Below are 41,412 nucleotides of genomic sequence, written 5' to 3'. Positions count from 1 at the left end.
GCTTGCTCATCAGACACCTCTTTCACGGCGAGGATTTTCGCCTAAATCGGTGTCCGGAATCAGTAGACCACTACAAACTCCACCTCAGTGGGTTGAGATGCCCTAGTCCAGCGTTCAGCCTAGGAACTGACAAGAAGGTCATGAGCTGTGTCAGGAACCGCACCGTCACTGCGTAACGGAACTTGATTCCCGTCAAGGGGCCATCCGCCGTATGCACTAGGGTAGGACCGTCACAACCTATAGAGACAACTCATGACCCACACAATCAGGCTCGTCCGAACGGTCACCCCGCACCCACTCCGGAGAAAGCCTTGAGATCCCTACTGCGCACCCTACTACTGCCCGGGCTGCCCACTTTCGAGGCACCGCTGAACGCCAATCAGCGCCGTTTTAAGGCCCTGCATCTCGCCAATCGGCAGGCCTTCCTAGGCCAGCAGGCCCTGCTCTACTGTCTGCTCGACGATCACGACATGGCCCGGCGTCATTGCCAGGCTTGCCTGGACGAGCTCAACAAGTGTTGCAGCCGCCTGCAAGCGCTCATGGAAGGGAGCGCCGAACAGCAACGCGTCGACACCCTGGCCCGGCTCTCGCAGGGCTACGCCCTGATGCTCGGCGCCAGCGAGGATGATGAATTGCGGCATGCGACACTCGCCGTCGGCGAGCTACTAATGCTGCGTTCTCTAGAAGTGGCCAAGCGACTCGCCGCCGGCTGTGACTCGCCCACTGCAAAGTGGTTGACGCAGTGCGGCCGGATCTATGCCTACAGTCAACGTACCCTGTGCGTACTGGCACTGAGCGAGTCGCTGTCCTTGCGCCTAGATCGAGCATCGCTACTGCTAACCTGCCACGAACACTGTCATCAGGCACTGGTCGAACTCGACCGGCTGGCCGCCTGCCACACCGAGGCAAACCAGTTGCTGCGCGAACTCGAGCAGTTGCATCAATGCTCATCCCGAGAGCCTGACGCCCCCTGGCTGCATCAGATCAGCACCAGCCTGCTGTTCAGCTTAAAGCGTCTGGAAGACTTCCACGCCTGAGTCTGCCTCTTTGGAGGTAACGCCTCGGAGGAATGGGCCACGCATGCGCGACCACCTAACATGCAGGACATGGAGGTGGACCATGCTTACCGATTCCACGACCCAATCTGCACTACGCAAGCATCACCTGTTCGACCGCCTGCCGCAGCCTCTCTTTCAGGAGATCTGTTGCCTGGCCATCCGAAGACGCTTGGAGGTCGGTGGCGTACTTTTCCACCAAGGCGATGCGGCAGACCGTTTCTACCTACTGCTCGATGGACGTATTACCCTGACCCGTGTGCTGCCAGAAGGCCAAGAAAAGCTAGTGGAGGTGATCTCGTCAGGGCAGAGCTTCGCTGAGGCGTTGATGTTCAGCGGCACCCGTTACTATCCTGTGACAGCCAGCGCGCTCAAGCCGAGCAGCCTGATTAGCATTGACGCAGGGCACTACCGGCACCTTCTTGAGGAGCAGCCCAAGACCTGTCTAGAGCTGCTCGGCCACCTGAGCGCACGCCTGCACCAGCGCCTCAACGAGATCGACACCCTGGCCCTGGGCAACGCCAGTCGGCGCGTGGCGCGCTACCTGTGCCAGGAACAGGAGGCTCGCAATGGCATCATCCAGCTCAGCGCACCCAAACGCCTGATCGCCACTCAGTTGGGCATCCAACCGGAAACATTCTCGCGCATCCTGCACCGCCTGATCGACGACGGCCTTATCGCCATGGAACGGCGAGTTATTCGTGTACTCGACCAGCCGCGATTGGCCAACTACCACGACTGAATGCAGCCCGCGAGGAGGTCAAATGCGCGATCCCAAGCTACCCCTGGTCTACTCCTGCTCCGGCTGCTCCAATGTCGCGCAGTTGGCCAACACTCTGGCGGTGCGCCTTGATCGCGCTGGTCTGGCGGAAATGTCCTGCATTGCCGGAGTCGGCGGACGAGTTGCCTCGCTAGTCAGCAAGGCAAATAGCGGTCGGCCGATCCTTGCCATCGACGGTTGCCGCCTGCAATGCGTACGCGGCTGCCTCGACCAGCATGGCGTACGCGCCAGCGAACACTTGGTGCTCAGCGAACAGGGCCTGAAGAAACGCTACGGTGAGGATTTCAGCGGCGAGACGGTCGAACAGATCTACCTCGAAGTGGTCGACCTACTGGCCGGCGAACGTATGCAGAAGCGTTTCCGGAGGCCGCAGTTGGTTGAGTGAGTCTCCGAGCCCCCAGCAATACTGCGCTGGAAGGAAGCTTAGCGGCGCCAAAATCTAAACGATAGATGCTGGCAGCACCTGAGGTAAAACTTTCCTTGCTTCTTCCAAAGCAGGGGCTCTTGCCCCCTCAAAATCAAGAAAAATAGACGGTTTCCACCCGGCCGCTGCGCTGGGTGGAGCCTCCGCGATTTTTCCTGATTTTTTCACGACCGCCTTAGTCGCCCTAGTCGGCAGGGGTTCATGCGCAGCGCAAGCGCAGAACCCTGAAGACGAAGGAGCGAAAGCCATGAGCGAAGAAATCAGGATCTACGTTGCCGACCTGGCCGCCTACAGCGCCGGTCATCTGCATGGCGTCTGGATCGATGCCACCCTGACGCTGGATGACATCCAGGCGCAAGTCGATGCCATGCTGGCGGCCTCGCCGGTCGAGGGGGCGGAGGAATACGCCATTCACGACTTTGAGGGCTTCGACGGCTACCGCCTCGGCGAGTACGAGGGACTCGAGAACGCCCATGAGATTGCGTGTTTCATTGAGGAGTACCCAGAGTTCGGCGGCGCTCTACTCGCTCACTTCAACGACCTGGAGCAGGCGCGCAAGGCGGCCGAGGAAGACTATTGCGGCTGCTACAGCTCGCTGGCCGACTACGCCCTGGAGCTGACCGAGGAAACCAGCAGCATTCCGACCCACCTGGCGATGTATATCGATTACCGCGCCATGGCCCGCGATATGGAATACAGCGGCGACGTGTTCACTCTGGAGACCGGCTTCGAGCAGGTGCACGTGTTCTGGAATCGCTAGACCAGCGGAAGGCACCGAGGCGACCCGGTGCCTTGTTTTTTGCGCCCCTGCCCTGCCGGCTACCCGCGCGCCCCACCCGCGAGGTTGATGCACGGGCGCACGCCCCCGGCAATCAGCCTGGAATAACCACGTTGTGCCTCCAGTTGATTGAGACCGTTACGGTCTTACGATTTTGCCCAAATCCGTCGATCCGTATCCACGGATTTACGGATCTGTGGGAAAGCGGATCTGCACTTTTACGGATTTACGGAAATCTGCCGATGCGGTTTTCCGGTTTTGTGGAAAGTCGTAGGCACGTAAATCCGTAGGCTGCGCGCGCGGAGCTTGGCGTGCTTGAGCACCGTGGCCGGTGATGCGCGTAAATGAGCGTACACGGTCAGCGTCCAGACCTTCCCGGTATCAATCCTCCTCCCTCCTGCCTGCGCATTCGCCCAGACCCAACCCGACATGATCGAGCGCGACGGCTGCCGCACGGTGCACCTCCCACGTCAACGGAGGACACACCATGTCGCACTCAACCAATCTTTCACGTCAGCTGCGTCGCATCGATCTCGATGCCCCGCTGCACCGCAAGGCTGGGCCAACAGCACATGCCATGCGGCCCGTTGAGGGCGCTGGCGAGGCCCAAGCACCACAGACCTGCCCTGCCCCTCGCTACCTCACCAACAACGAAGCCGCGGCCTTCCTGCGGCTGTCGCCGCGCACGCTGGAAAAGCAGCGGGTGATCGGCGGCGGGCCGCGCTTTCACAAGTTTGGCCGGCGGGTGATGTACGCGCTCGCCGATCTCGAATCCTGGGCCGGTGAGCGCAGCTTCGAGACCACCTTCGATCCCGAGTACATCGACCGCCACCCGGGAGCACAGCGTGATGATCAGTGAAGCCTTCGTCTATGAATTGTCGGCATCTCGATTCGCCTCCGCAGAGCGAGCAACTGGATCTGTTCCGCGCCCTGCCGGGGGATATGGCGCCACGCGACGCCCAAGATCTGATGGCGCATCCGTTCTTCTCGCTGGCCAAGTCGCGGCGCACCGTGCCGATCGACTTTCGCTCGGGCGAGGTGACGGTGCGTGTGGAAGGCACGTTGGAGCATGGCATCGCCACGATCTGGGATGCCGACATCCTGATCTGGGCGGCCAGCCAGCTGGTCGAGGCGCGCGATGCGGGCATCCCCACTTCGCGACTGATGCGTGCGACGCCCTACCAGATCCTGCGTTTCATCGGCCGCGGCACCTCGCTGCGCGACTACCAGCGCCTGAAAGCGGCGCTGGATCGGCTGCAGTCGACCAGCGTGGCCACCTCGATTCGCGAGACCACCGGCCGACGCCTACACCGTTTCTCCTGGATCAACGAGTGGAAGGAACTGGCCGCGGCGGATGGCCGGCCACTGGGTATCGAGCTGATCCTGCCGGACTGGTTCTACAGCGGGGTGCTGGATCAGGCCCTGGTGCTGACCATCGACCCGGCCTATTTCCGCCTCACCGGCGGTATCGAGCGCTGGCTGTACCGCCTGGTGCGCAAGCACGGTGGCAGGCAGAAGGACGGCTGGCAGTTCGACTTTCGCCACCTGTACCGCAAGTCGGGCAGCTCGGCGCGCTACTCGGACTTCGCCCTCGACCTGCGTGCGCTGGTGGCTCGCCAGTCGCTGCCCGGGTATCGCCTGGAAGTGGTGCGTCTGTCCCGTTCGACCGAGCTGCTGGCCTTCCGGCGCGTGCCGTAGACGGCACGGGGATATCTTCTGGAAAAGCTGTGAATCCCGACGTGCTTTCAGGCGCACGCCGGCCCGTGCTATCAGGAGCGCGGTGCACGTGCCTTCAGGCGCACGAACGCCTCTGCAGGCCACGGCTGGTGGGGCTTTCAGCTTCCCTTAACTTAACTAACTTAAAAGCTCTAACTTGTTATTGGGGCAGCGCCTGTGTGTGGACAGGTGCTGATCGGGGCAGTCTGACCGGGGGGAGCCGGCCATGATCGTCGCCCTGCTCAACCAGAAAGGCGGGGTGGGCAAGACCACCCTCGCCACCCATATCGCCGGTGAACTGGCCCTGCGTGGGAAGAGCGTCATCCTGCTCGATGCAGACCCGCAGGGCTCGGCGCTGGACTGGACGCAACGGCGCAGCCAGCAAGGTTTGCCGAGATTGTTCAGTGCTGTCGGCCTGGCGCGCGAGACGCTGCACCAGGAAGCCCCAGAGCTTGCCCGTCGTGCCGATCACGTGATCATCGACGGGCCACCGCGCATCGCAGCCCTCGCCCGCTCGGCGTTGCTGGCGGCAGATCGCGTGTTGATCCCGGTGCAGCCCAGCCCCTACGACCTGTGGGCCAGTGCGGAGATGGTCAACCTGATCCGCGAGGCGCAGGTGTTCAGGCCGACACTGCGCGCGGCATTTGCCATCAACCGCCGCGTCAGCACCACGGTGATCGGCCGCGAAGCGCGCGGCGCCTTGGCCGACCAACCGCTACCAGCACTGCAAGCAGAAGTACGCCAGCGCATCGTCTTCGCCGAGAGCGTGGCAGCAGGTCGCCTGGCGCGTGAACTGGCGCCGGACAGCGCCGCCGCGCGCGAGGTCAGCAGCCTGGTCGACGAGCTGCTGGGGTGGTCGCCATGAGCGGCAAGCGCATCGATATCGGTGCACGCCCGCTGGCCGATCCGCAAGCCGAAACCTGGATACGCAAAGGCGCTGGAATCGACAACGGCAAGGTCGAGCGCTATAGCGCCCGCCTGACATTGGATGTCACGCCAGCACTGCGTACGCGCATCAAGCTGGCGGCCTTCGACCGCGGCGTGACGATGGCGGAGATGCTGCGCGAAGTGCTGGAGCGGCAGTTCCCGGAGGCCACGTCATGACCTTGGGTGCTTGCGGCGTGCGGTGGCCACTGGCGCTGCTCGCTGGCAGCTTGTTTGTCCTGGGTTGGGCGGTGCTCACAACGTCGCCACCACGGCTGGTCTACAACGCGTCCGACAGCGTGCCCGTCGGCTGGTACCGCATCTCGCCGGCCAACTCGTTGGCGCCGGGCGATCTGGTGCTGGTTCATCTGCCTACGGAGGTGAGGTCGCTGGCGGCGCAGCGTGGCTACCTACCGGCGAACGTGCCGTTGCTGAAGACCGTGGCGGCGATGGGGCCGCAGCGGGTGTGCACGCGGGGCAATCAGGTGCGCATCGATGGTGAACTTGTTGCCTGGCGCCTGAGGTGGGATCGACAGGGGCGCGCGCTGCCAACCCGGCAGGCCTGCCGGCGCCTGGTTGGCGACGAGCTGTTTCTGCTCAGCAGCAGCAACCCGGCGTCGTTCGACAGCCGCTACTTCGGCCCGGTGTCTGCCAACGCGGTGATCGGTCGGGCGCAGCCCTTGTGGCTGGAGGCGCGTCAATGAACAGACCTTCTTCGTGTCGATCCGCATGCCGAATGTATGCGCTCGGTGTGCGCACTCGCGCGCCGCCAGGCTGCAGATACCTCTGCCCTCGCCTGCCGGCCAGAAGCGTTGGAAGTCGTCGTCCCGCCTCTCCTGATTACCCAGCTCAGCAGCGCAAAGGCACGGAAAAAGCGGAGGGCAAGATAAAAGGGGGCGGCACTTCGTTGGCCCGAAAATCAGTCTGCACGGGGGTTGGCGGCGACACAGCGCCGGTGTCGCCAGGTGCCGAAATTGTGTTCGCCCCACAGCAACACTGGCTTAAAAGCGTGCCTGACACGCCGTACTGCGATCAACTTGGAGGAGTCCAAACATGAGCAAGGGAAGCCGTCCGGATGACGAATTGCTCTTTCGCCCGCAGCCGGGCAAGCCGCAGCAACGCGGCCAACCCTTCGTCAACCAGGTGCTGCGCCAGGCCAACAAGGCCGGCACCGGAAAGACGCGCAAGGCGAGCCACCAGCCCGGCGCCCGCCTCGGCCGCGGGCATGTCGCCGCGCGTTTCAGCGGGCAGCAACTGCCGTCCAACGCCCGTCGCGTCACCATCAAGACGCGCCTGGTGAACCTGCGCCAGGCTGGCAAGCGCTCGACGCTCAGCCACCTGCGCTACATCGAGCGCGACGGCGTCAGTCGTGAGGGCGATCCAGGCCAGGCCTATGGGCTACTGACCGACCAGGCCGACCTCAATGCATTCGAGGAGCGCGGTCGGGACGACCGCCACCAGTTTCGCTTTATCGTCTCGCCCGAGGATGCCGAGCAACTCGACGACCTGCGCACCTACACCCGCCACCTGATGAGCCAGATGGAAGCCGACCTCGGCACCCGCCTCGACTGGGTGGCGGTCGACCACTGGAACACCGACAACCCGCACACCCATATCGTCCTGCGCGGCAAGGACAACACCGGCAAGGACCTGGTGATCGCCCGCGACTACATCGCCGAGGGCATGCGCAACCGAGCCTCGGAGCTGGCCACCGAATGGCTGGGACCGCGCACCGAACTGGAGATCCAGCAGAGCCTGCAGCGCGAGGTGCAGCAGGAGCGTTACACCAGCCTGGATCGCACCCTATTGCGCGAACGCCAGGCCGGCGTGCTCAACCTGAAATCGCTCGCCAACCATCCGCGCCGACAGTTGCTAATCGGTCGTCTGCAGCAGTTGCAGAAGCTTGAACTGGCCCATGAAGTTCGACCTGGGCATTGGCTCCTGCATGACGACGCCGAGGCCACTCTGCGCGCCATGGGTGAGCGTCGCGATATCGTGCGCACGATGCAGCGGGCCATGGGAGGCCTGCAGCGAGAGCTGGCGGTCTTCGAGCCGGACAAGAATGGTTCTGTTGTGGTTGGTAGGATCGTGGCCAAGGGGCTGGCCGACGAGCTACACGACCGCGGCTACCTGGTGGTCGACGGTCTCGACGGCAAGGCTCACTACCTGGCCTTGCCTGCCCACGCGGAACTGGCCGACTACCCCATCGGCGGCCTGGTGGAAACACGTAGTCTGAACGAGCCGCGCGTGGTAGATCGCTCGATTGCGGCGCTGGCTGCGGACGGCCTCTATCGCACCGATCACCACCTGGCCCTGGCACGCTGGCAGTCGAGCGGCGGGCATGATCCCGATGCATTGGTCGAGCGCCATGTACGGCGTCTGGAAGCCCTGCGCCGGGCCGGTATCGTCGAGCGGTTGGCCGAGGGTGACTGGCGGGTGCCGGCCGACCTGCCCGAGCAAGGCCGGCAGCATGATGCTCGCCGCCTGGGCGATGTCGCCGTCGAGCTGCGCACACCGCTGCCCCTCGAGCAGCAGGTACGCGCCGTCGGCGCGACCTGGCTGGACCAACAGCTGATCGGCGGCAACCGCGAGCTGGTCGACAAGGGCTTCGGCAAGGAGGTGCGTGAAGCGTTGCGACAGCGTGCCGACTTCCTGGTGGAACTGGGGCTGGCCGAACGCCAAGGCCAACGCGTGGCGCTCTCACGCAACCTGCTGGCCACCCTGCGAGGACGGGAGCTGGCCGCAACGGCGCGCGAGATCTCGGCGCAGACGGGCCTGCAATATCGCCCGGCGGTCGAGGGCCAGCGCGTCAGCGGGATCTACCGGCGCAGCGTGCAGTTGGCCAGCGGCCGTTATGCCCTGCTCGACGATGGCATCGGCTTCAGCCTGGTGCCGTGGAAGCCGGTGATCGAGCAGAGGCTCGGGCAGAGCGTGTCGGCGGTGATTCAGGGCAACAGCGTGTCCTGGCAACTGGGTCGCCAGCGCGGGCCGTCGATTGGTTGAGCAACAGGCGCCGGGGCTTATACCAGCGCCGGCTCCTGTTGCAGCCACTGCTCGAAGGATTGGCTGTGCGGCTTACCCTCCTTGGCAGCGTAGTAGACCAGGCGCAGGTGGCGGTCCTCGTCGATGGTCAGCGTGGTGTGTTCGAACACCACCTGGCCAACTGCTTCGATGTACAGGTGGCGTATCCCCTGGCACGGGCCGTGGATGTCCTGCTGTCGCCACCATTCCCTGAAGTCCGGCGAGGCCTTCTCCAGATCCTTCACCAGCGCGGCGATATCCGGATCCTGGGTCGCCCGCACGAAGTCACGGCGGAAACTGGAGAGGATCTGCAGCGCCTGCTCATCCCAAGGGTTGAACAACTCGCGCATGGCCGGGCTAGTGAACAGCATCCACAACAGGTTGCGGCGGTCAGCCGGCAGCGCGGAGAAACCGAACACCCGATCCGCCGCGGCATTCCAGGCCAATACGTCCCAGCGCAGGTTGAGCACGTAGGCCGGGCGCGAGGGGATGTCGCCCATCAGTCGGTGAATCAGCGCAGGCACCGTGCACCAGGTCTTGCCCGGCTCGGGCGGCAGGCGCTGGTGAGCGAGCAGGAACAGGTGACGACGCTCGGTAGCATCCAGTTTGAGCGTACGCGAGAGGTTGTCGAGAAAGGTCGCGGACACGCTGATGTCCCGTCCTTGTTCCAGCCAGGTGTACCAGGACAAACCCACCCCGGCCAGGGCCGCGACCTCCTCGCGACGCAGCCCCGGCGTGCGCCGTCGACTACCGGCGGGCAGGCCCACCTCCTCCGGCGAAATTCGTTCGCGGCGACTACGCAGGAATTCGGCCAGCTCTACCCGAGTGCGTTCAGTTGTGCGAGGTGCGCTCATCCGGTTACCTCCGGTACTAGGATAAACAGTCAAATTGTAACCCCTATAAATCCCGAGAAGAATAGCCCGACCTGGCCGCAATTACCCGAGCCAGGGCTCTCGCTTGATGAGGAACCACACAGAGACGTGTCATCAACTCGCTAAGGATATAAACGGATGTACCAAGCACTTCTTCGGGAACAACTGGAGACATTGAAGTCCTCCAACCAGTACCGCACCTTCACCACCCTCAGTCGTATCTGCGGCCAGTACCCGCTGGCCAAGCTGGATGGCCGCGAGCAAGAACCGGTGGTGGTCTGGTGCAGCAACGACTACCTCGGCATGTCGCAACACCCCGCCGTGCGCGAACAGATGCACGATGCGTTGGAGACCTACGGAGCGGGCTCCGGCGGATCGCGTAATATCGGCGGTTCGCACGAGGTGTATTCCAGTCTGGAAGCTAGCCTGGCCGACTGGCACGACAAGGAAGCGGCGTTGGTCTTCCCCACCGGCTTCGGCTCTAATGATGCCACCCTCCAGTGCCTGCTGCGGCGCATCCCCGACTGCGTGGTGATCAGCGATGAGCTGAACCACGCCTCCATCGTCAACGGCATTCGCTCCACGCCCAACGAGCGCAAGATCTTCCGCCATAACGACGTCGAGCATCTGGAGCAGATTCTCGCCAGCTACCCGCTGGGTCAGCCGAAGATTGTGGTGTTCGAGTCGATCTACTCGATGGATGGGGACATTGCCCCAATCGCCGAAATCGTTGCGATCGCCAAGCGCTACAACGCCCTCACCTACCTCGACGAGGTGCATGCAGTGGGCATGTACGGCCCGCGCGGCGCCGGTATTACCGCCGAGTTGGGCGTAGCCAATCAGGTGGACATCATCCAAGGCACCATGGCCAAGGCTATCGGTGTAATCGGCGGCTACATCGCCTCGACCCAGGTGATCGTCGATGCGGTGCGCTCCTTCGCCACCGGTTTCATCTTCACCACCTCGCTGCCACCGGCGATCACCGCCGGCTGCCTCGCCAGCGTCGAGCACCTCAAGGCCAGCAGTATCGAGCGCGATCGCCTGCATGCCCAGACCGCCAAGCTGCGCGAGCGGCTCAAGCACTATGACGTGCCGGTGATGCCCTGCTCGCAGACCCACGTGCTGCCGGTGCGGGTAGGTGAAGTCAAGCGCTGCAAGGCAGCGGCCGAACGCTTGCTGCATAACCATGGCGTGTATCTGCAGCCAATCGACTATCCATCCGTGCCGGTAGGGACCGAGCGCTTCCGCGTCAACGCCACGCCGAACCACAGCGATGCGCAGATCGAACATCTGGCGGTGTCGCTGCGCGAGACCTTCGATCACTTCAGCATTCCGCTTGCGTCCGAGGTGTTTGCTGCGGAGGTGGCCTGAGATGGAACAGTCCTTCTTCACCGTGCGCCCAGCGAACCAGGCCGACCTGGCCAGTTTGGTTGAACTGCGCGCGTATCTGCTGGACGGCACCAACGCCAGCTATTCGAGCAAGACGCCGGAAGAAGCGGCGCGCTGGCGGGTGGCCTACCGCACCTGGCTGAGTAGCCGCCTGAACGACAGCGACTGCGTGCAGATCCTCACCGCCGAGCACAAGGAGTCCGGTCAGGTGCTGGGTTGCGCGACGGCCATCATCGACCAGCGCGCGCCGGCGCCGGGCTGCCTAAACGGCCTGTCCGGCTGGGTGCAGTCGGTGGTGGTGGAGCCGCAGTGGCGGGGCCGCGGCATCGCCCGGCAGCTGATGCAGCACCTGCTGCGCTGGTTCGCCAACCGCGGCGTCGTCTGCGTAGTGCTGCAGAGCACTGCGGCTGCCGGCACGCTGTACCAGACCTTGGGCTTCGCCGTCAGCGACGAGCGTCTGCTGATCCGTCAGGAGGCCTCGGCATGAAGATCTTGATCATCGGCCTGGGCTACGCCGGCAACCGCTACCGCCGCGCCTTCGAGCATATCGCCACGAGCACTGGCCTGCCGCTGTCACTGGCCTATGTCGGGCGCCGGCAGAAGGCGACCGAACTGCCCTACTTCGACACTATCGAGCGGGCGCTGCAGGTGTTCGAGCCGGACGTCGTGGTGGTCAGCGTCAACGATCACAGCCATGCGCCCGTGCTCAAGCAACTGGCCGGCTACCAGGGCTTCGTGCTCTGCGAGAAGCCGCTGGTCACGCCCGGTGACGACCTGGATGAGCTGCTCGGTGCACTGGATCAGGTCGGCGGCTTTGCCCTGGATCTGGTGGAGCGCTACTCGGACGCGACCCGGCAGTTGCGCGACTGGGTAGAGCGTCACGACTGGCAACTGGTACGCGCCAGCTTCCACTGGGGCAAGGACCGCATCAACGACTATCGCCCTACCTGTGGAGTGACCAGCGAGGTGATTCATGCCCTGGATCTGGTCGGCTGGATCTGCCCACGTGCCGGCCAGCTCCGGCTCGATGGCGTGCTCGGTGTGCGCTCGGACTTTTCGATCTCGGGCGCAGAGGTGCTCGACAGCGTGCAGCTCACCGCCAGCCTGGGCGAGGCGCCGGTCACCGGCTACGCCAGCTTCGTCAACATCGTGCGCCAACGCACCGTGGATTTCAGCTTCGTCGATCGCGATGCCCGGCTGATCCATGCGCGTCTGGTGTTCGATACGCCCCGCTGGGATCACGACCAGCTGCGCATCTGGACACGCAACGCCAGTGGCGCCGAGGAGCTGTTGCACGCGTTCGCCACAGCTCCCGACGAGCCAGGGCTGGACACCCTGCACAAGCTTTCGCGGCTGTGCCGGCAGGTGGTGCGCGCCGTGGCACTCAAGGAACCGCCCCGCCAGCCCTTCGCCGGCCTCGACACCGCCGTGGAGTTGCAGCGCCTGCTCAACGACCTCGACAGCCATGCCCAAACCCCAGCACCGGCGCGCTACGTCCATGGCGAGACGCGCGTGCTGCTGGCCGAGGACAGCGACCTGGAAAGCCTCGGGTAACTCAATCACAAGGAGAACGACTATGTGTGGAATCGCTGGATGGCTGTCCTACAGCCAGAACCTGGAAACGCAACGCGACACCCTGCAGCGCATGACCGACACCATGGCCCTGCGCGGGCCGGATGCCGGCGGACTGTGGATCGACGGGCCGGTAGGCCTGGGTCATCGGCGCCTGTCGATCATTGATCTGGAAGGTGGTCGCCAACCGATGACCTCCATGCACGGTGGCCCGCACGAGATAGCCGCGATCACTTACAGCGGCGAGGTCTACAACTTCCGCGAGCTGCGCACCGAACTGCAACGACTTGGCCACCGTTTCGAGACCCGCAGCGACACCGAGGTGGTGCTGCGTGCCTATGTCGAATGGGGCGAGGCCTTCGTCGAGCGGCTCAACGGCATGTATGCCTTCGCCATCTGGGACCTGCGTTCGCAGGAGCTGCTGCTGATCCGTGACCGCATGGGCGTCAAGCCGCTGTACTACTTCCCCACCTCCGACGGCGTGGTGTTCGGCTCAGAGCCCAAGGCATTGCTGGCCAACCCGCTGGTGCCGCGCAAAGTGCGTGCAGACGGCCTGCGCGAAATCCTGGAGATGGTGAAGACGCCAGGCCATGCCGTGTTCGATGGCATGCGCGAGGTGATGCCGGGCGAGATCGTGCGCATCAACCGTCAGGGCCTGGGCCGCCGCCACTACTGGAAGCTGGAGGCGCGCGAGCACACCCACTCGCTGGACGAGACCATTCGCCATACCCGCGACCTGCTGGAGGACATCGTCGACCGCCAGATCGTCGCCGACGTGCCGCTGTGCAGCCTGCTCTCCGGCGGCCTGGACTCCTCGATCATTACCGCGCTGGCGTCGAAGAAGCTGCTGGCCGCCGGCAAGGAAAACATCCGCTCCTTCTCCGTCGACTTCGTCGACCACGGCAGCGGCTTCACCGGTGATGCCGTGCGCGGCACGCCGGATGCGCCCTTTGTGCGTGACCTGGTGGAGATGATTCGCTCCAGCCACCAGGAGATCGTCCTCGACAGCCGCGAGCTGGCCGATCCGGCGTTGCGTGCGCAGATCGTTCGCGCCCTTGACCTACCACCGGCCTTCTGGGGCGACATGTGGCCATCGCTCTACCGACTGTTCCAGGAAGTGCGCAAGCACTCGACCGTGGCGCTGTCCGGCGAGAGCGCGGACGAGGTGTTCGGTGGCTACCGCTGGTTCCACGATCCAGAGGCGATCCAGGCCGATACCTTCCCCTGGCTGACCTCGGTCACCGGCAAGTACTTCGACGGTAAGACCCTGTTCGATCCAGGACTGCTGGCCCAACTCGACATGCACAGCTTCCTGCGCGACAGCTACACCCAGGCCATTGCCGAGGCGCCGGTACTGCCGGGCGAAAGCGCGGTCGACCAGCGCATGCGGCAGATGAGCTACGTCAACCTGACCCGCTTCGTGCAGACCCTGCTCGACCGCAAGGATCGCATGAGCATGGCCGTCGGCCTCGAGGTGCGGGTGCCCTTCTGCGATCACCGCCTGGTCGAGTACGCCTTCAACATCCCCTGGGCGATGAAGGCCTTCGACGGGCGGGAAAAAAGCATCCTGCGCGCGGCGACCCGCGACCTGCTGCCGGAGTCGATCAGCGAACGGGTCAAGAGCCCCTACCCGTCGACCCAGGACCCGGCCTACGAGCAGGCGCTGCGTGATGCCCTGGCCGCCATCCAGGCGGATCGCAACGCGCCGGTGACGCCGCTGCTCGACAGCGGCCGTATCCAGCAGACCCTGGCCAAGCCGCTCGGCAGCGTCTCGCCCATGTATGAGCGCATGGGCATGGAGCTGGCGGTCGGCCTCAACACCTGGCTGAGCGAGTACGACGTCAGCCTCGAGCTCTAGTCCCCTAACCGGATGCGGCCCCGATGCGGGGCTGCATCCCTTCGCTGTACCACCCACGCGCTCCAATGGAGCACAAGCGAGTCCGAGCATGCACACACCCAACCAATCCCCCATCTATCTCATAGCGCTGGGGGCCTTCGCCCTCGGCATGGCCTCCTATGTCACCGCCGGGTTGATCCCGATGATCGAGGCCTCGTTCGCAGTCTCCGTCGCGGTGGCCGCACAACTGGTCACCGCGTTCACCCTGGCCTACGGCCTGGGTTCGCCGATCTTCGTCGCCCTGACCCCGGCACATCGTCAGCGTGCCGGCCTGTTGCTGGCCCTGGGCCTGTTCGTCATCGCCAACGCCGCCAGCGCGCTGGCCGAGAGCTTCACCGCACTGATGGTCTGGCGCGCCATCGCCGGTATAGGCGCTGGTGTCTATCTGGCCATGGGCATCGGCGCCTCGGCCGCGGTGTCCACGCCGGAACGCCGCGGCAAGGCCATCGCTATCATCATGGGAGGCATGGCCAGCGGTGTGGTGCTGGGCGTGCCGCTCAGCCTGCTGATCGCCGAACAGCTCGGCTGGCAGGCCGCCCTGTGGCTGGTGACCCTGCTCGGCCTGGTGGCCTTCTTCGGCCTGCTGCTGAAGCTCCCCTCCCTACCGGCAGCCACCGCCACCACGCTGGGCCAGAAGCTGGCGATTCTGGGCGACGGCCATGTGCTGGTCATCCTGCTGGTGTCACTGCTCGCTGCCATCGCCAGCCTGGGCATGTACACCTTCATTGCCCCGCTGCTGGCTGACCCGGCCTATGGCGCGGTGCGCTCGGTCACCCCCTACCTGTGGGTCTGGGGCATTGGCGGCGTGCTGGGCAGCTTCCTGATCGGCCCGCTGGTGGATCGCATCAAGGGACCGGTGCTGACCTTCGCCATCATGCTGACCCTCGCCGTATCGCTGTTCGTACTGCCACTGGCCGCTGCCCTCAGCACCTGGCTGGTGATGCTGCCCATCGCCCTGTGGGGCGCGGTCGGCTGGGCGCTGCAGGTGCCGCAGAACAACGAGCTGATCCTGGCCCGCCAGGCTCAAGGCGACGGCAACCTGGCCATCGCCCTGAACGAGTCGGCGCTCTACCTGGGCAGCGCCATCGGCGCCGCGGCCGGCGGCTTCGTGCTGCTGTTGCAGATGCCCACCTGGACCCTGGCCGCCAGCGCCGGTGGTGTCGCAGCCCTCGGTTCCCTGCTTCAGATCGTCAACCTGCGTCGCCAGCCAACCTGGAACGGCGACGTGCAAGCCGAACCCTACAACTGACGGAGGAAAGGCCGTGGAACTGCGCCACCTTCGCTGTTTCATCGCCGTCGCAGAAGAACTGCACTTCGCCCGCGCTGCCGCGCGCCTGCATATCGAGCAGTCTCCCCTGTCGCGGATCATCAAGGAACTGGAGTACCGCCTGGGCGTGCAACTGTTCGAGCGCACCACGCGGCGCACGCGCCTGACCTGGGCCGGCAAGGTATTGCTGGAGGAGGCACGCCGAGTGCTGGCCGTGGTCGATCAGGCCAAGGCCAGCGTCAAGAGCGCGGCGGCTGGCTATCGTGGGCGCATTCGCGTCGCGCTGTCCGACGGCATACCCCAAGCCCGCCTAGCCGCCCTGCTCGCCCAGTGCCGCGAGGAAGAACCGGAGGTCGAGATCTGCCTGTCAGAGGTCACCTTCAGCGAACAGGTCAGAGGCCTGAATGACGACCTGTTCGATATCGGGCTTGCACAGTCCGACGAGGTCGGCGATGGGCTTGTGGCCGAGCCGGTCTGGTTCGATCCGCTGGTGGTAGCGGTACCTGCCCGCCACCCACTGCTCAGCTACCGGCGCGTGCCGCTCGACGAGGTGGTGCGCTACCCGCTGGTACTCTGCGATCCGCAGGTCTGCGAAGGCTTCTGGCAACAGTTGCAGCGGGTGCTGGGCGCTGTGGATACGCGACTGATCATCGCCGACCGCGTACCAACACTGGATCTGATGATGGCGCTGGTCGCTGCGGGTTACGGGCTGGGTTTCTCCAGCCTGGCGCGCATCAACGAACTAAACAATCCGGACGTCGTGGCCAGGCCGCTAGGCGGCTGTGCATCGATGCTAACCACCTACTTGGTAAGGCGCGAAGGCGATCCGACCGAGCAACTGGCCCGGTTTATCGGGCGGGTGAGTCCGGAGGAAAGCCAAGCGTTGCTTCCTGATCACGCATCACACAAGGAGATCGCTTGATGAAAAAGATGTCATTACTACTGGCTGCCCTGCTGTTGAGCGCATGCGAAAAGCCGATGCCGTTTGAGTCGGCTGAAGCGCTTGCGGAGAATCCCGAGCGGCTCAAGGAACTGCGACTGCAGTGCCGGGACAATCGAGCAAAGCTGGGTGAAGCCCAATGCAACGCAGTTAGCGATGCCCAGCGCATACGCTTTATGGGCAAAGGCACACCCTACACTCCTCACACCGTCCAATTCTTCCACTCGGACACCGAAGATGGACGCTAGAGGGGACGCCAGCGAAATGGCCACTTTTAGTCTACAGATTCAAATATGCTATATTTTGATCTATAGATTAAATCGAGGGCTCTCCATGACAGCTGCCGCAATCCAAACTCAGGACTTCTCGAAAACCCAGTGCGCAGCCGGCCTGCGTGCCGCGCTGAACATTCTGGACAAGTGGAAGGCCACCTGCGAGCAGGCTTGCCGGGTGCTGCGGATTTCCCGCAGCACCTACACCCGCGCTAGTCAGAAGGATTCGGCATGGGCGGTAAGCCTGGACTCCGATCAGATGCAACGCATCAGTCTTGTGTTGAACATTCACGCAGCACTGCGCGTCGTGTTCGATAACCCCGAGAACGTCTATGGCTTCCCCACGATGGAGAATCACAATGAGTTCTTCAACGGCCGCAAGCCGCTCGACATCATGGCGCAGGGCGACATGATCTCGCTTTATGAGACATTCCGGCGGATCGACGCGCTACGAGGTGCACAGTGGTAATGCTCGGAGACCTTCCTGTGCTGGAAGGTGAAAGCCTGCAGGCCTATCGCCTGGTCAACTCCAAGTTTCCGCCCATTGCCCTGTTCGATGATGTCGCCGACGCAGAGGACTTCGAAGCTCTTTATCAGATCCAGGCGCTAACCAATCCACGGCTGCAGAACGAGATTGGTCGCCTGGAGCTGATTCCGCGTGACCAGATTCCGTTCGGCATCCCTGGCTGCTCGTATGCGACAGCACCCTTCACCCACGTCAATCCAGCCGGCTCGCGCTTCAGCAATGGCAACTTCGGCGTGCTCTACCTGGCCGACAGAATGGATACCGCGATTGCCGAAGTGCGTCATCACCAGGAGCGCTACTGGTCGAATGTGCCGGAGCTCAACTATGAGCGCTTCGTCTTCAGAGGGCTGACCGCCGGTTTCAGCGACAGCGGTATGAGAGACGCCACCGCACTGCCGCTTTCAGACCCCATCTATACGCCGGACGATTACGCACACTCGAATCGATTGGGAAGCGAAGTGAAACGAGCGGGATACCCAGGCCTGCGCTACCACTCGGTTCGATCTCCCGGCAACATCTGTTGGGCGCTGATGACCCCGCGACCTGTTACGTCGATCATCCAGAGCGCTCATTTTGAAATGATCTGGAGCGGGCAAGTTATCAGCGTCAATCAGATCACAACAGTTCTAGCCCCGTAGCTGAAAGCGGACTAAACAGTCCTAGCCCGCCTCTGTAAGCAATCATAATCCGCTGAAATCGGCTCATAGCAGCCAGTGAAAATAGGCAGAAACCGGCCAAGAGCAGTCATTGGATATCTACAACTTCAGAGGGCGCTCGACGTAAGCGTTTTTGTTCGTACGTCTGTAGATAACCGAAGCACCCTGCCTATATCGCGCGCTAAAGCCCGCAGAAGCTCAGGTGTCTGCTGGCAGGCATCAGTCAGGGTCATAGGACCAGAGACCAACGAAAAGGCGGCAGTGACCCCGTGTGAGTAGAGGTCGGCGTATCCCTCTCCCAACGTGCCCGCCAGCACGATCACCGGCACTTGATGCTGACGCGCCACGTGTGTCACGCCCAAGGTGGTTTTGCCTCGTAAGGTCTGAACGTCGCAACGCCCTTCCCCGGTAATCACCAAGTCCGCATCTTGTATACGCCGTGCGAGTTCAGCCAGCTCAGCGACGATTTCGATACCAGGGCGAAACTCTGCCTTGAGAAACGTACGGGTAGCGAACCCCATACCACCAGCTGCGCCACTGCCTGGGTAGTCACGATGATCGTTCTCGAACAAAGCCTGGCAACAGGCTGCAAAGTGACCCAGCGCGCGATCCAGCCTGGCGACCTCAGCACGAGTCGCCCCGTTTTGTTGGGCAAACGTGTACGACGCGCCATTGGGACCGCAGAGCGGGTTATCGACGTCGACCATCACCTCGAAACGCACTTCTGGAAGACGGGGGTCCAGACTACTCAGGTCGATTCGGTTCAATGCCGCCAAGACCTGCCCTCCCGGCGGTAGCGGCCACTGTTCTGAGTCCAGAAAGCGTGCGCCGAGCGCCTCCAACATGCCAGAGCCTGCATCATTGGTGGCGCTGCCACCTAAGGTGAGTACGATACGTCGGGCACCAATATCCAGGGCCTCAAGGATCAGCTCGCCAGTGCCGCGACTGGTACTCAGACAGGCATTGCGCTGTGCAACAGGTACCAATTGCAGACCACTGGCCTCGGCCATCTCAATGATGGCGGTGTGCGATCCTGGGAGCCAAGCCCAGCTTGCCTCGACGATGTCGCCAAGCGGGCCAGTCACCAGGCTGCTACACCGCTCGCCCTTCACCACGGCCAGAATGGTATCCAGCGTACCTTCGCCGCCATCGGCCATTGGGCACTTGATCAGTTCCGCTTCGGGGAAAACCTCCTGTAAGCCCGCCTCAATCACATCGGCAACCTCGGTTGCACTCAAGCTGTCTTTGAACGAGTCAGGTGCGATGACGATTTTCATGCGTTTCTCCAACATCAGCGAGCCTCCATGCTCGCCTGGGCCTCCTGGCATTGCTTGGCTAGTACGAGAGTTGCTGGTCGCCAATTACGACGGGAAGAACGGAAAGAACAGCAGTAACAGAGGAATCGCAATGGCACCTGCCACCAGAATCAACGGCAAGCCGCACTTCATGTAATCGGCAAACTTGTAACCTCCAGCCGACAGCACCATGAGGTTCGCTGGCATGCCGATCGGGGTGGCGTAGGCACAGGAACCGCCGATCACGATAGCCATCAGCACCGCGCGCGGATCGGCACCCAAATTGGCCGCGATCGACATGCCGATCGGCACCAGCAGCGCGGTTGTGGCGGTATTAGACATGAAGTTGGTGAGTGCGCAGGAGATAAAGAAGATCACCACCAGCAACAGTACCGGCGACGGCTCCGCGCCGAGCAGCGCCATGATTGCAGAGGCGACTGTCGCGCCGGCCCCGGTCTGTTCCAGAGCGCTGGCCAGAGCCAGGGTGCCGCCGAAGATGAAGATAGTTTGCGTGTCGATGGATTGGTAAGCCTGCTTCTCGGTCAGCACACCGACCAGTACCAAAAACGCTGCACCAACGCAGGCGGTGATATGCAGCGGTACACCTATCGCACTCTCAAATACCATGCCGAGGATGGTCGCGATCATTACCATCAACGACGTGATTTGCTTCCATTTCGGCACCGAGCTGAAATCATGAGTCGCCTCGGTTACACCGGTTACGGCTTTCGAGGAACCGGCCGGCAGCAGGCGATGGCCGAAGAAGGCGAAGTAGATAATGCCGCCTGCCAACAGTGGCAGGCCGACCTTGGCGTATTCGAAGAAACTGAATTCCAGGCCGACGTTCTGCAAGGCGCTCTGCGCGATCAGGTTTCCTGGTGCACCGATAAGGGAGAGATTGCCGCCCATCGCTGCTGCGAATACCAGGGGCATCAGCAACCGCGAGCGAGAGAACCCGGATTTCGCGGCAATGCCGATGACCACCGGAATCAGGATGGCCGCGGTGCCGGTATTGGAGAGCACGCCAGAGAGCAAGCCGACGATGACCATGATCGCTACGATCAGTTGCCGCTCGGTCTTGGCGAAACGTGTCACCAGGCCTCCAATGCGGTTCGCCATGCCCGTCTCGAACAAGGCGCCGCCGACGATGAACATGCCGACGAAAAGGATCACGTTGGTGTTGATGAAGCCGTTGAAAGCTGTCTTCGGATCGAGCACACCGGTCAATACCAGCGCGAGGCAGACGATGACGGCGGTCAACGCCAGGGGGATTCGCTCCCAGACGAACATGACGGTCGCGAACAGCAGCAGTAGCAGAGTTATCTCGATGGGGCTCATTCGGTTTCCCTCCTCTTAGAGGAGGCTCCATATGCTTATTTTTGTAATGGACGCCTGGAGCATCTGGGCTCCAGGCAAAGCGGTGAATCAGCAGTGACGCCTGCGGTGCAGGGCGTAGGTCGGCAGTCTGAATCCCACGCTCTAGCGCGAGATAACCTCAAGCACCGCGTCAGTAACCTGTCGAGTCGTGGCCGTGCCACCCAGATCGGGGGTATGCAGGCCGCTGGCAGTGACTTCCTCGATGGCGCGCATTAGATGCTCGCCGGCTTTTCTCTCGCCGAGATGCTCGAGCATCATCGCCGCGGTCCAGAAGGTCGCGATAGGGTTGGCGATGCCCTTGCCGGTGATATCGAAGGCTGAGCCGTGAATGGGCTCGAACATCGATGGGAAGCTGCGGTCGGGATTCAGGTTGGCCGTCGGTGCAATTCCCAGGCTGCCTGACAGGGCCGCAGCCAGGTCCGAAAGAATATCGGCATGCAGGTTGGTTGCGACGATGACATCGAGCTTTTCAGGTTTGAGCACCATGGTGGTGGTCACTGCGTCGACCAATTCGCGGTTGGTGCGTACATCCGGATAGTCCCTGGCCACTTCGGCGAACACTTCGTCCCATAGCACCATGCCATGGCGCTGGGCATTGGATTTGGTCACCAGGGTCAGGTGCTTAGCAGGCCGGCTGCGCGCCAGCTCGAAGGCGAAGCGGTGGATACGCTCCACACCTACGCGAGTGAAGGTGGACACCTCGGTGGCGACTTCGATGGGCAGTCCCTGGTGCACTCGGCCACCACTGCCCGAATACTCGCCCTCGGAATTTTCGCGCACGATCACCCAGTCAATGGCCTGGCCATTGCTCAGCGGGCTTTTCACACCCGGCAGCACACGGGCCGGGCGCACGTTGGCGTATTGATCAAAGCCTTGGCAGATTGGCAGGCGCAGGCCCCAGAGGGAAATATGGTCGGCGACCTTCAAACTACCGACGGCGCCGAAGAAAATTGCATCAGCCTTGCTGATCTCGGCCAGCCCGCCGTCCGGGATGTAATGGCCGTGCTTGAGGTAGTACTCCGAGTCCCAGGGGTAGTGGGTGACATCGAAATTGAAGCCACCCAAGCGTCTAGCCAGGCCCTCAAGAATCTCCAAGCCGGCGGCAATCACTTCGGTTCCGATGCCATCGCCGGGAATGGCCGCGATGTTGTAAGTCTTCATGCTGCGCTCCACTTATTGTTATTAACGAGGATGACCGCGATGCTGCGACAGGGCGAGTATAAGCAGTGAAATCAAACAGATTGATCGCTTAAAAATCACATCTTTATTGAGCTAAAGTTATCAATTAGAAAGCCAAGGCGAAGCACTACGACCGACGCAACCGACGGCCAGCACCGCCATGCCGGAGGGGAAATGCTCTTGCCAAAGGCAAGCCGACAGGACGCCCGCCGAAATCGGCGTCGATGATGCAACTAAACGGGAAGACGCTCGGGGCAGGCGGCAAGTCGGAGTTGCCGTGCGCTATCGAACAACGCCGGGCAAAAGAACGGATCCGCGCCACAAGAAAGGCGGCGCGGAGGGATGATCGGGCGCAACGAGCCTCTCGTGCGCGTGGCAGCGCAGGCTTATTCGCTGAGGTTCAGGTATTGCCGCGCCCAGGCGATGTAGTCATCGGGGTGGGTGTAGCGGGTCACCAGTTGCGACGCGGTGAGTCCATTGCCCACGGCGATGCCGCGCTGCTCGCGCAGGCTGTCGTAGGTCGCCTTGATCGCCGCGAAATAGGCGGCGTGGCCGTTGACCACGATGCGCACGCCCAGTTCGGCCAGGCGTCTGTCATCGCGCAGCTCCGGGTTACCGTAGGTGACCAGCATCAACGGCATCTGCAGACCCTCGGTGATCGCTTCGAGCTGATCGAAATTCTTCACCCCGACCAGGCAGATGGCGTCGGCCCCGGCGTCCCGGTAAGCGCGGGTGCGCTGGATGACCTCGGTCAGCGGCTGCACGCCGGCATGGGTACGAGCGATGATCGCCAGCGCATTGTCGTAGCGTGCTTCCTGAGCGGCGCGCAGCTTGCCGATACCCTCCTCGACGCTGATCAGATCGTACGATTTGCGGCCGAACTGTGCCGGCAGCAGGGTGTCCTCGAGCGTCAGCGCCGCTACGCCGGCGCGCTCCAGCTCGGCTACCGTGCGCATGGCATTGAGGGCATTGCCGTAACCATGATCGGCATCGGCGATCACCGGCAGGCGAGCTACTCGACCGATGCGCGTGGCCTGCTCGGCGAATTCGCTGAGCGTGATCAGGGCGATGTCGGGGGCACCGAGTACCTGCAGGGAGGCGATCGAGCCGCCAAGAATACCGACCTCGAAACCAAGATCGGCGGCAATGCGCGCCGATAGAGGGTCAAACACCGAAGCGGTGTGATGGCTGGCAGGTGAAGCAAGCAGCGCGCGGAATGCGTTGCGCAACTCGTGATGACAGGGTTTATCCATGGTCGTATGTCCCAGGTCTGGTGCTGGGCAACTGTCCCCAGGATCTGTGCCCAAGGTGGGGCAGCCGAAACGACTGGTCGCCGGCAATGCCGTGAAAGTAGTGGAGGATGGACGCCGCCGCTCCGACGTCCGGTGGCGCTCACGGCGTCCCTGCCGCGGCGCCTAGCCGGTTTATTTGATAAAGCGTACTTGGCTATTGATCTTCTCGACGATGGAGCTCTTACGCTCGTTGAAGCGCACCTTGTTCTGCTCGAACAGGTTGTTGCCCTTGGTATCAATGGAGATGATCAGCGGACCGAACTCGCGCACGCGGTTTACCCACAGAGTTTCTGGCATGCCCAAGTCCTGCCATTCGGCGCGCTCGATTTCCTCCACTTTGGTGGCCGCGAGCACCGCACAGCCGCCGGGGAACACCGCATGCACCGCCTTGTTCTCCAGGCAGCCAGCGGTGGTTTCCGGGCCCATGCCACCCTTGCCGATGATCAGCTTGACTCCGGTCTGCTCGATGAATTCCTTCTCGAACTTCTCCATGCGCATGCTGGTGGTTGGGCCGATGGAGACCATTTCGAAGCTGCCATCGTCTTTCTTGCGCACGATCGGCCCTGCGTGGAAGATCGCTCCGCCGCGCAGGTCGACCGGCAGTTCGCGTTTGAGTTCGATCAGCCGGCGGTGAGCCACGTCACGGCAAGTCACCAGTTGGCCTGTCAGATAGACAATATCGCCGACATTGAGGGAGGCCAGGTCTTCATCCTTGATCGGGGTAGAGAGAATCTTTTTCACAGTACTACTCCTTCATGGGAGAGGATGTCGTAGGACAGATCGGCATTGATACGGATCTTGCCGCGGCGGTGCGCCCAGCAGCCGGTGGAGACAGCAACGCCAATGGTCGACGGGTGACGCGCCGACGACTCGATATTCACACCCATCACGCTGCTGTTACCGCTCAGGCCCTGAGGACCAATGCCGATCTCGTTGAGTCCCTCCTCAAGGAGCTGCTCCATCATTGCTGCATTTGCGTTCGGGTGGCTGGAATCCACCGGACGCAGAATCGCCCGCTTTGACAAGCGTGCTGCGGTCTCCACCGAGGTGGAAACGCCGACACCAACCAGCAGCGGCGGACAGGCGTTGATACCGCGCGAGGTGATTACGTCGAAGACGAACTCAGTCACCCCTTCGTAGCCCTGGCCTGGCATCAGTACCTTTGCCGAACCCGGCAAGGTGCAGCCGCCACCGGCCATGTAGACATCAATTAGTGCGTAGTCGGCGTCAGGGATGATTTCCCAGTCCAGCCACGGAATCTTCGAGCCGGTATTAGTGCCGGTGTTTTTCTCGTCGAACGTCTCCACCGCGTTGTGGCGAAGCGGCCCCTTCTTCGTCGCCTCCAGAGTGGCGTTCTGCAGGATGTCCTCCAGCTCACCAAGCAGCGGGAAGCGGGCACCAGCGGAAATGAAGTACTGGATCACTCCGGTGTCCTGGCAGCTTGGGCGGTCGAGCTTGTCTGCGTAGTCCTGGTTTTCGGCCATGGAGTCGTAGATCTCGATAGCCAGCGAGTTGGTCTCTGCGGCACGCAGCTTGGCAGTCTTTTCCTTGACGTCCGTTGGCAGGCGCTTGCCAATATAGGCAGTAAACTTCGCCATCACGTCGGTGAGCGATTGAACGGCTGATTCGTTATCCATTGTTATTCTCCTCATTGCATCGAAAGGCTGGTGGGCTTGCATGCCTGCGAAAGCAGGCAAAGCAGATGAACAGTCGTCGTCCACTAGGCGCAGCCACCGACGCTACTGGCATGTGCTGGAAGGCAACGGAAACTGACGGAAGCGAGGCCCGTAATAGGCCGGTCGAAGAAGCCCCTATAGCGCTTCGCCAGCAATCGTCTGCCCATGCTCTGCTCCGAATGTTTCTTGTGAGTCGGACTGGGGGTGGCACTAGTGGATATTCGCTGCACGGCAACAACGTTCCGGGTTCGCAAACGATCCGGGTATTTCCAGCTAATGCGCAGAAGCAAAGTTAATGGTTTTCTGAAAAGCCTGTAATACAATGAAAATAACTTCATTATTTCTTGCAGGTTAATTATGAATCCAGTATCGGAACTGGCCTTCTTCACCCAGCTGATCAGACTGGGCAGCCTGGCGGCGACTGCGCGCGAACTCAACCTGACACCGCCCGCAGTCTCCAAACGGCTGGCACAACTGGAGCAGCGCCTGGGTGTGCGACTGCTCAATCGCACCACGCGCAGCATCAGTCTCACTGCCGAGGGTGAGCTCTATCTGAATAGTGCCCAGCGCATCCTCGGCGAGATCGAGGAAATGGAGCGCCAGGTATCCAGCAGTCGGGCGAAGCCAAAGGGGTTGCTACGCGTCAATGCCCCCCTGGGGTTTGGCCGCACGCATGTCTGCCCTGCAATTTCTTCGTTCGTCCGGCACTATCCGGAGGTCGAGGTCCAACTGCACCTGACCGACCGGCCGATCAACCTGCCGGACGATGCTATCGACGTTGCCATCCGCTTCGGGGACTTGCCCGACTCCCGTCTGATTGCCCGCAAGATCGCTGCGAATAGACGCAGACTGTGCGCGGCCCCTTCCTATCTGGAAGCCTTCGGCAATCCTGAAAGCCCCAAGGACCTGATGCAGCACAACTGCATTGTGCTGCGTCAGAACGATGCAGCCTTCGGTATCTGGAGACTGAGTCGGGGCAAACAGAGCGAGTCGGTAAAGGTACGCGGCAACCTAAGCACCAACGACGGAGAAGTCGCACTGAACTGGGCCTTAGAGGGGCACGGCATCCTTATGCGCGCCGAGTGGAACCTAGCCAGCCACCTAAGCAGCGGCCGGCTGGTGGAAGTACTCAGCGACTACGAAACCCCACCCGCAGATATCTATGCCGTCTACCTCGAACGCCTCAATCTATCTGCTAAGGTGTCTTTCTTCATCGAGCACTTGCGTGAGTTCTTCAGTCACAAAAGCGATGGATTCTTTCCGTTAGCTTAGAAACTTCTTTTTGTGGGGTGAGCTCAATGCTTCCGGATCAAATGACCGCTTTTGGCCGATTCCCGCCTGATGGTTGGTCGCCACAGGTCATCTACACCATGTCTTACTGATCTTGCCCGCCAACCGCCATAGTTTTCTCTATCGCCCAATACGTCTCAGTCCCCACCGAAACGGTCTTTGACCCCTCCCCTCCCAATGCCGAACCTCTCGCCCACGGCACATCTGCGTGCCGTGTGTTTTGCCTGGGAGGTTGGGTTCAGGGATGCAAGCGACGACGGTGCTGTACGGCCAGGTGTTGGTGGTGTTGTCCATTACCCTGTCCGGGGTGTGGGGTGCTACGCAGTGGACGGCTGCTGCGCTTGGCTACCAGGCCCGCCTGGGGGCGCCCTGGTTCGATCTGTTGGGCATACCGGTCTATCATCCCTGGCGTCTGTTCGAGTGGTGGTTCGTCTTCGATGCCTACGCGCCGGAGGTCTTCAATGTAGGCGGTAGCATCGCTGCATGCAGCAGCCTGCTGGCGTTGGTGGTGGCCATTGGTATGGCTATCTGGCGCGCGCGCCAGGCACGCCGCGTCACCACCTACGGTTCGGCACGTTGGGCCGATGCCGATGAGGTGCGCAAAGCTGGCCTGACCCAACCTACGGGTGTGTTCCTCGGCCAATTCGAAGATCAGTATCTGCGCCACGAAGGCCCCGAGCATGTGCTGACCTTCGCGCCGACGCGCTCGGGCAAGGGGGTCGGCCTGGTGGTACCCACCCTGCTCTCCTGGCCGGCGTCGGCGGTGATCCACGACATCAAGGGCGAGAACTGGAGCCTGACCGCAGGCTGGCGTTCACGTTTCTCCCATTGCCTGCTGTTCAACCCCACCGACCTGGCCTCGGCCGCCTACAACCCGTTACTCGAAGTGCGTCGCGGTGCACACGAGGTGCGCGACGTACAGAACATCGCCGATATCCTGGTCGACCCGGAGGGCGCACTGGAGCGGCGCAACCATTGGGAGAAGACCAGCCATGCGCTGCTGGTCGGCGCCATCCTGCACGTGCTCTACGCCGGCCAGGACAAGACCCTACGCGGCGTTGCCAACTTCCTCTCCGATCCGGCCTGCACCTTCGAGCTGACCCTGCACCAGATGATGACCACGCCGCACCTGGGCGATGCGCCGCATCCGGTGGTGGCCTCTGCGGCGCGGGAGGTGCTGAACAAGAGCGACAACGAGCGCTCGGGCGTGCTGTCCACGGCCATGTCCTTCCTCGGCCTGTACCGTGACCCGACGGTGGCCGAGGTCACCTCACGCTGCGACTGGCGCATCGCCGATCTGATCTCGGCCGAGCATCCGGTGTCGCTGTACCTGGTGGTGCCGCCCTCGGATATCAGCCGCACCAAGCCGCTGATCCGCCTGATCCTCAACCAGGTAGGCAGGCGCCTGACCGAGTCGCTCGACGGTTCCGACGGCATCGAGCGGCGGCACAAGCTGCTGCTGATGCTCGATGAGTTTCCGGCACTCGGGCGATTGGACTTCTTCGAGACGGCGCTGGCCTTCATGGCCGGCTATGGGCTGCGCGCCTTTCTGATCTCGCAGTCGCTGAACCAGATCGACAAGGCCTACGGCCAGAACCATTCGATCCTCGACAACTGCCACGTGCGGGTGACCTTCGCCACCAACGACGAGCGCACCGCCAAGCGCATCTCAGAGACCCTCGGCACTGCCACAGAACTGCGCGCGCAGCGCAACTACGCCGGCCACCGTCTGGCGCCCTGGCTAGGCCATCTGATGGTGTCGCGCCAGGAAACCGCACGCCCGCTGCTGACTCCGGGCGAAGTGATGCAACTGCCCAGCGACGAGGCCGTGGTGATGCTCTCAGGTCTCGCTCCGATCCGTGCGAAGAAGCTGCGCTACTTCACCGATGCCAACTTCCAGAGCCGGGTACAGCCGGCGCCGCGCTTGCAGCCGAGCCGCTACGCCGATGCACCGGCGCCACGGGCGGACGACTGGAGCGGCCTGGCCGTGCCTGCGGCCGTTGACGCTTCAGCGGCCGACCTGAGCGACGGCGAGGCCATCGAGGACGGCGGTCCACGCCGTCAGCCCGAGCTAGCAGAGCTCGCCCAGTTGCCGGATCACGACGAGTTAACCAGCGACCTGCTGCTGCTCGACGAGGACGACATTCCCGCCCCCTTCCCCACCCAGCCGGACCCACGCCTGCAACGCGTGGCGCGGCTGGCAGCCCTCGACCCTGACGATGGAATAGCCCTATGAGCCGAGCCCGCCTCAACCTATTTATCCAACCTGAGCATGCCAAGCGCCTGAACGAATTGGCGATCACCAAGGGCGTGTCGAAGTCCTCAATCATCGCCGCGGCGCTGGCCTCCTGGCTGTCGCCCGAGTCCGGCGAGCAGCGCGAGGTGGCCATGGCCAAACGCCTGGATCGCCTGTCAAGTCAGTTCGAGCGCCTGGAGCGCGACCAGCACATCCTGATCGAGACTGTGGCGCTGTATGTGCGCTACTACCTCACGGTCAGCACGCCGATACCAGAGGCGCATCAGGAAGCAGCACGCTCGCAGGGCAAGCTGCGATTCAGCCAGTTCGTAGAACAACTGGGGCGTCACTTGCAGCGCGGACGCAGCCTGGTCAAAGACGTGCACGAAGAGGTTCAGGCAGAGGCCCAGGTCTCGGGAGAGCGTCCATGACTGTCGCCTCGTCCCCTTTGCTGAGTGCAGCGGCAGCTTCTCTGGATCGGCGCACGCGTATGTTGCGCACGGCGATGGGCCCGCTGATTGCCGCGGCCCTGGATGATCCGGACGTGGTCGAGGTGATGCTCAACCCCGATGGCGTGCTCTGGCTGGATCGCCTGTCCGCTGGCCGAGCCCATCTGGGCACGCTGGCAGCTGCCGACGGTGAACGGATCATCCGCCTGGTGGCAGCGCATGTCGGCCAGGAGGTACATCGCAACAAGCCGCTACTGAGCGCCGAACTGCCAGAGACTGGTGAGCGCTTCGAAGGTGTACTGCCGCCCGTAGTGGCCGGGCCGACCTTTGCCCTGCGCAAGCGTGCCGCCGGGATCATTCCGCTGCAGCAGTACGTGGCCGACGGCATCCTCAGCACGGCGCAAGCCGAATACCTGCGCGTGGCAGTGCACGAGCGGCAGAACATCCTGGTGGCCGGCGGCACCAGCAGCGGCAAGACCACCCTGGCCAACACGCTGCTGGCCGAGGTGGCCGGCAGTGGTGACCGCGTGCTGGTGCTGGAGGACACGGTCGAACTGCAGTGTCCGGCCCTCGATCACGTTGCTCTGCGCACCAAGCCTGGCGTGGTCTCCATGGCTGATCTGGTGCGCAGCACGCTGCGTTTGCGCCCCGACCGCGTGGTGGTCGGCGAGGTGCGCGGCGGTGAGGCACTGGATCTGATCAAGGCCTGGGGCACCGGCCATCCCGGCGGTATCGCCACCATTCACGCTGGATCTGCACAGGGCGCACTGCTGCGCCTGGAGCAACTGATTCTGGAGGTCGCCCTGACCGCGCCGCGGGCGTTGATCGCCGAGGCGGTCAACCTGGTGGTGTTTCTCGCCGGGCGTGGCAGCACGCGCTATGTCCAGCAGATCGCTCGCGTCACCGGCCATGACGAGCGCGGCTATCAACTTACGTCCATTGCCCCCGCATTCATTCCTTCGCTGCCTCAGGAAAACAGCCATGACTGCCTGCCATCCTCGCGTTGCTAATCGTCGCCGCTTCATCGGCGCCTTGATGCTCGGTGCCCTCTACCTGGGCGCCTCCCTGCCTGTGCTCGCCGCTGGCTCCGGGATGCCCTGGGAAGGACCACTGCAATCGATCCTTGACTCGGTACAGGGTCCGGTGGCGCGCATCATCGCGGTGATCATCATCATTACCACAGGTCTGACGCTGGCCTTCGGCGACACCAGCGGCGGCTTTCGCAAGCTGATCCAGATCGTCTTCGGCCTGTCGATTGCCTTTGCCGCATCGTCGTTCTTCCTCAGCTTCTTCAGCTTTGCCGGCGGGGCGGTGATCGCATGAACGGCGAGCGCGAACTCATCCCCGGTTTCGAGGTGCCACTGCACCGCTCGCTGGCCGAGCCGATTCTGCTCGGTGGCGCACCACGCAACGTGGCGATCCTCAACGGCACTCTGGCGGCAGTGGTCGGCCTGGGCTTGCAGCTGTGGCTGCCTGGCTTGGCGCTCTGGTTGGTAGGCCACTCGCTGGCGGTGTGGGGTGCCCGTCTGGACCCGCAGTTTCTGCAGGTATTTGCCCGGCACATCAAGCAGCCGTTGCTGCTGGATGTGTGAGGAGGCCGCCATGCTGAACCTCACCGAATACCAGCGCCGCCCCGCCCAGCTCGCAGACTGGCTACCCTGGGCCGGTCTGGTCGCACCCGGCGTCGTATTGAACAAGGACGGTTCGTTCCAACGCAGCCTGCGCTTTCGCGGGCCAGACCTGGACAGTGCCACCCAAGGCGAGCTGGTGGCTACGTCGGCGCGCCTGAACAATGCCCTGCGCCGCCTTGGCTCGGGTTGGGCGCTGTTTATCGAGGCCGAGCGCCTGGCGGCAGCCAACTACCCTGACAGCAACTTCCCCGAGCCGCTGTCCTGGCTGGTGGACGAGGAGCGCCGTGCCGCCTTCGAGGCCCAGAGTAGCCACTTCGAGAGTAACTACCACCTGACGCTGCTGTACCTGCCACCGGAGGAATCGCGCTCGCGCGCCGCCGGCCTGCTCTACGAACACCGTGCGCAACGTGGTGTCGACTGGCGCGAACGGCTGACCGCCTTCGTCGCCGAGACGGATCGTTTCTCCGACCTGCTGGACGGGGTGACGCCAGAGCTCGCCTGGCTCGATGACAGCCAGACGCTGACTTACCTGCATGCCACGATTTCGACCCATCACCAGCGGGTGGCTGTACCAGAGGTGCCCTTCCACCTCGACGCCCTGCTGGCCGACAGTCCTTTGGCCACCGGCCTCGCGCCACGCCTGGGCGAGCAGCACCTGCGCGTGCTGTCGGTACGTGGTTTCCCCGCCTCGACGTGGCCAGGCGTGCTGGATGATCTCAACCGCCTGGGCTTCGCCTATCGCTGGTCGACCCGTTTTATCTGCCTGGAGAAGGACGAGGCCGAGAAGGAGCTGGTGCGCCTGCGCCGGCAGTGGTTCGCCAAGCGCAAGGGTGTCCTGGCACTGCTGCGCGAAGCGATCTTCCAGCAGGAAAGCCCACTTCTCGACAGCGACGCGTCGAACAAGGCCAGCGACGCCGACGCAGCGCTGCAGGAGCTCGGTGCCGACCAGGTCGCCTTCGGCTATGTGACGGCCACGGTGACGGTGAGCGATGCCGATGCCCAGATCGCCGACGAGAAGCTGCGCCGGGTCGAGCGGGTGATCCAGGGCCGCGGCTTCGTTACCATCGCCGAGAGTCTCAACGCGGTGGATGCCTGGCTGTCGTCGATCCCCGGCAACGCCTACGCCAACGTCCGCCAGCCGCTGATCTCCACGCTCAATCTGGCGCACCTGATGCCGGTCTCGGCAGTCTGGGCTGGCCCGACACGCAACGAACATCTGGATGGCCCGCCATTGGTGATCACCCGCACCGATGGCGCAACACCGTTTCGCCTGGTCACCCACGTTGGCGATGTCGGCCACACGCTGGTGGCCGGCCCCACGGGCATGGGCAAATCGGTGCTGCTGGCGACCTTGGCCCTGCAGTTTCGCCGTTACCGGGGCTCGCGCCTTTTTCTGTTCGATATGGGACGTTCGCTGCGCGCAACGGTGCTGGGCCTGGGTGGCGAGCACTACGACCTTGGAGGCGACGGCGATCTGGCCTTCCAGCCTCTGGCGCGCATCGATCAGCCGGGATACCGAGCCTGGGCCGCCGAGTGGCTGGAGGCTCGCCTGCTGCAGGAAGGCGTGGCCGTCGGCCCCGAGCAGAAGGCCGCACTGTGGACGGCACTGGACAGCCTGGCCGGCGCGCCGGAGGCGCAGCGCACGCTGACCGGTTTGTCGGTGCTGCTGCAGGACAACGCCCTGCGCCAGGCGCTACAACCCTATGTACTGGGCGGTGCTCATGGCGCATTGCTGGATGCCGATCAGGATCGGCTGGGCAGCGCCGACGTCCAGTGCTTCGAGATGGAGCAACTGATGCACAGCAAGGCGGCGGTGGCCGCCGTGCTGAGTTATCTGTTCGCCCGCTTCGAGGAGCGCTTCGACGGCGCGCCGACCCTGCTGATCCTCGACGAGGCCTGGCTATTTCTCGACGACCCGCTGTTCGCCGCGCGCATCCGTCAGTGGCTCAAGACCCTGCGCAAGAAGAACGTCAGCGTCATCTTCGCCACCCAGTCGCTGGCCGACATCAAGGATTCCAGCATCGCTGCGGCAATCATCGAGAGCTGCGCCAGCCGCATCTTCCTGCCTAACCCACAGGCGGGCGAGCCGCAGATCCGAGGCATCTACCAAGGCTTCGGCCTCAACGACCGGCAGATCGAGATCATCGCCCAGGCCACGCCCAAGCGTGATTACTACTACCAGTCGCGCCTGGGAAACCGCCTGTTTGATCTCGACCTGGGGCCGGTGGCGCTTGCCTTCGCCGCCTCGGCCAGCCCGGCCGAGCAGCGCGAGATCGACCGCATCCAACAGTCATTCGGCACCGCCAGTTTCACCCCTGCCTGGTTGCGTCACCGCGGCCTGGACTGGGCCGCCGACCTGCTCACCGCTTATCCCTCGTCACGCAAGGAGTGCCTGCCATGAGATCCCCTGTCCACCGTTTTCCCTGCGCAACGCTGCTGGTATTGGGTCTGCTGGCCGTGAAGCCGGTAAACGCTTTCACCGTAATCGATCCGACCAACTTGGTGCAGAACACCCTGACTGCGGTGCGCACCCTGGAGATGGCGAACAACCAGGTTCGCCAGTTACAGAACGAGACTCAGATGCTGCTGAACCAGGCCCGTCATCTGCAGCGCTTGGACTACAACGTCGTCAGCCAGTTACGCGCGAGCCTGGCCAATACCGAGCGGCTGCTCGCCGAGGCGCGAGGGCTGGCCTACGAAGTGCAGCGCCTGGATCAGGAGTTCAGCCGACTCTACCCGGACGAGTACACCGGCGACGTCAGCAGCCAGCGCCTGGCAGAAGAAGCACGCGAACGCTGGCAGCAGGGCCTCGATGGGCTGCATACGGCGCTGCGCGTGCAAGCTCAGGTGACACAGAGTCTGGCCGAGGATGAAAGCGCCTTGGCTACTCTGGTGCAGCAGAGCCAGTCCGCGGGTGGTGCCTTGCAGGCTGCCCAGGCTACCAATCAGTTGCTGGCCCTGCAGGCCAAGCAGTCGATCCAGGCGCAGCAACTGCAGATCACCCAGAACCGCGCCGTCGCCTTGGAGCTTGCCCGTCAGTCTGCAGCGGCCGAAGAGGCGCGCGAACGCCGGAGACGCTTTATGGGCAACGGCACGCCCTACACCCCCTACCCCGTGCAGTTCTATCGGTAGGGAGGCGTCCTCATGAGATTCCTGACACTGCTACCGCTGCTGGTGCTGGTCGCCTGCGGACAGGTCGACAACGGGGTCATGGCTCGGCAAGACGATGCGGCTGAGCGCTTCTACTCAGGCTGTGCTCAGCCCGGCGAGTTTCTCCGGCCTGCTGATCTACCTGCGATACCACCAAGCTTCGACGAGGACGTGCAATGAACGACGTCAGCGTGATCGACCGATTCCTCGAGGTGTTCGGGCTGTATATCGACACCGGCTTCGGCCTGCTCGGCGGTGAGGTGGCCTTTCTCACCATGACCCTGGTGGTGATCGACATGACCCTGGCCGGGCTGTTCTGGGCCATGGGCGGTGAGGACGTCAGCGCCAAACTGATCCGCAAGACCCTCTATGTCGGTGCCTTCGCCTTCATCATCGGCAACTTCAATGCCCTGGCGAAGATCGTCTTCAACTCCTTCGCCGGGTTGGGTCTGCTGGCCTCAGGTTCCGGGCTGAGTCATGCGGAGTTTCTGCAGCCAGGGCGGCTGGCCGCGATTGGGGTTGATGCCGGAGGGCCGCTGCTTGAGCAGATCAGCAGCCTCAGCGGTTTTCCCGAAGTCTTCAGCAACCTGCACAGCATCCTGGTGTTGTTCCTGGCCTGGCTGGTGGTGATCGTCAGTTTCTTCTTCCTGGCCATTCAGCTGTTCGTCACCTTGGTTGAGTTCAAGCTGACCACCCTCGCCGGCTTCGTGCTGGTGCCCTTCGCGCTGTGGAACAAGACTGCCTTTCTCGCCGAGAAGGTGCTGGGCAATGTGGTCGCGTCAGGCATCAAGGTGCTGGTACTGGCCGTGATTGTCGGCATTGGCAGCGGGCTGTTCGCCGAGTTCCAGGCTATGCCGGACGAGCCCTCCATCGACCATGCACTGGTGGTCATGCTCGCCTCGCTGGCCTTGCTCGGCCTGGGCATCTTCGGGCCAGGCATTGCCACCGGGCTGGTCTCCGGCGCACCGCAACTGGGTGCTGGTGCAGCAGCCGGTACTGCACTCGGCGCGGCGGGCATGGCAGCAGGTGCGGCTGCGGTCGCCACGGGTGTCGGCGGCGCGGTGCTGGCCGGTGCACGCATGGCGCCCGGTGCAGCACGCTTGGCAATGGGCGGCGCTCGCTCTCTGGCAGGAGCTTCTTCCAGCGCTGCGGCAAGTGGCACCCCAGCAGCTTCCGATCCTGTAACTGCCCCTGCCAAACAGCCCGACTGGGCCAGGCGCCTGCAGCGCAGGCAACAACTCTCACAGGCCACCAGCACGGTCGCCCACACCCTTCGTGGTGGCGATGGCGGTGGTTCATCACCTGGGCCGCAGATCCGCGACCCATCGAATTCGTAAAGGAGGACGAGGATGCGATTCAGACGTCCACGGGTGCGCTACAGCGACACTCCTCAACCTGTCACCCCTTACCAGGCCGCGGCACAGGCCTGGGACCTGCGCATGGGCAGCAGCCTGGCGCAGGCACGCAACTGGCGACTGATGGCCTTCGGTTGTCTGTGCCTGGCGTTGCTGATGGCTGGCGGGCTGGTCTGGCGTTCGGCGCAGTCGACGGTGACGCCCTACGTGGTGGAGGTCGACAACCTCGGCCAGGTGCGCGCCGTCGGCGAAGCCGCCAGTCCCTACCAGCCCCAGGATGCACAAATTGCTCACCACCTGGCGCGCTTTATCGAGCAGGTGCGCTCGCTATCTATCGATCCGGTGGTGGTGCGGCAGAACTGGCTGGAGGCCTATCACTACACCACCGACCGCGGCGCGGCCACCCTCAACGACTATGCCCGCGCCAACGATCCCTTTACCCGGGTCAGTAAGGAGACCGTATCGGTGGAAGTCACCAGCGTAGTGCGTGCCAGCGACAGCTCGTTCCAGGTGCGCTGGATCGAACGCCGTTTCGTGAATGGTTCAGCCGCCGACCTGGAGCGTTGGACCGCGGTGATCTCGCTGGTACTGCAGCCTCCACGCACCGAGGAAAAGCTGCGCCGCAACCCGCTCGGCATTTACGTCAACGGCCTGTCCTGGAGCCGTGAACTGGACACTACGGAAGGAGCCAAGAAACCATGAAAACCTCCCTTAGCCTCTGTATATGCCCTCTGTTGCTGAGCGTGCTGGCCGGCTGCGCCAGCCAGGAACCGCCAGTGATAGCGCTGGATGAACCGTTAGAAGCGCAGCGCCTGCCGGAGCCGCCCAAGCCCATCGAGGTAGTGGAAGTACCCAAGCCCCTGGCCCTGCCCGCCCAGCTCAAACCATTGCCGGAAACTCAGCGCAGCCAACCGACCAAGGAACCGGCCGATGAGCGCGTGCGGGTCTCGCACGCCAATCGCGAGGCTCGGGTGGCACCGAGCCGGGAAGGCTATATCAACGCCATCCAGGTCTGGCCCTACTCCGATGGCGCGTTGTATCAGGTGTACACCAGCCCGGGTCGGGTGACGGCGATTAACCTGCAGCCCGGCGAAGAGTTGATCACCGTGGCCGCCGGCGACACCGTGCGCTGGATCGTCGGCGACACCACCAGCGGAAGCGGAGACGAGCTACGCACCAGCGTGCTGATCAAACCGACGCGGGTCGACCTGAAGACCAACCTAGTGATCACCACCACGCGCCGCACCTACCTGATCGAGCTGAGTTCCACCGAGCAGGCCTGGATGGCGTCGGTGTCCTGGGACTACCCGAAGGATCGCATGCTCGCCCTGCAACGCCGCGCCAGTGAAGCCCAGGCCGCGGCGCCGGTGGACGCCGGCCTGGCGCTGGAGCAGCTGCGCTTTCGCTATGCAATCAGCGGCAGCAATCCACCCTGGAAGCCGCTACGTGCCTTCGATGACGGCCGCAAGGTGTATATCCAGTTCCCCGCCGGTATCGCCCAAGGCGAGCTGCCGCCGCTGTTCGTAATTGGCCCCGAAGGTGACGGACAGTTGGTCAACTATCGCTTCCGCTCGCCCTACTACATCGTCGACCGCCTGTTCGGCGCGGCCGAGCTGCGCCTGGGTGCTGACAAGGGTGACGTGGTGCGGATCGAGCGCACCGACGGCGTGGCACGGAGGCCATGAGCATGACGGGTAAGGACAACGACGCAAACGCGGCAACCTCGCTACCGCCCAAGGAGGCGCCGGAGTCGCTGGAGCTGCGCGCCAAGCCTCGCCCGGTTACCCGCCTCAACCCACGCATGCTGGCGGTAGTGGTGGGCGGCCTATCGGCTGCGGTACTAGGAGCCATGCTGTGGTCGCTGCAACCGCAGCAGCGCCGCCAGGGCGCCGAGCCGAACGAGCTATACAACGTCGACCGAGTGGCACGCTCCGAGGGGCTGGAGCAGTTGCCGGGAGACTACTCGCAGCTGCCGCCTCCCCCTGCACCCGAGGTGCCGCAATTGGGGCCGCCGCTGCCCGGCGATCTGGGCGGGCCAATCCTCAGGGCCGAACAGCAAGCGCAAGGTTATGGAAATGGGCCAGATGCCGCCGAAGCAGAGCGCCTGGCCCTGCTCAAAGAAGCTGAGGAAGCAGCGCAGTCCTCGGTATTTTTCCAGACCAGCAGCGCGCGGAATTCGAATATCGCATCTGGTGGTGGCGCTCAACTCGATTCCCCTGCTCTGGGTATGGCTTCGTCAGGCGCAGTAGCCGCCGCAGGAACACCAACCCAGCAGGAACGGAACGAGGCGTTTCTCAGTAAATCCGTAAATGCACAAATCCGTAATTCCGGATTGCTGCAGATGCCTGAGTCGCCCTACCAGGTGATGGCCGGCACCATCATCGCGGCGGCGCTTGTCACCGGTATCAAGTCGGATCTCCCCGGCGACGTGATCGCCACGGTGACCGAACCGGTCTACGACAGCTCCACCGGCCAGCATGTGCTGATTCCGCAAGGTGCGCGCCTGCTGGGTCGCTACAACAGCCAAGTGAGCTACGGGCAGAGCCGCGTGCAGGTGGTGTGGCAGCGGGTGATCTTGCCGGACACCTCGTCCTTCCAGCTCGACAACCTGGTCGGTACCGATGCCGCCGGCTATGCCGGTCTCGAGGATGGCGTCGACTGGCATTGGGATCGGGTCGTCGCCGGCGCGGCCATGACAAGCCTGCTGGGCATCAGTGCAGAGTTGGCAGCACCGACCAGTCGCACCGATGGCGACCGCATCATCATCGCCGGACGCGACAGCCTGCAGGACACAGTGAATCAGGTCGGCCAGGAAGTCACCCGTCGCAACCTTGATATCCAACCCACGCTTACCCAGCGTCCCGGCCTGCCCCTGCGCGTGATCGTCAACCGCGACCTGGTGCTGCGTCCCTATCAGCCCTTCTCCGCTCAAATGAGGAGCCCACAATGAGTACGACCAAGCTGCGCCTCGGCCCGCTGCCGAAAACCGAGAACCTGAAGCTGACCTTCACCTGCCCGGCCAGCCTGAAGGCCGACCTCGATCGCTACGCGGCGCTGCACTCACAGACCTACGGTGAAGAGGTCGACGCCCTGACGCTCATCCCGCACATGCTGGAAGCCTTCATGGCGAGGGATCGGGTGTTCAGGAGAATAAATACACAATCTTGCACCGGCAATTGATAAGTCTGCATTCCCCCTCCCAGCTGCCGTGATTACAACGGAAGAAAACCCACACACGGTTGAAAACCGTGACCTAATACATCACACTTCTCACCATAATCGTAAGCTTCCGGCACAAAGGTCTACGCATTTTCTTTGAATCTGGCTCAACCAAAGGCATTCGGGCCGACCACGCAAAGCGTCTGGGCCGAATGCTGAGTTTTATGGATAGAGCCAATGAACCCGCCGACCTCGACATACCCGGTTGGCGGCTACACCCCTCAAAGGGGAACTGGCGAGTGATCTTTCGATTCGTGGGTAGCGACATCGAACTCGTCGACTACCTTGACTATCACTAAACAGGAGGGGGTTCTCCATGGCCATGTTCAACCCACCGCATCCTGGTGAAACCCTGCTTGAGGACGTGCTCCCCGAACTGGGCATCAGCATTGCCGAACTTGCCCGCCGCCTTGGCTTTGCGCGGGAATCCCTGTCTCGCATCTTGCACGGCCATGCGCCGGTCAGTCCGGATTTGGCTGTTCGCCTAGAGTTGGCCGGCATCGGCAAAGCTCGCACCTGGCTCGGAGTGCAAGCCGACTACGACCTTTGGCAAGCCAGGCATCGCGAACAGCCGAACATCGAGCGCTTTGCTGCAATTGCTTAGTTCCGTATGGAAGATGACGACTGATAACGAGGGAGGCGACATCGATGAGAAGAAAGATTCTTGGGCGCAATTCAAGCCCGCTGTCGACCTTCTTCAGGAACAGCTCTGATACAGCCAAGCGCGCTGCTTATGGCGCAGCAGCTGAGCGTGCCATCGAAAGTCAGCGCAAGGTACTCGAAAAAGCGAAACTCATTCGAGAAGCCAAGGCAATAGCCTGAAGTTTTCGTCGCGCCAACGAGCGCTGCTATCCACGTACGGCTTTGAGGGATTAGCCTTTCCAGCGACGCCCACCCAGTACATGCCGAAATGACAACGGCTGGGCAATCCGCGAACACTACCGACGATCAAACATCTCGAAGGCCGCTTGCAACTGAGAATGGTCGGAAGCCCGCTTCGCAGATGATCGTGAAGCAAGATTCTGCAGTTTCCGTTTTACCGCAGGTAGCTCTGCTGCCTGTGGCAACTCGATCAAGTCAAAATCTGGATTCTCCATCTCGACGGATTCCAGAAATGCTCTCGACTGCGGGGTAAGCCACTCTGAAATTTGTCGAAGAAGCCTGGCGCGCTGCTCCAGCAGTATCTCTGAGCTGACAGGGGCAGCAGTCATACCACGGAAGTGGGTCTGGTATATCGCCTCGAAATCCTTGGGTTCATTGGGAACCAGCATCTCCCAGGCAGGTTTCGGGCTACAGGTCATGTAGATCAGGAACGTTCGCCAAAGTCGCTCATCTGTGCGCGGATCGGCCAGAAGCAAACCGATATCAAACAGGTCGCGCGGATGCTGCCTCGACAATGCTGCTGCCATTTTCCCCGCATATAGATCCGCAAAGTCGAGCACCTGGATCGAGGCAAAGCCAAAGGCCTCCTGGACCTGCGGCTGGACAACCATTGTCCGTACCGGATGCACGGAACCGCGCATCACCGGAGTCGTTTCTATTTGGACTCGGGCTCGTCCACGACTCACTATCAGTCTGTTTATGAAGCCACCTCTCTCTGGCGCCGATGTTTGTACCTGTAGCCTTAATGGCGCAGAGCCAAGTGCCCTTCCCAGACTTTCTAATGCATCGGAGATCTGACCAGCATCCTGCGCATAGTCCTGCATCGGCAACCAAGTCAGATCGATATCCACAGACAACCTGGGCAAGTCATGCTCGAACAGGTTGATCGCCGTCCCCCCTTTGAGGGCAAATCGTGTTTCTTTCGCCAAGGTCGGCAGAATTTCCACCAATAACTGGACTCGGTCGGTGTAGCGCTTATCCCAGGTGCTCATCAAGATCCACCGGCAAGGTTATTTGGTAGGTTGGGTTCAAGCGACCACCGGGAACCAGGCAACGCTTTCCCTTCCCTAGATAGACGCCGTCCAACGAGAGATGATCCACCCAGGCGTGCTGGTGGCGTTCTGCGAGGGCTAGGAACAAGCGCTTGGCTTTTATGCTGGTGCAATGTCGCAGCAGCATGCTTACCCTTTGGGGACGAAGGGTGTCCGCGCCCTGCATCAGCGCATCCACTTCATAAACGAGCGACGCGTCTGACACGCCATCACACAGCTCGAGGATTGCGCGCTCAGGTGTCGCGACTACGATGCGGCCGCGGTCGCCATCAGCATCCACCCACTCGAGCCCAAGATTCCTTAGGGCTTCGTCATCCATGTCGGCCTTGAATGACAGTGCTGAAAGATTGAATGGGCTTTTGCCACACAACACTAACTCAGCTTTCAATGGAAGCTTATCCACCCAGGCAGGGAGGCTTCCAGGACCATACAGAGTAACCGTCTCACGCTCGCCCAACCGCAGGTAGTGCTCGTGCCCATGCCAAGCCAAGGCAAAACGCCCGCCAACATGCAGCGGCAATCGTTCTCCTTCCTGCAACGCACGCACTACAGCAGCCCAGGTGAGACGTCCGCCTCGTCGTTGATAGATTCCACGCGCAGGCGATTCCAGCCAGCCGCTCGCGATATATCGCGCTACGAGGTTGCTGCTGTAGCCATGAGCCTTCAACCAGCTACTGGACACCAGATCGCTGTCGCCGAGCCCTGCAAGCAAGGAGTTTAGTTTTTCAGGTTTTTGCACACTCATAGTGAGCAAAATAGAGTTTTTCTAAACCGCCCGCAAGGAGAAGGTTTACAGAAACCAAAAAAAACTCACCATTAGTGAGCAAAATTTAGTTTTTATAAACCAGCACCGAGGAGCTCTTGAACATTGCTACAGGCGCTCCCGAGGCCCCTTCCATTCCAGCAACGCCTGTAGCGGATCCAGCTCGCCAACAAGCTCACGCTCTTGGGCGAGCTTGGCCATAGCAATGCAGCGCTCGGTTTCGGGCAGCTTCGATACGGAGTTCTCCGCATCACTGAAAAAGGCCTGGATCCGCTTTATGTCATCCCACTGCTTAATGACATGAGTATTCGCATTGGTTCCGACACTAATTCGCATGCCTAACCGACACTGATTCCCATGCCTAACCGACACTGATTCGCACGCAAAATCGACACAACATGTAGTGGTCTACTGATTCCGGACACCGATTTAGGCGAAAATCCTCGCCGTGAAAGAGGTGTCTGATGAGCAAGCAA

Annotated in this window: 46 protein-coding genes; 36 read left to right on the top strand and 10 right to left on the bottom strand. The window is 62.6% G+C overall.

Annotated elements, in window-relative coordinates:
• Positions 1-311: 311 nt before the first annotated feature.
• From ACN0X6_RS22765 to ACN0X6_RS22720, 10 genes are all read left to right on the top strand, one after another.
• Entirely contained in the window at positions 312-1,037 is a 726-nt protein-coding gene (locus ACN0X6_RS22765) for a hypothetical protein (protein ID WP_047588151.1), read from the top strand.
• 82 nt (positions 1,038-1,119) lie between these two features.
• Positions 1,120-1,797 carry a Crp/Fnr family transcriptional regulator gene (locus tag ACN0X6_RS22760; RefSeq protein WP_280052268.1) on the top strand — a complete coding sequence of 226 codons (678 nt, stop codon included), beginning with the start codon at positions 1,120-1,122 and terminating at the stop codon, positions 1,795-1,797.
• A gap of 22 nt (positions 1,798-1,819) precedes the next feature.
• Positions 1,820-2,221, top strand: coding sequence for a putative zinc-binding protein (locus tag ACN0X6_RS22755; RefSeq protein ID WP_047588146.1), 402 nt, complete (start codon positions 1,820-1,822; stop codon positions 2,219-2,221).
• A gap of 286 nt (positions 2,222-2,507) precedes the next feature.
• Positions 2,508-3,020: an antirestriction protein ArdA gene (locus ACN0X6_RS22750; protein WP_280052267.1), complete on the top strand. Its 513-nt coding sequence runs from the start codon at positions 2,508-2,510 to the stop codon at positions 3,018-3,020.
• A 505-nt stretch (positions 3,021-3,525) separates the two neighbouring features.
• Positions 3,526-3,897: a helix-turn-helix transcriptional regulator gene (locus ACN0X6_RS22745; RefSeq protein ID WP_417707434.1), complete on the top strand. Its 372-nt coding sequence runs from the start codon at positions 3,526-3,528 to the stop codon at positions 3,895-3,897.
• A gap of 11 nt (positions 3,898-3,908) precedes the next feature.
• Entirely contained in the window at positions 3,909-4,736 is an 828-nt protein-coding gene (locus ACN0X6_RS22740; protein WP_280052266.1) for a replication initiator protein A, read from the top strand.
• Between the two features lie 244 nt (positions 4,737-4,980).
• Entirely contained in the window at positions 4,981-5,619 is a 639-nt protein-coding gene (gene parA / locus ACN0X6_RS22735; RefSeq protein ID WP_280052265.1) for a ParA family partition ATPase, read from the top strand.
• Positions 5,616-5,858, top strand: coding sequence for a hypothetical protein (locus ACN0X6_RS22730; RefSeq protein WP_417707431.1), 243 nt, complete (start codon positions 5,616-5,618; stop codon positions 5,856-5,858). Before parA ends, ACN0X6_RS22730 begins: the two co-directional genes overlap by 4 nt.
• On the top strand, positions 5,855-6,382 hold the full coding sequence (locus ACN0X6_RS22725) for a S26 family signal peptidase (RefSeq protein ID WP_280052263.1): 528 nt from the start codon (positions 5,855-5,857) through the stop codon (positions 6,380-6,382). Before ACN0X6_RS22730 ends, ACN0X6_RS22725 begins: the two co-directional genes overlap by 4 nt.
• Positions 6,383-6,731: 349 nt before the next feature.
• Entirely contained in the window at positions 6,732-8,681 is a 1,950-nt protein-coding gene (locus tag ACN0X6_RS22720) for a DUF3363 domain-containing protein (protein WP_417707428.1), read from the top strand.
• A 17-nt stretch (positions 8,682-8,698) separates the two neighbouring features.
• Here ACN0X6_RS22720 and ACN0X6_RS22715 read toward each other — a convergent pair whose 3' ends face one another.
• Positions 8,699-9,553 carry a helix-turn-helix transcriptional regulator gene (locus ACN0X6_RS22715; RefSeq protein ID WP_417707426.1) on the bottom strand — a complete coding sequence of 285 codons (855 nt, stop codon included), beginning with the start codon at positions 9,551-9,553 and terminating at the stop codon, positions 8,699-8,701.
• Between the two features lie 156 nt (positions 9,554-9,709).
• Here ACN0X6_RS22715 and hemA point away from each other — a divergent pair, with 156 nt between their 5' ends.
• The 9 genes from hemA to ACN0X6_RS22670 all read left to right on the top strand — a co-directional run bounded on the left by hemA (position 9,710) and on the right by ACN0X6_RS22670 (position 18,072).
• On the top strand, positions 9,710-10,942 hold the full coding sequence (hemA, locus tag ACN0X6_RS22710; RefSeq protein ID WP_417707424.1) for a 5-aminolevulinate synthase: 1,233 nt from the start codon (positions 9,710-9,712) through the stop codon (positions 10,940-10,942).
• 1 nt (position 10,943) lies between these two features.
• Positions 10,944-11,447 (top strand): GNAT family N-acetyltransferase, encoded by a 504-nt coding sequence (locus ACN0X6_RS22705; RefSeq protein WP_280052259.1) that lies wholly within the window; start codon positions 10,944-10,946, stop codon positions 11,445-11,447.
• Positions 11,444-12,514 carry a Gfo/Idh/MocA family oxidoreductase gene (locus tag ACN0X6_RS22700; RefSeq protein WP_280052258.1) on the top strand — a complete coding sequence of 357 codons (1,071 nt, stop codon included), beginning with the start codon at positions 11,444-11,446 and terminating at the stop codon, positions 12,512-12,514. Before ACN0X6_RS22705 ends, ACN0X6_RS22700 begins: the two co-directional genes overlap by 4 nt.
• 22 nt (positions 12,515-12,536) lie before the next feature.
• Positions 12,537-14,390 carry an asparagine synthase (glutamine-hydrolyzing) gene (gene asnB / locus ACN0X6_RS22695; RefSeq protein ID WP_417707421.1) on the top strand — a complete coding sequence of 618 codons (1,854 nt, stop codon included), beginning with the start codon at positions 12,537-12,539 and terminating at the stop codon, positions 14,388-14,390.
• A gap of 88 nt (positions 14,391-14,478) precedes the next feature.
• Positions 14,479-15,678: an MFS transporter gene (locus ACN0X6_RS22690; RefSeq protein ID WP_280052256.1), complete on the top strand. Its 1,200-nt coding sequence runs from the start codon at positions 14,479-14,481 to the stop codon at positions 15,676-15,678.
• A 13-nt stretch (positions 15,679-15,691) separates the two neighbouring features.
• Positions 15,692-16,618 carry a LysR family transcriptional regulator gene (locus ACN0X6_RS22685; RefSeq protein WP_280052255.1) on the top strand — a complete coding sequence of 309 codons (927 nt, stop codon included), beginning with the start codon at positions 15,692-15,694 and terminating at the stop codon, positions 16,616-16,618.
• A complete protein-coding gene (locus ACN0X6_RS22680) occupies positions 16,618-16,884 on the top strand; it encodes an EexN family lipoprotein (RefSeq protein ID WP_090337730.1) in 267 nt (88 codons plus the stop codon). The genes ACN0X6_RS22685 and ACN0X6_RS22680 overlap by 1 nt, the downstream gene beginning before the upstream one ends.
• A gap of 85 nt (positions 16,885-16,969) precedes the next feature.
• Entirely contained in the window at positions 16,970-17,377 is a 408-nt protein-coding gene (locus ACN0X6_RS22675; protein WP_090337728.1) for an antitoxin Xre-like helix-turn-helix domain-containing protein, read from the top strand.
• Complete coding sequence (locus tag ACN0X6_RS22670) at positions 17,377-18,072, top strand: RES family NAD+ phosphorylase (protein ID WP_090337726.1); 696 nt, start codon at positions 17,377-17,379, stop codon at positions 18,070-18,072. The genes ACN0X6_RS22675 and ACN0X6_RS22670 overlap by 1 nt, the downstream gene beginning before the upstream one ends.
• Before the next feature lie 125 nt (positions 18,073-18,197).
• On the opposite strand, the gene ACN0X6_RS22665 is transcribed toward ACN0X6_RS22670, so the two are convergent.
• The 6 genes from ACN0X6_RS22665 to ttdA form a co-directional block, all read right to left on the bottom strand.
• Complete coding sequence (locus tag ACN0X6_RS22665) at positions 18,198-19,367, bottom strand: glycerate kinase (RefSeq protein ID WP_090337732.1); 1,170 nt, start codon at positions 19,365-19,367, stop codon at positions 18,198-18,200.
• Positions 19,368-19,451: 84 nt separating this feature from the next.
• Positions 19,452-20,723, bottom strand: coding sequence for an SLC13 family permease (locus tag ACN0X6_RS22660; RefSeq protein WP_417707418.1), 1,272 nt, complete (start codon positions 20,721-20,723; stop codon positions 19,452-19,454).
• Between the two features lie 141 nt (positions 20,724-20,864).
• Entirely contained in the window at positions 20,865-21,923 is a 1,059-nt protein-coding gene (locus ACN0X6_RS22655; protein ID WP_090337717.1) for a tartrate dehydrogenase, read from the bottom strand.
• Positions 21,924-22,327: 404 nt separating this feature from the next.
• Positions 22,328-23,194 carry an isocitrate lyase/PEP mutase family protein gene (locus tag ACN0X6_RS22650; protein ID WP_273253136.1) on the bottom strand — a complete coding sequence of 289 codons (867 nt, stop codon included), beginning with the start codon at positions 23,192-23,194 and terminating at the stop codon, positions 22,328-22,330.
• Positions 23,195-23,365: 171 nt separating this feature from the next.
• The gene (ttdB, locus tag ACN0X6_RS22645) at positions 23,366-23,974 is read right to left on the bottom strand and encodes a L(+)-tartrate dehydratase subunit beta (RefSeq protein WP_090337722.1); all 609 of its coding nucleotides are present in this window, start codon (positions 23,972-23,974) and stop codon (positions 23,366-23,368) included.
• The gene (ttdA, locus tag ACN0X6_RS22640) at positions 23,971-24,870 is read right to left on the bottom strand and encodes a L(+)-tartrate dehydratase subunit alpha (protein ID WP_090337724.1); all 900 of its coding nucleotides are present in this window, start codon (positions 24,868-24,870) and stop codon (positions 23,971-23,973) included. Before ttdA ends, ttdB begins: the two co-directional genes overlap by 4 nt.
• Positions 24,871-25,266: 396 nt before the next feature.
• Between ttdA and ACN0X6_RS22635 the strand changes: the two genes are divergently transcribed.
• The 17 genes from ACN0X6_RS22635 (at position 25,267) to ACN0X6_RS22555 (ending at position 39,061) form a co-directional block, all read left to right on the top strand.
• A complete protein-coding gene (locus tag ACN0X6_RS22635) occupies positions 25,267-26,181 on the top strand; it encodes a LysR family transcriptional regulator (protein WP_090337725.1) in 915 nt (304 codons plus the stop codon).
• A 262-nt stretch (positions 26,182-26,443) separates the two neighbouring features.
• Positions 26,444-28,435 carry a conjugal transfer protein TraG gene (locus tag ACN0X6_RS22630; RefSeq protein WP_280052254.1) on the top strand — a complete coding sequence of 664 codons (1,992 nt, stop codon included), beginning with the start codon at positions 26,444-26,446 and terminating at the stop codon, positions 28,433-28,435.
• Positions 28,432-28,866 carry a CopG family transcriptional regulator gene (locus ACN0X6_RS22625; RefSeq protein WP_179576620.1) on the top strand — a complete coding sequence of 145 codons (435 nt, stop codon included), beginning with the start codon at positions 28,432-28,434 and terminating at the stop codon, positions 28,864-28,866. Before ACN0X6_RS22630 ends, ACN0X6_RS22625 begins: the two co-directional genes overlap by 4 nt.
• A 59-nt stretch (positions 28,867-28,925) precedes the next feature.
• Positions 28,926-29,894, top strand: coding sequence for a P-type conjugative transfer ATPase TrbB (trbB, locus tag ACN0X6_RS22620; protein ID WP_280052313.1), 969 nt, complete (start codon positions 28,926-28,928; stop codon positions 29,892-29,894).
• Entirely contained in the window at positions 29,794-30,207 is a 414-nt protein-coding gene (locus ACN0X6_RS22615) for a TrbC/VirB2 family protein (RefSeq protein WP_417707413.1), read from the top strand. The genes trbB and ACN0X6_RS22615 overlap by 101 nt, the downstream gene beginning before the upstream one ends.
• A complete protein-coding gene (locus ACN0X6_RS22610; RefSeq protein ID WP_280052252.1) occupies positions 30,204-30,476 on the top strand; it encodes a VirB3 family type IV secretion system protein in 273 nt (90 codons plus the stop codon). The genes ACN0X6_RS22615 and ACN0X6_RS22610 overlap by 4 nt, the downstream gene beginning before the upstream one ends.
• Before the next feature lie 10 nt (positions 30,477-30,486).
• Complete coding sequence (gene trbE / locus ACN0X6_RS22605) at positions 30,487-32,916, top strand: conjugal transfer protein TrbE (RefSeq protein ID WP_417707411.1); 2,430 nt, start codon at positions 30,487-30,489, stop codon at positions 32,914-32,916.
• Positions 32,913-33,647, top strand: a complete 735-nt coding sequence (trbJ, locus tag ACN0X6_RS22600; RefSeq protein ID WP_280052250.1) for a P-type conjugative transfer protein TrbJ — start codon at positions 32,913-32,915, stop codon at positions 33,645-33,647. The genes trbE and trbJ overlap by 4 nt, the downstream gene beginning before the upstream one ends.
• Positions 33,648-33,659: 12 nt before the next feature.
• Positions 33,660-33,845 carry a hypothetical protein gene (locus ACN0X6_RS22595; RefSeq protein WP_280052249.1) on the top strand — a complete coding sequence of 62 codons (186 nt, stop codon included), beginning with the start codon at positions 33,660-33,662 and terminating at the stop codon, positions 33,843-33,845.
• Positions 33,842-35,002 carry a P-type conjugative transfer protein TrbL gene (trbL, locus tag ACN0X6_RS22590; protein ID WP_280052248.1) on the top strand — a complete coding sequence of 387 codons (1,161 nt, stop codon included), beginning with the start codon at positions 33,842-33,844 and terminating at the stop codon, positions 35,000-35,002. Before ACN0X6_RS22595 ends, trbL begins: the two co-directional genes overlap by 4 nt.
• 12 nt (positions 35,003-35,014) lie before the next feature.
• The gene (gene trbF / locus ACN0X6_RS22585; protein ID WP_280052247.1) at positions 35,015-35,722 is read left to right on the top strand and encodes a conjugal transfer protein TrbF; all 708 of its coding nucleotides are present in this window, start codon (positions 35,015-35,017) and stop codon (positions 35,720-35,722) included.
• The gene (gene trbG / locus ACN0X6_RS22580; protein WP_280052246.1) at positions 35,719-36,705 is read left to right on the top strand and encodes a P-type conjugative transfer protein TrbG; all 987 of its coding nucleotides are present in this window, start codon (positions 35,719-35,721) and stop codon (positions 36,703-36,705) included. The genes trbF and trbG overlap by 4 nt, the downstream gene beginning before the upstream one ends.
• Before the next feature lie 2 nt (positions 36,706-36,707).
• A complete protein-coding gene (locus ACN0X6_RS22575) occupies positions 36,708-37,970 on the top strand; it encodes a TrbI/VirB10 family protein (protein ID WP_280052245.1) in 1,263 nt (420 codons plus the stop codon).
• Positions 37,967-38,200 (top strand): DUF2274 domain-containing protein, encoded by a 234-nt coding sequence (locus tag ACN0X6_RS22570; protein ID WP_090337706.1) that lies wholly within the window; start codon positions 37,967-37,969, stop codon positions 38,198-38,200. Before ACN0X6_RS22575 ends, ACN0X6_RS22570 begins: the two co-directional genes overlap by 4 nt.
• A 95-nt stretch (positions 38,201-38,295) precedes the next feature.
• Positions 38,296-38,538, top strand: a complete 243-nt coding sequence (locus ACN0X6_RS22565; protein ID WP_090337704.1) for a type II toxin-antitoxin system RelE/ParE family toxin — start codon at positions 38,296-38,298, stop codon at positions 38,536-38,538.
• Positions 38,539-38,555: 17 nt separating this feature from the next.
• The gene (locus ACN0X6_RS22560; protein WP_090337702.1) at positions 38,556-38,843 is read left to right on the top strand and encodes a HigA family addiction module antitoxin; all 288 of its coding nucleotides are present in this window, start codon (positions 38,556-38,558) and stop codon (positions 38,841-38,843) included.
• A 44-nt stretch (positions 38,844-38,887) separates the two neighbouring features.
• The gene (locus tag ACN0X6_RS22555) at positions 38,888-39,061 is read left to right on the top strand and encodes a hypothetical protein (RefSeq protein WP_167375894.1); all 174 of its coding nucleotides are present in this window, start codon (positions 38,888-38,890) and stop codon (positions 39,059-39,061) included.
• 116 nt (positions 39,062-39,177) lie between these two features.
• Here the strand turns inward: ACN0X6_RS22555 and ACN0X6_RS22550 are convergent, their stop codons facing one another.
• The 3 genes from ACN0X6_RS22550 to ACN0X6_RS22540 all read right to left on the bottom strand — a co-directional run bounded on the left by ACN0X6_RS22550 (position 39,178) and on the right by ACN0X6_RS22540 (position 41,272).
• A complete protein-coding gene (locus ACN0X6_RS22550) occupies positions 39,178-40,113 on the bottom strand; it encodes a nucleotidyl transferase AbiEii/AbiGii toxin family protein (RefSeq protein WP_090337700.1) in 936 nt (311 codons plus the stop codon).
• A complete protein-coding gene (locus ACN0X6_RS22545; protein WP_090337697.1) occupies positions 40,097-40,918 on the bottom strand; it encodes a type IV toxin-antitoxin system AbiEi family antitoxin domain-containing protein in 822 nt (273 codons plus the stop codon). The genes ACN0X6_RS22550 and ACN0X6_RS22545 overlap by 17 nt, the downstream gene beginning before the upstream one ends.
• Positions 40,919-41,044: 126 nt before the next feature.
• Complete coding sequence (locus ACN0X6_RS22540; protein WP_244155388.1) at positions 41,045-41,272, bottom strand: hypothetical protein; 228 nt, start codon at positions 41,270-41,272, stop codon at positions 41,045-41,047.
• Positions 41,273-41,412: the final 140 nt, after the last annotated feature.

Source organism: Pseudomonas sp. (genome assembly GCF_048269965.1).
In the GTDB taxonomy this organism is placed as follows: domain Bacteria; phylum Pseudomonadota; class Gammaproteobacteria; order Pseudomonadales; family Pseudomonadaceae; genus Aquipseudomonas.
Note: the sequence above shows the minus strand (reverse complement) of the source record. Positions and strands in the feature narration are given on the sequence as shown.

Coding starts and splice junctions, on each gene's coding strand:
- ACN0X6_RS22760 (WP_280052268.1), top strand. CDS start 1,120: ATGCTTACCGATTCCACGACCCAATCTGCACTACGCAAGCATCACCTG.
- trbE (WP_417707411.1), top strand. CDS start 30,487: ATGCTGAACCTCACCGAATACCAGCGCCGCCCCGCCCAGCTCGCAGAC.
- ACN0X6_RS22550 (WP_090337700.1), bottom strand. CDS start 40,113: ATGAGCACCTGGGATAAGCGCTACACCGACCGAGTCCAGTTATTGGTG.
- ACN0X6_RS22570 (WP_090337706.1), top strand. CDS start 37,967: ATGAGTACGACCAAGCTGCGCCTCGGCCCGCTGCCGAAAACCGAGAAC.
- ACN0X6_RS22615 (WP_417707413.1), top strand. CDS start 29,794: ATGACGAGCGCGGCTATCAACTTACGTCCATTGCCCCCGCATTCATTC.
- asnB (WP_417707421.1), top strand. CDS start 12,537: ATGTGTGGAATCGCTGGATGGCTGTCCTACAGCCAGAACCTGGAAACG.
- ACN0X6_RS22630 (WP_280052254.1), top strand. CDS start 26,444: ATGCAAGCGACGACGGTGCTGTACGGCCAGGTGTTGGTGGTGTTGTCC.
- ACN0X6_RS22690 (WP_280052256.1), top strand. CDS start 14,479: ATGCACACACCCAACCAATCCCCCATCTATCTCATAGCGCTGGGGGCC.
- ACN0X6_RS22725 (WP_280052263.1), top strand. CDS start 5,855: ATGACCTTGGGTGCTTGCGGCGTGCGGTGGCCACTGGCGCTGCTCGCT.
- ACN0X6_RS22700 (WP_280052258.1), top strand. CDS start 11,444: ATGAAGATCTTGATCATCGGCCTGGGCTACGCCGGCAACCGCTACCGC.
- ACN0X6_RS22745 (WP_417707434.1), top strand. CDS start 3,526: ATGTCGCACTCAACCAATCTTTCACGTCAGCTGCGTCGCATCGATCTC.
- ACN0X6_RS22720 (WP_417707428.1), top strand. CDS start 6,732: ATGAGCAAGGGAAGCCGTCCGGATGACGAATTGCTCTTTCGCCCGCAG.
- ACN0X6_RS22655 (WP_090337717.1), bottom strand. CDS start 21,923: ATGAAGACTTACAACATCGCGGCCATTCCCGGCGATGGCATCGGAACC.
- ACN0X6_RS22650 (WP_273253136.1), bottom strand. CDS start 23,194: ATGGATAAACCCTGTCATCACGAGTTGCGCAACGCATTCCGCGCGCTG.
- ACN0X6_RS22575 (WP_280052245.1), top strand. CDS start 36,708: ATGACGGGTAAGGACAACGACGCAAACGCGGCAACCTCGCTACCGCCC.
- parA (WP_280052265.1), top strand. CDS start 4,981: ATGATCGTCGCCCTGCTCAACCAGAAAGGCGGGGTGGGCAAGACCACC.
- ACN0X6_RS22635 (WP_090337725.1), top strand. CDS start 25,267: ATGAATCCAGTATCGGAACTGGCCTTCTTCACCCAGCTGATCAGACTG.
- trbF (WP_280052247.1), top strand. CDS start 35,015: ATGCGATTCAGACGTCCACGGGTGCGCTACAGCGACACTCCTCAACCT.
- ACN0X6_RS22670 (WP_090337726.1), top strand. CDS start 17,377: ATGCTCGGAGACCTTCCTGTGCTGGAAGGTGAAAGCCTGCAGGCCTAT.
- ACN0X6_RS22555 (WP_167375894.1), top strand. CDS start 38,888: ATGAGAAGAAAGATTCTTGGGCGCAATTCAAGCCCGCTGTCGACCTTC.
- ACN0X6_RS22540 (WP_244155388.1), bottom strand. CDS start 41,272: ATGCGAATTAGTGTCGGAACCAATGCGAATACTCATGTCATTAAGCAG.
- ACN0X6_RS22625 (WP_179576620.1), top strand. CDS start 28,432: ATGAGCCGAGCCCGCCTCAACCTATTTATCCAACCTGAGCATGCCAAG.
- trbJ (WP_280052250.1), top strand. CDS start 32,913: ATGAGATCCCCTGTCCACCGTTTTCCCTGCGCAACGCTGCTGGTATTG.
- trbB (WP_280052313.1), top strand. CDS start 28,926: ATGTTGCGCACGGCGATGGGCCCGCTGATTGCCGCGGCCCTGGATGAT.
- ACN0X6_RS22680 (WP_090337730.1), top strand. CDS start 16,618: ATGAAAAAGATGTCATTACTACTGGCTGCCCTGCTGTTGAGCGCATGC.
- trbG (WP_280052246.1), top strand. CDS start 35,719: ATGAAAACCTCCCTTAGCCTCTGTATATGCCCTCTGTTGCTGAGCGTG.
- hemA (WP_417707424.1), top strand. CDS start 9,710: ATGTACCAAGCACTTCTTCGGGAACAACTGGAGACATTGAAGTCCTCC.
- ACN0X6_RS22660 (WP_417707418.1), bottom strand. CDS start 20,723: ATGAGCCCCATCGAGATAACTCTGCTACTGCTGCTGTTCGCGACCGTC.
- ACN0X6_RS22705 (WP_280052259.1), top strand. CDS start 10,944: ATGGAACAGTCCTTCTTCACCGTGCGCCCAGCGAACCAGGCCGACCTG.
- ACN0X6_RS22730 (WP_417707431.1), top strand. CDS start 5,616: ATGAGCGGCAAGCGCATCGATATCGGTGCACGCCCGCTGGCCGATCCG.
- ACN0X6_RS22675 (WP_090337728.1), top strand. CDS start 16,970: ATGACAGCTGCCGCAATCCAAACTCAGGACTTCTCGAAAACCCAGTGC.
- ACN0X6_RS22755 (WP_047588146.1), top strand. CDS start 1,820: ATGCGCGATCCCAAGCTACCCCTGGTCTACTCCTGCTCCGGCTGCTCC.
- ACN0X6_RS22560 (WP_090337702.1), top strand. CDS start 38,556: ATGGCCATGTTCAACCCACCGCATCCTGGTGAAACCCTGCTTGAGGAC.
- ACN0X6_RS22715 (WP_417707426.1), bottom strand. CDS start 9,553: ATGAGCGCACCTCGCACAACTGAACGCACTCGGGTAGAGCTGGCCGAA.
- ACN0X6_RS22750 (WP_280052267.1), top strand. CDS start 2,508: ATGAGCGAAGAAATCAGGATCTACGTTGCCGACCTGGCCGCCTACAGC.
- ACN0X6_RS22595 (WP_280052249.1), top strand. CDS start 33,660: ATGAGATTCCTGACACTGCTACCGCTGCTGGTGCTGGTCGCCTGCGGA.
- ACN0X6_RS22545 (WP_090337697.1), bottom strand. CDS start 40,918: ATGAGTGTGCAAAAACCTGAAAAACTAAACTCCTTGCTTGCAGGGCTC.
- ACN0X6_RS22740 (WP_280052266.1), top strand. CDS start 3,909: ATGAATTGTCGGCATCTCGATTCGCCTCCGCAGAGCGAGCAACTGGAT.
- trbL (WP_280052248.1), top strand. CDS start 33,842: ATGAACGACGTCAGCGTGATCGACCGATTCCTCGAGGTGTTCGGGCTG.
- ACN0X6_RS22665 (WP_090337732.1), bottom strand. CDS start 19,367: ATGAAAATCGTCATCGCACCTGACTCGTTCAAAGACAGCTTGAGTGCA.
- ttdA (WP_090337724.1), bottom strand. CDS start 24,870: ATGGATAACGAATCAGCCGTTCAATCGCTCACCGACGTGATGGCGAAG.
- ACN0X6_RS22610 (WP_280052252.1), top strand. CDS start 30,204: ATGAACGGCGAGCGCGAACTCATCCCCGGTTTCGAGGTGCCACTGCAC.